Source organism: Roseateles sp. FW301-B2 (genome assembly GCF_058788955.1).
In genome coordinates, this window is the sequence record NZ_JBYTBE010000031.1 from 1 (window position 1) to 57188 (window position 57188).

General features: G+C 68.5%; 46 protein-coding genes (1 of these 46 running past the window's edge). 24 read left to right on the forward strand and 22 right to left on the reverse strand.

What is annotated here, in order from left to right; translation table 11 throughout:
• Positions 1 to 128: 128 nt before the first annotated feature.
• From AC3WQY_RS18910 to AC3WQY_RS18920, 3 genes are all read right to left on the reverse strand, one after another.
• Complete coding sequence (locus tag AC3WQY_RS18910) at positions 129 to 1019, reverse strand: amino acid ABC transporter substrate-binding protein (RefSeq protein WP_285234142.1); 891 nt, start codon at positions 1017 to 1019, stop codon at positions 129 to 131.
• Between the two features lie 48 nt (positions 1020 to 1067).
• A complete protein-coding gene (locus AC3WQY_RS18915) occupies positions 1068 to 1997 on the reverse strand; it encodes a transporter substrate-binding domain-containing protein (RefSeq protein ID WP_285234143.1) in 930 nt (309 codons plus the stop codon).
• A 182-nt stretch (positions 1998 to 2179) separates the two neighbouring features.
• The gene (locus AC3WQY_RS18920; protein ID WP_492710072.1) at positions 2180 to 3112 is read right to left on the reverse strand and encodes a GNAT family N-acetyltransferase; all 933 of its coding nucleotides are present in this window, start codon (positions 3110 to 3112) and stop codon (positions 2180 to 2182) included.
• A gap of 67 nt (positions 3113 to 3179) precedes the next feature.
• Between AC3WQY_RS18920 and pyrF the strand changes: the two genes are divergently transcribed.
• The 3 genes from pyrF (at position 3180) to ypfH (ending at position 8165) form a co-directional block, all read left to right on the forward strand.
• Positions 3180 to 4004: an orotidine-5'-phosphate decarboxylase gene (pyrF, locus tag AC3WQY_RS18925; protein ID WP_492710073.1), complete on the forward strand. Its 825-nt coding sequence runs from the start codon at positions 3180 to 3182 to the stop codon at positions 4002 to 4004.
• Positions 4005 to 4131: 127 nt separating this feature from the next.
• On the forward strand, positions 4132 to 7422 hold the full coding sequence (locus tag AC3WQY_RS18930) for a PAS domain-containing hybrid sensor histidine kinase/response regulator (protein WP_492710074.1): 3291 nt from the start codon (positions 4132 to 4134) through the stop codon (positions 7420 to 7422).
• A gap of 23 nt (positions 7423 to 7445) precedes the next feature.
• Positions 7446 to 8165: an esterase gene (gene ypfH / locus AC3WQY_RS18935; protein WP_285234147.1), complete on the forward strand. Its 720-nt coding sequence runs from the start codon at positions 7446 to 7448 to the stop codon at positions 8163 to 8165.
• A 28-nt stretch (positions 8166 to 8193) separates the two neighbouring features.
• Here the strand turns inward: ypfH and AC3WQY_RS18940 are convergent, their stop codons facing one another.
• The 5 genes from AC3WQY_RS18940 to AC3WQY_RS18960 all read right to left on the reverse strand — a co-directional run bounded on the left by AC3WQY_RS18940 (position 8194) and on the right by AC3WQY_RS18960 (position 13919).
• Complete coding sequence (locus AC3WQY_RS18940) at positions 8194 to 9906, reverse strand: M14 family metallopeptidase (RefSeq protein ID WP_285234148.1); 1713 nt, start codon at positions 9904 to 9906, stop codon at positions 8194 to 8196.
• Positions 9907 to 10004: 98 nt separating this feature from the next.
• On the reverse strand, positions 10005 to 10760 hold the full coding sequence (locus tag AC3WQY_RS18945) for a LytR/AlgR family response regulator transcription factor (RefSeq protein ID WP_285234149.1): 756 nt from the start codon (positions 10758 to 10760) through the stop codon (positions 10005 to 10007).
• Positions 10757 to 11836, reverse strand: a complete 1080-nt coding sequence (locus AC3WQY_RS18950; RefSeq protein WP_492710076.1) for a sensor histidine kinase — start codon at positions 11834 to 11836, stop codon at positions 10757 to 10759. Before AC3WQY_RS18950 ends, AC3WQY_RS18945 begins: the two co-directional genes overlap by 4 nt.
• An 82-nt stretch (positions 11837 to 11918) precedes the next feature.
• On the reverse strand, positions 11919 to 12674 hold the full coding sequence (locus AC3WQY_RS18955; protein ID WP_285234151.1) for a class II glutamine amidotransferase: 756 nt from the start codon (positions 12672 to 12674) through the stop codon (positions 11919 to 11921).
• 3 nt (positions 12675 to 12677) lie between these two features.
• Complete coding sequence (locus AC3WQY_RS18960) at positions 12678 to 13919, reverse strand: NAD(P)/FAD-dependent oxidoreductase (protein WP_492710077.1); 1242 nt, start codon at positions 13917 to 13919, stop codon at positions 12678 to 12680.
• A gap of 114 nt (positions 13920 to 14033) precedes the next feature.
• Between AC3WQY_RS18960 and AC3WQY_RS18965 the strand changes: the two genes are divergently transcribed.
• Entirely contained in the window at positions 14034 to 14432 is a 399-nt protein-coding gene (locus AC3WQY_RS18965) for a TraR/DksA family transcriptional regulator (protein WP_285234153.1), read from the forward strand.
• A 78-nt stretch (positions 14433 to 14510) separates the two neighbouring features.
• On the opposite strand, the gene AC3WQY_RS18970 is transcribed toward AC3WQY_RS18965, so the two are convergent.
• Together AC3WQY_RS18970 and AC3WQY_RS18975 are read right to left on the reverse strand one after the other, a co-directional pair.
• Complete coding sequence (locus AC3WQY_RS18970; RefSeq protein WP_285234154.1) at positions 14511 to 17276, reverse strand: TonB-dependent receptor; 2766 nt, start codon at positions 17274 to 17276, stop codon at positions 14511 to 14513.
• A gap of 191 nt (positions 17277 to 17467) precedes the next feature.
• Entirely contained in the window at positions 17468 to 19648 is a 2181-nt protein-coding gene (locus AC3WQY_RS18975; RefSeq protein ID WP_492710080.1) for a malate synthase G, read from the reverse strand.
• Positions 19649 to 19813: 165 nt separating this feature from the next.
• On the opposite strand from AC3WQY_RS18975, the gene AC3WQY_RS18980 reads away from it, so the two are divergent.
• A complete protein-coding gene (locus AC3WQY_RS18980; RefSeq protein WP_285234156.1) occupies positions 19814 to 20725 on the forward strand; it encodes a LysR family transcriptional regulator in 912 nt (303 codons plus the stop codon).
• A 6-nt stretch (positions 20726 to 20731) separates the two neighbouring features.
• Here the strand turns inward: AC3WQY_RS18980 and AC3WQY_RS18985 are convergent, their stop codons facing one another.
• Positions 20732 to 21037 (reverse strand): PsiF family protein, encoded by a 306-nt coding sequence (locus AC3WQY_RS18985; RefSeq protein WP_285234157.1) that lies wholly within the window; start codon positions 21035 to 21037, stop codon positions 20732 to 20734.
• A gap of 98 nt (positions 21038 to 21135) precedes the next feature.
• Positions 21136 to 22524 carry a serine/threonine-protein kinase gene (locus tag AC3WQY_RS18990; protein ID WP_492710082.1) on the reverse strand — a complete coding sequence of 463 codons (1389 nt, stop codon included), beginning with the start codon at positions 22522 to 22524 and terminating at the stop codon, positions 21136 to 21138.
• Positions 22525 to 22591: 67 nt separating this feature from the next.
• Here AC3WQY_RS18990 and argS point away from each other — a divergent pair, with 67 nt between their 5' ends.
• From argS to AC3WQY_RS19030, 8 genes are all read left to right on the forward strand, one after another.
• The gene (argS, locus tag AC3WQY_RS18995) at positions 22592 to 24298 is read left to right on the forward strand and encodes an arginine--tRNA ligase (protein WP_492710084.1); all 1707 of its coding nucleotides are present in this window, start codon (positions 22592 to 22594) and stop codon (positions 24296 to 24298) included.
• Positions 24295 to 24951, forward strand: coding sequence for an SPOR domain-containing protein (locus AC3WQY_RS19000; protein ID WP_492710086.1), 657 nt, complete (start codon positions 24295 to 24297; stop codon positions 24949 to 24951). Before argS ends, AC3WQY_RS19000 begins: the two co-directional genes overlap by 4 nt.
• 67 nt (positions 24952 to 25018) lie before the next feature.
• Entirely contained in the window at positions 25019 to 25684 is a 666-nt protein-coding gene (locus AC3WQY_RS19005) for a thiol:disulfide interchange protein DsbA/DsbL (RefSeq protein ID WP_285234161.1), read from the forward strand.
• Positions 25685 to 25745: 61 nt separating this feature from the next.
• Positions 25746 to 26399 carry a lipopolysaccharide transport periplasmic protein LptA gene (gene lptA, locus AC3WQY_RS19010; protein WP_492710088.1) on the forward strand — a complete coding sequence of 218 codons (654 nt, stop codon included), beginning with the start codon at positions 25746 to 25748 and terminating at the stop codon, positions 26397 to 26399.
• The gene (gene lptB / locus AC3WQY_RS19015; protein WP_285234163.1) at positions 26396 to 27175 is read left to right on the forward strand and encodes an LPS export ABC transporter ATP-binding protein; all 780 of its coding nucleotides are present in this window, start codon (positions 26396 to 26398) and stop codon (positions 27173 to 27175) included. The genes lptA and lptB overlap by 4 nt, the downstream gene beginning before the upstream one ends.
• 3 nt (positions 27176 to 27178) lie before the next feature.
• Entirely contained in the window at positions 27179 to 28690 is a 1512-nt protein-coding gene (locus AC3WQY_RS19020) for an RNA polymerase factor sigma-54 (protein WP_492710090.1), read from the forward strand.
• 64 nt (positions 28691 to 28754) lie between these two features.
• Positions 28755 to 31469 carry a bifunctional diguanylate cyclase/phosphodiesterase gene (locus AC3WQY_RS19025; RefSeq protein ID WP_492710091.1) on the forward strand — a complete coding sequence of 905 codons (2715 nt, stop codon included), beginning with the start codon at positions 28755 to 28757 and terminating at the stop codon, positions 31467 to 31469.
• 25 nt (positions 31470 to 31494) lie between these two features.
• Positions 31495 to 32772 carry a THUMP domain-containing class I SAM-dependent RNA methyltransferase gene (locus AC3WQY_RS19030; RefSeq protein ID WP_492710093.1) on the forward strand — a complete coding sequence of 426 codons (1278 nt, stop codon included), beginning with the start codon at positions 31495 to 31497 and terminating at the stop codon, positions 32770 to 32772.
• Between the two features lie 11 nt (positions 32773 to 32783).
• Here AC3WQY_RS19030 and AC3WQY_RS19035 read toward each other — a convergent pair whose 3' ends face one another.
• The 7 genes from AC3WQY_RS19035 to AC3WQY_RS19065 all read right to left on the reverse strand — a co-directional run bounded on the left by AC3WQY_RS19035 (position 32784) and on the right by AC3WQY_RS19065 (position 40707).
• Positions 32784 to 33518, reverse strand: a complete 735-nt coding sequence (locus AC3WQY_RS19035; protein WP_492710094.1) for a 16S rRNA (uracil(1498)-N(3))-methyltransferase — start codon at positions 33516 to 33518, stop codon at positions 32784 to 32786.
• A gap of 23 nt (positions 33519 to 33541) precedes the next feature.
• Positions 33542 to 34060, reverse strand: a complete 519-nt coding sequence (locus AC3WQY_RS19040) for a hypothetical protein (protein WP_492710095.1) — start codon at positions 34058 to 34060, stop codon at positions 33542 to 33544.
• Positions 34061 to 34120: 60 nt separating this feature from the next.
• On the reverse strand, positions 34121 to 35794 hold the full coding sequence (locus AC3WQY_RS19045; protein ID WP_492710096.1) for a long-chain-fatty-acid--CoA ligase: 1674 nt from the start codon (positions 35792 to 35794) through the stop codon (positions 34121 to 34123).
• 76 nt (positions 35795 to 35870) lie between these two features.
• Positions 35871 to 37826, reverse strand: coding sequence for a sensor histidine kinase (locus AC3WQY_RS19050; protein WP_492710098.1), 1956 nt, complete (start codon positions 37824 to 37826; stop codon positions 35871 to 35873).
• A gap of 2 nt (positions 37827 to 37828) precedes the next feature.
• Entirely contained in the window at positions 37829 to 39253 is a 1425-nt protein-coding gene (locus AC3WQY_RS19055) for an NAD(P)(+) transhydrogenase (Re/Si-specific) subunit beta (RefSeq protein WP_285234171.1), read from the reverse strand.
• Positions 39250 to 39570: an NAD(P) transhydrogenase subunit alpha part 2 gene (locus tag AC3WQY_RS19060; protein WP_285234172.1), complete on the reverse strand. Its 321-nt coding sequence runs from the start codon at positions 39568 to 39570 to the stop codon at positions 39250 to 39252. Before AC3WQY_RS19060 ends, AC3WQY_RS19055 begins: the two co-directional genes overlap by 4 nt.
• A gap of 6 nt (positions 39571 to 39576) precedes the next feature.
• Positions 39577 to 40707, reverse strand: a complete 1131-nt coding sequence (locus AC3WQY_RS19065) for a Re/Si-specific NAD(P)(+) transhydrogenase subunit alpha (RefSeq protein WP_492710100.1) — start codon at positions 40705 to 40707, stop codon at positions 39577 to 39579.
• Between the two features lie 110 nt (positions 40708 to 40817).
• Here AC3WQY_RS19065 and AC3WQY_RS19070 point away from each other — a divergent pair, with 110 nt between their 5' ends.
• The 5 genes from AC3WQY_RS19070 to AC3WQY_RS19090 all read left to right on the forward strand — a co-directional run bounded on the left by AC3WQY_RS19070 (position 40818) and on the right by AC3WQY_RS19090 (position 45259).
• Positions 40818 to 41312: an NUDIX hydrolase gene (locus AC3WQY_RS19070; protein ID WP_492710102.1), complete on the forward strand. Its 495-nt coding sequence runs from the start codon at positions 40818 to 40820 to the stop codon at positions 41310 to 41312.
• Positions 41313 to 41363: 51 nt separating this feature from the next.
• Positions 41364 to 42101 carry a substrate-binding periplasmic protein gene (locus tag AC3WQY_RS19075; RefSeq protein WP_492710104.1) on the forward strand — a complete coding sequence of 246 codons (738 nt, stop codon included), beginning with the start codon at positions 41364 to 41366 and terminating at the stop codon, positions 42099 to 42101.
• Between the two features lie 51 nt (positions 42102 to 42152).
• Positions 42153 to 43280, forward strand: coding sequence for a tRNA 2-thiouridine(34) synthase MnmA (gene mnmA / locus AC3WQY_RS19080; protein ID WP_492710105.1), 1128 nt, complete (start codon positions 42153 to 42155; stop codon positions 43278 to 43280).
• Between the two features lie 82 nt (positions 43281 to 43362).
• Positions 43363 to 44604, forward strand: a complete 1242-nt coding sequence (locus tag AC3WQY_RS19085) for a sensor histidine kinase (protein WP_492710107.1) — start codon at positions 43363 to 43365, stop codon at positions 44602 to 44604.
• 1 nt (position 44605) lies between these two features.
• A complete protein-coding gene (locus AC3WQY_RS19090; RefSeq protein WP_285234178.1) occupies positions 44606 to 45259 on the forward strand; it encodes a response regulator in 654 nt (217 codons plus the stop codon).
• Here AC3WQY_RS19090 and AC3WQY_RS19095 read toward each other — a convergent pair.
• Positions 45231 to 45761 (reverse strand): CAP domain-containing protein, encoded by a 531-nt coding sequence (locus tag AC3WQY_RS19095; RefSeq protein WP_492710109.1) that lies wholly within the window; start codon positions 45759 to 45761, stop codon positions 45231 to 45233. The two genes, AC3WQY_RS19090 and AC3WQY_RS19095, sit on opposite strands and share 29 nt — an antisense overlap.
• An 83-nt stretch (positions 45762 to 45844) precedes the next feature.
• Between AC3WQY_RS19095 and AC3WQY_RS19100 the strand changes: the two genes are divergently transcribed.
• From AC3WQY_RS19100 to AC3WQY_RS19125, 6 genes are all read left to right on the forward strand, one after another.
• Positions 45845 to 47107: an efflux RND transporter periplasmic adaptor subunit gene (locus tag AC3WQY_RS19100; RefSeq protein ID WP_492710111.1), complete on the forward strand. Its 1263-nt coding sequence runs from the start codon at positions 45845 to 45847 to the stop codon at positions 47105 to 47107.
• Between the two features lie 13 nt (positions 47108 to 47120).
• On the forward strand, positions 47121 to 47804 hold the full coding sequence (locus AC3WQY_RS19105; protein WP_285234181.1) for an ABC transporter ATP-binding protein: 684 nt from the start codon (positions 47121 to 47123) through the stop codon (positions 47802 to 47804).
• 10 nt (positions 47805 to 47814) lie between these two features.
• Positions 47815 to 48975, forward strand: a complete 1161-nt coding sequence (locus tag AC3WQY_RS19110; RefSeq protein WP_285234182.1) for an ABC transporter permease — start codon at positions 47815 to 47817, stop codon at positions 48973 to 48975.
• A gap of 1 nt (position 48976) precedes the next feature.
• The gene (locus AC3WQY_RS19115; protein WP_285234183.1) at positions 48977 to 50146 is read left to right on the forward strand and encodes an ABC transporter permease; all 1170 of its coding nucleotides are present in this window, start codon (positions 48977 to 48979) and stop codon (positions 50144 to 50146) included.
• 367 nt (positions 50147 to 50513) lie between these two features.
• Positions 50514 to 53381, forward strand: a complete 2868-nt coding sequence (locus AC3WQY_RS19120) for a TonB-dependent receptor domain-containing protein (RefSeq protein ID WP_492710113.1) — start codon at positions 50514 to 50516, stop codon at positions 53379 to 53381.
• Between the two features lie 96 nt (positions 53382 to 53477).
• Entirely contained in the window at positions 53478 to 53894 is a 417-nt protein-coding gene (locus AC3WQY_RS19125; protein WP_492710115.1) for a hypothetical protein, read from the forward strand.
• Between the two features lie 70 nt (positions 53895 to 53964).
• Here AC3WQY_RS19125 and AC3WQY_RS19130 read toward each other — a convergent pair whose 3' ends face one another.
• Positions 53965 to 57114 (reverse strand): S8 family peptidase, encoded by a 3150-nt coding sequence (locus AC3WQY_RS19130; protein WP_492710116.1) that lies wholly within the window; start codon positions 57112 to 57114, stop codon positions 53965 to 53967.
• A 32-nt stretch (positions 57115 to 57146) separates the two neighbouring features.
• A protein-coding gene (locus AC3WQY_RS19135; RefSeq protein ID WP_492710118.1) for an NF038120 family PEP-CTERM protein crosses the window boundary here: on the reverse strand, positions 57147 to 57188 show its 3' end. 699 nt of this gene lie beyond the right edge of the window; the window shows 42 of its 741 coding nt (coding positions 700-741); its start codon lies beyond the right edge, outside the window — the gene reads right to left on this strand; the stop codon is at positions 57147 to 57149.

Here is a 57188-nt window from a genome sequence, read left to right on the forward strand (position 1 = left end):
ATGTCACCGCCGCTGCCCAGGCAGCGCGGTATCACCTCGCCATCGATGGTGTTCTTGCAGAACACCTGCCAGTCCCATGTGGCCATGCCACCTCCAATGCTTGTGTTTCCGGGCGCTCGCCTAGCCGCTTACTTCTTGGCGTACTCTTCCATCGGACGGTCGTTGGGGCTGGCGATGGCGGCCTTGAGGTTGTCGCTCATGGCCAGGCCGACGCGCGCATTGGCCGGCGGGATCGGCTGCATCAGCCACTTGTCGTACAGCTTGGCGATCTCGCCCGACTTCATCATCGCCTTGATGCTGTCGTCCACCGCCTTCTTGAAGGCCGGATCGTCCTTGCGCATCATGATGGCGATCGGCTCCACCGACAGCACCTCGCCGACGATCTTGAAATCGGCCGGGTTCTTGCTCTTGGCGATGTTGCCGGCCAGCAGCGAGCCGTCCATCACGAAGGCATCGGCGCGGCCCGATTCCAGCAGCAGGAAGCTGTCGGCATGGTCCTTGCCGAACACCTCCTTGAAGTCCACGCCGGTGGCGCGCTCATGCTTGCGCAGGGTCTGCACCGAGGTCGTGCCGGTGGTGGTGGCGACGTTCTTGCCGTTGAGCTGGCCGATCGAGGTGATGCCCGAGTTGGCCTTCACCGCGATGCGCACTTCCTCGACGAAGGTGGTGACCGCAAAGGCCACATCCTTCTGGCGCGTCAGGTTGTTGGTGGTGGAGCCGCACTCGATGTCCACGGTGCCGTTCTGCACCAGCGGGATGCGGTTCTGCGAGGTCACCGGCTGGTACTTGATCTCCAGCTTGGCCAGGCCCAGCTGCTTCTGCACATCGGCCAGCACATGCTGGCAGATCTCGACGTGGTAGCCCACGTACTTGCCGTCGCCCAGGGTGTAGGAAAGCGCACCCGAGGACTCGCGCACGCCCATGGTGGCCGTGGCGCTGTCCTTGATCTTCTTCAGCGTGTCTTCGGCATGGGCGGTGGCGGCCAGTGCAAGGCTCAGGGCAAACGCGATCGTCTTCATGGGGTCTCCTGGAAGGGGCGGGTTGAAAGAAGGAAAGCAAAGCATCGATCAGGGCAGGGCCTGATCGGTGGGCAATTGGTAGAGCCGCAGCAGCGCCTCGGAGGGCGGTTGGTTGAGGTTCAGGCCCTTGGGCGGGATGGGGCGCTGGAACCAGCGCGTGTAGATCTTCAGCGCCTCGCCGCTCAGCAGCAGGCGGGTCAGCTCGCGGTCCACCAGGGCCTTGAAGCCGGGGTCGCCGCGCCGCATCATGCAGCCATAGACCTCGGCCGACATGGGCGTGCCGGTGACCACCCAGTCCTCGGGCCGCGCCGCCTTGGCACGCTCGCCGTGCAGCAGCGCATCGTCCAGCATCAGCGCATCGACCTTGCCGGTCTCGAGCGACTGGAAGGCGTCGCCATGGTCGCGCGCGCTGAGCAGCTGGATGCGGCCGCCATGGGTTTCGTTCCAGCTGCGCAGCAGGCGCTCGGAGGTGGTGCCGGCCGTCACCACGGCGCGCTTGCCGGCCAGATCGGCAAAGTCCTTCAGCCCCGAGTCCTGGCGCACCAGCATGCGCGTGCTGACCACGAAGATGGAGGTCGAGAACGCCACCTGGCGTTGTCGCGCCAGGGTGTTGGAGCTGGAGCCGCATTCCAGGTCCACAGTGCCGTTCTGCACCAGGGCCATGCGGTTCTGCGAGGTCACGGGCACCAGGCGCTGGGTCAGCGCCGGCAGCTGCAACTCGCTGCGCACGGCCTCCACCACCCTCAGCATCAGCTCATGCGAATAGCCCACCACCTGGCGGCGCTCGTCGTAGTAGGAGAAGGGCACCGAAGATTCGCGGTGGCCCAGGCTGATGGTGCCGGTGACGGCGATGCGGCGCAGCGTGTCGCTCTGCGCCAGCAGGGGCGAGGCCGCCATGGCCGCGCCGGCCAACAGGGTGGCGGCAAGGCAGCAGAACGGGCGGATGAGCGTGGCGCGGCGCATGATGGCGCAAGGCATGCACTTGCTGTGCCATTGCGGGATTTCCCGGAGCCGGCGCGCGGCAGCAGCCGCTAAGTGCTTGATTCCTCGTGCACGGCAGGCCCGCCGCGGCAAGAGCGAAGACGGATTTCCGTGCGCCGCGGCGCCCGCAGGGACGGAAATCCGTTCACGCCGACCTTCACGCCGACGTTCTCCACGACTCAGGCGGCCTCATCCTCCCACAGCACGGCCGCGATCCTCCAGCCGCGCGCCGTCTTCAGCAGCTGCAGGCTTTTCTGGCCGCGGCCGGCATAGGGGGCGTCATCCAGGCGCCCGGCCTTCTCGTAGCGCAGCCAGCGCTGCGCGATCCGGCCCTGGATACGCGTCTCCTGCGCCAGCTCCCGTTCGGCAAAGTCCTGCAGCCGGCCGCCCTCGCGCAAGAGCTCGGCGCGCGGCAACACAAAACCGGGCACATCCATCAGCTGCGCGCCCTGCTGGCCATCGTGGTGGCGGATCTGCGCATCCGGCAGCAGCCAGTAGGGCAAGGCCGCCAGCGTCGGGCAGCGCCCGCCGCGGTTGTCGAAGGCGCCCAGAAAACGCGCCGCCAGGGCATCGATCTGGGCCGCGTCGTCGGGTTCCGCGCCGGCGGCGCGCCATTCGAACAGCACCGAGCCGCCGTCGTAGCCCGCCACCTGGCGCAGGCCCTGTTCCTGCATGCCGATGGTCAGCAGCACGCGCGCCGAGGCCTCGTTGTGGGGCGCGATGATGGCCTGCACGCAGCGCAGGCCCAGCACCTCATGCGCATAGCGCAGGCTGGCCGCGGCGGCCTCGCGCGCATAGCCCTGGCCATGGTGGCGCTCCAGCAGCGCATAGCCGACATCGGGATGCTCCAGCGCATCGCGCTTGAACACGCCGCACAGGCCCAGGAACTCGCCATCGGCCAGGCGCTCCACCGCCCAGAAGCCATGGCCCAGCTTCCAGTAATGGTCCAGCAGGCGGCCCTGCATCCAGTCGCGCGCCTGCGCTAGATCGCGCACGCCCGGATCGGAGATATTGCTGATCCAGCCCGGCTCGTTGAGCAGCGCCAGCACCTGGGCGGCGTCGTCCAGCGTGAACCAGCGCAGCCTCAGTCTCTCGGTCCGCAGCACCTCCATGCTCGCTCCTCATGCAAAAAGCAAAAGCGCGACAATACGCCACCTGCCACCAGCCCCCAAAAGCCACATGAATTTCATCCAGCAACTCCACGCCGCCGAACAACTCAACGACTCGCTGCTGTGCGTGGGGCTGGACCCCGAACCCGCCAAGTTCCCGGGCGCCTGGAAGAACGATGCGGCGCGCATCTACGATTTCTGCGCCGCCATCGTGGACGCCACCAAGGATCTGGTGATCGCCTTCAAGCCGCAGATCGCCTACTTCGCCGCGCATGGCGCCGAAAGCCAGCTGGAGCGCCTGATGGCGCACATCAAGCGCGTCGCGCCCCATGTGCCGGTGATCCTGGACGCCAAGCGCGGCGACATCGGCTCCACCGCCGAGCAGTACGCTCGCGAGGCCTTCATGCGCTACCAGGCCGATGCGGTGACGCTCTCGCCCTTCATGGGCTTCGACAGCATCGAGCCCTATCTGCGCTATCCCGACAAGGGCGCCATCCTGCTGTGCCGCACCTCCAACCCCGGCGGCAGCGACTGGCAGAACCAGCGCCTGGCCGACGTGGCAGGCCAGCCGCGCCTCTACGAACACCTGGCCAGCCTGGCCCAGACCGACTGGAACAAGAACGGCCAACTGGGCCTGGTGGTGGGCGCCACCTTCCCGGGCGAGATCGCGCGCGTGCGCGAGCTGGCCCCCACCCTGCCCCTGCTGATCCCGGGCGTAGGCGCCCAGGGCGGCGATGCCGACGCCACCGTGAAGGCGGGCTGGCGGCCGGGCAGCCCCATCATCGTGAGCTCCTCGCGCGCCGTGCTCTACGCCAGCCAGGGCGAGGACTTTGCCGCCGCGGCCCGCCGCGTGGCCCTGCAGACGCGCGCGCAGCTCAAGCAAGCCAAGGCCTGAAGCGCCAAAAACTGCGCAGATCCCCTCACTCCGGGTGATCTGTCTGTGGTTTCCGGGTCTGTCCTGCTGTTCACCACCCCCGCTTGTGGCTGAGACTCCCCAGCTGGCCTGAGAGTGGACACCCGCAGTGAGCAGCAGCAAGGACAGCCTGGATGATTTGAGCAGCCTGGTGGGGCATGACCTGCCCCCGGGCGAAGGCCGCACGGCGCTGGAGCAAAGCCTGCTGTGGCGCTCGGTGCGCCTGTTCCTGTGGGCTTGCGTGGGCCTGTGCACCGTGGTGACCGCGATGCTGGTGCTGAGCATCGGCCCGGGCGAGCCGCTGGGCGGCTGGCTGCCGCCGGGCCTGGCCCTGGGCACCGCCGCCACCGGCCTGGCCCTGCTGTGGCGCCAGCCGCGCCAGCATGGCCGCGCCGTGGTGCTGCTGATGCAGGCGTTGGTGATCGCGCTGGCGCTGGCTATCGCGGTGTCGCGCCAGCTCGGCCTGTACTCGATCAGCCTGGGCGTGATGGGCCTGATGGTGGCCCTGACCACCGCCATCGTCGGCCTGCGCACCGGCCTGGCCGTGTTCTGCATGGGCCTGGCCTGCCTGGCCGGCCTGGGTTGGGCCGAGCTGGCCGGCTGGATCACGGTGGCCCAGCGCAGCGTCAGCCTGCCCGCCCGCCTGCTGGCCCACAGCCTGCTGTTGAGTGCCGGCCTGATCGTGGGCCTGGGCACCGCCCGCATGGTGCGGCGCTCGGTGCAGGAGGCCAGCGATCGCAGCGCGCGCTTCCGCCATCTGCTCAGCATGGCGGCCGACTGGTACTGGGAGATGGACCGCGAGTTCCGCTTCACCCATCTGGCCGAAGACCGCCCCGGCGCCTCCGGCCTGGACCTGCAGGCGCGCCAGGGCAAGACGCCCTGGGAGCTGGAGCAGCTGGGCCTGTCCGACGAGGACATGGACGCGCACCGCGCCGACCTCGAATCGCACCGCAGCTTCCGCGGCGTGGTGGCAAGGCGCCGCAACGACGACGGCACGGTGCGCTTCGTGTCGGTGAGCGGCGAGCCGCGCTTCGACGCGCAGGGCAATTTCCGTGGCTATTGGGGCGTCGGCCGCGACGTCACCGGCGAGGTGCAGGCCGAGCAGGCCATCGTCGCCACCGAGACGCGCTACCGCGAGCTGTTCCGCCGCTCGCCCTCGCCGCTGGTGCTGCACCGCTGGGGCCGCGTGCTGGATGCCAACCCGGCCGCGATGGCGATGTTCGGCTACACCCAGCGCTCCAGCATGATCGGCCAGGACCTGTTCTCGCATTACGAGCCGGGCGACGACGAGCGCGCGCGCCAGCGCGCCGCCAAGATCGAGGCGATGCCGGTGGGTGCGATGCTGCCGATGGCCGAGTTCAGGCTGCGCACCCTGTCGCGCCGGCGCCGCCTGGTGCAGGCCACCAGCGTGCGCGTGGACGCCGCCAGCGGCCCGGCCACGCTCTCCTTCTTCATCGACCAGACCGAGGCCTCGCGCGCGCAGGACGCGCTGCGCCGCTCGGAGGGCCTGCTCTCGCACCTGGTGGCCACCAGCCCGGATGTGATCACCCTCACCGAGATCAACTCCGGCCGCTACGCGATGGTCAACAAGACCTTCGAGGAGCTCACCGGCTACAGCACCGATGAGGTGCTGGGCCACACCGCCGACGAGCTGGGCATCTGGCACAAGCATGAGGATCGCGAGCGCCTGGTCGAGGCGATCCGCCTGCATGGCCGCGTCAGCGAGATGCCGGCCACCTTCATCAACAAGCATGGCGATCCGATCGCGATGGTGATCTCGGCGGCCCCCTTCGTGATGGAAGGCCTGTCCTACCTGGTCATCAATGCGCGCGACGTGTCGGAGAGCGAACGGACCCGCCTGGTGCACGCGGCGATTCTCGAGAACGCCTCGATCGGCATCACGCTGACGCGCGACCAGCAGTTCGTGCAGGTCAACAAGTTGGTGGAAGACATGTTCGGCTGGCCCGACGGCAGCCTGATCGGCCAGCATGGCAGCGTGGTCTGGCCCAGCATGGCCGACTATGCGGCGGTGGGCGCCGAGCTGGGGCCGCGCCTGGCGGCGGGCGAGCAGGTCGAGGCCGAGCGCATGATGCGGCGCCGCGACGGCTCGACCTTCCTCTGCCGCCTGCTGGCGCGCGCGGTGGACCCCAACCACCCCAGCCGCGGCGGCACCATCTGGATTCTGGAAGACGTCACCGAGAAGCGCCGCGTCGAGGCCGCGCTGGCCCAGGCCAAGGACGAGGCGCAGGCCGCCAGCCGCGCCAAGACCGCCTTCCTGGCCAACACCAGCCACGAGATCCGCACGCCGCTGAACGGCGTGGTGGGCCTGGCGCGCATGCTGCAGCAGCCCGACCTGGACGACGACACGCGCCGCCATTACCTGGACCAGATGCTGGACAGCGCCGAGAGCCTCTCGGGCCTGATCTCCGACATCCTGGACCTGAGCAAGATCGAGGCCGGCCGCCTGACGCTGGAGTCCGTGCCCTTTGCGCTGCGCGACATGCTGGGCACCATGCGCATGGCCTATCTGACGCTGGCGCAGGCGCGCGGCCTGACCTTCAAGATCGACGTCGACGAGGCCGTGCCCGCCTGGGTGGTGGGCGACCCGGTGCGGCTGCGCCAGATCCTCAGCAACTACCTCACCAACGCGCTCAAGTTCACCGAGTCGGGTTCGGTGGCCGTACAGGTGCGCCGCCTCGACGAGGAGCGCATCCGCATAGAGGTCAGCGACACCGGCCCCGGCATCAGCGCCGAGATGCAGGGCCGGCTGTTCCAGCCCTTCACGCAGGCGGATGAATCGACCACGCGCCGCTTCGGCGGCACCGGCCTGGGCCTCTCGATCTGCCGCGAACTGGCCAGCCTGATGGGCGGCCAGGTGGGCTGCGAGAGCACGCCCGGCCAGGGCTCGACCTTCTGGGCCGAGCTGCCGCTCTCCGCCGCGCCCACCCCCATCAGCACCCAGCTGCGCGAGGCGCGCGACAACGAGGACCTGAAGGGCCTGCGCGTGCTGATGGTGGAGGACAACCCGGTCAATATGATGATTGCCGTGGCCCTGCTGGAGCAATGGGGGCTAGAGGTGGCGCAGGCCAGCGACGGCAGCCAGGCGGTGGAGGCCATCAACGCCGCCGCCAGCATGGGCAAGCCCTACGACGCCGTGCTGATGGACGTGCAGATGCCGGTGATGAGCGGCCACGAGGCCACCCGCCATGTGCGCCGCCGCTTCAGCGCCGAGGAGCTGCCCATCGTCGCGCTCACCGCCGCGGCCCTGGTGTCCGAACGCGACGAGGCGCTGGCCGCCGGCATGAACGAGTTCCTCACCAAGCCCATCGACGCGCCGCGCCTGCGCCAGGCCCTGGTGCGGCTGATCGGACACAAGGACCCGGACAATCTGCGGACCTGAGCGACGGAGGGACAATCGGGGGCATGAACACCCCCGCCCGCTCCCAAGCCCTTGCCCTGCTGCCCGACAAGGGCCTGCCCGATCTGCTGTTCCTGCTGCTGCACGGTGCCGGCGCGGATGCTTCGCAGATGCGGCCGCTGGCCCAGGCCCTGCGTGCCCAGTACCCGCAGGCCGCGGTGGTGTCGATCAATGCGCCCGAACCCTATGACCAGATCCCCGGTGGTGGGGCGGGCCACCAGTGGTATTCGCTCAAGGACGCCAACGACGACAACCATGGCCAGCGCGTGGCGGCCGCCCTGCCCGGCTTCATCGCCACCGTGCGGGCCTGGGCCGAACAGTTCGACCTGCCCTGGGAACGCGTGGCGCTGGCCGGCTTCTCGCAAGGGGCGGTGATGGCACTGGAAGCGGTGCAGGCCGAGGTGGCGCTGGCCGGCCGCGTGCTGGCCTTCAGCGGCGCCTACGCCAATATGCCCGGGCACGCGCCGCTGAACGTGAGCCTGCACCTGATGCATGGCCTGCAGGATGGCACCCTGCCCTACCAGGACCAGGTGGACGCCGCCAAGCGCCTGGTGCGCCTGGGCGCCGACATCACCGCCGACATCCTGCCCGACATCGGCCACGAGCTGCATCCCGAGCTGATCGAGAAGGCGCTGGGCCAGCTGCGTACCTTCGTGCCGGCGCGCGTCTGGCGCGAGGCCATGCAGGCGGCGCAGGCGCAAGGCCTGGCACCCAAAAAGGACTGATCAGCCCGCCGCGGGCAGGCGAGCGATCTCAGTCCAGCACCACCTCGGTCCTGACCGTTCCGGCGCGCTCGGCGCTGGCCGTCAGCGCCAGGCGCGTGCCCTTGGGCGCGCGCACCACCCACTCGCCCACGGCGCGATCCGCGGTGACCTCGCGGCTGGGCAGGAAGGCATGCTGCGACTGCTTGGGCGCATGACCCTCCAGTTGCGGGCCCTCCATGCGCTCCTTGCCGCTCACCAGGCTGATCTCGGGGTTCAGGAGCGGATCGGGCAGGTGGATGTGGAACATCACGCCGCGCACCGTCTTGCGCTCCAGCGCGCGCTTGGTCACGTAGGCGGGCAGGTAGCCGCTGTTGGAGACCGCCAGGCGCACGCGCCAGGTGTCGGGGCCGAGCGCGCGCACCTCGGTGCGCAGCAACTCCAGCTTGGGCAGCGAGAGCGCGATCTGGTTCATCCAGGCCGGGAAGCGCGCCGCCTCGCGCTCGCGCAGATGCGGCGGCGGGTTGCGCCAGAAGTTCATCTTGTCCCAGCCGCCGATCTCCACCGCGCCGAGCTGCGGATGCTGGAAGGGCTGCCAGTCCACATGGGCCTGGCCGCCGCATTGCTCGTCGCTCCACTTGAGCAGCTTGAGATCGTCCTCCACCGGATGCTCGCGGTACCAGTCGATCCACTTGTAGCCCTCGATGCCGGCGGCCTTGTTGGGCGACCAGATCTCCACCACCCAGAACAGCGCGCCCAGGTGCTCGTAGACCCAGTCCTGCGTGCCGCTGATGATGTCCTTGGGGTGGTACTTGAAGTCGTGCCAGATGCTGATGGCCGGGTAGCCGGTGTGCTTCTCGCCCAGGGCCGAGAACTGCTTGTAGCTCCACAGGTCCTCGGGAATCATGTCGTCGTCGCTCTGCGAGCCCATCGGCCGCAGGATCACGCCGCTGTGGGTGTGATAGCTGATGGCCGCGCCGATATTGGGGTGGGCGACGATGAAGTCCACCATGGCCCGCACCTCGGGCTCGCTGGTCGGGTAGGGGCCGGCGCCGAGCTGCTTGTATTCCTGCCGCCACTCGCTGGGGAAGTTGCGGTTCAGGTCCAGGCCCTCGCGATCGGGGTTGATCGTCACGGTGAGGCCGTCGTGGTGCTTGATGAAGCCCTCGGGGATCAGGCGGTAGTACTCGCCGCCGAACTCGCCTGGCTCGCGCGCCACCATCAGGCGCGGGTCGCCGGCATGCTTCTTGTAGCCGCCATGCGGGTCGGGCACGCGCATCGTGAGGATGCGGCCATCGCCATCCACGTCCTCGATATTGAGGCCGTCCACCGGCTCCTCGTCATAGGGGTAGCGGCGCGTGGACGAGCGGATGTGGCGCGGCCGGTCCGCCAGCGCCAGCTCCGCGCCATCGGGGTTCAGGCGCGGCACCATATAGATCACGCGCGTGTCCAGCAGCTGCGTCACCTGCGGCTCCAGGCCGTACTTGTTGAGCAGGTCGTTGAGGTAGAACAGGCAGGCGGTGCTGGCGCTGAGCTCGGCGGCGTGGATATTGCCGTCCAGCCAGAAGGCCGGCTTGTCGACGTCGGCGCCGGTGGCGGTGTTGGTGAGCACCAGCACCCAGATGTCGCGCCCCTCGTGGCTCTTGCCGATGGAGCGCACCGAGACCAGGTTGGGCCGCGCCTCCGCATAGGCGAACAGCAGCTCGGTCAGGGCATCGTAGCGGTAGAACTCGTCGAAGCGCGGAGATGGAAGAGCAGCAGCCATGTCGGAACCATTGGATGTCGGGATGGCGCCGATTGTGAGCCCGGAAGGCGGCTAGCGCACCCCGGGCTGGCCCTTGTCGTGCGCAGCGCGGCAAACACTCACTGACCCTTGAAGAGCGACTGGAACTGGCGCGACACCGGCAGCCGCTCCTCGCGCCCCTTGAGCGTGAGCTGCATGCTGTTCTCGTCCACCCGCAGCGCGCTGGCGATGTGGCGGCTGTTCACCAGCACCGAGCGGTGCACCTGCCAGAACTGCGCGCCATCCAGGGTGGCCAGCAATTCCTTCAGCGGCGTGCGTATCAGCGCCTCGCCGCCCTCGAACACCACGCGGGTGTAGCGGCTGTCGCTCTCGAAATAGATCACCTCCTCGGGCGCGATCAGCTTGATCTCGCGGCCCAGGCTGGCCTGGATGGGGCGGGCCGGCGGGCGCTGCACCGCGGGCAGCAGCTGCTGCAGCAGGGCCTGCATGGCCTGTGCGCTCGGTTGCGCCGCGGCCTGCCGATTGCGCAGGCGCGCCACCGTCTGCGCCAGGCGGGCGTCGTCCACCGGCTTGAGCACATAGTCGATCGCGCCGGCCTCGAAGGCGGTGAGCGCGTGGTCGCCATAGGCGGTGACGAACACCAGCTGCGGCGGCTCGCTCAAGCGCGCCAGGCGCTGCGCCACGTCCAGGCCGGTGAGGCCGGGCATGCGGATGTCGAGGAAGCAGATGTCGGGCTCCAGCGCCAGCGCATCGTCCCAGGCGTCGATGCCGTTCTCGCTGCGCGCCACGATCTGCAGCTCGGGCCACAGGCGCGCCAGCGCGGCCGCCAGCTGTTCGCGCGGGCCTTCCTCGTCGTCGGCAATCAAGGCTCTCATGGACTCTGTTCTCCCTCGTCATGGATGGTGATGCGGGCCAGGCAGCCCGGCTCCTGCGCCAGCAGCTGCAGGCTGGCGCGCGCGCCATAGAGTTGCTGCAGGCGCTCGCGGGTGTTGGCCAGGCCCAGGCCGTCGTCGCTTGCCGTCTCGGCGCACAGGCCGGCACCGTCGTCCTGTACCTCCAGGCGCAGCGCCGCGCCCTCGCGGTAGGCGCGCACATCGATGCGGCCGCCGCGCAGCGCCGGCTCGATGCCATGGCCGATGGCGTTTTCCACCAGGGTCAGCAGGGCGCCGGGCGGCAGGGTCAGGTCTTGCAGCTCCGGCGCTGCCTCGATCCGCCAGGCGAGGCGCGCACCCAGACGCGCCTGCATCACTTCCAGGTAGCTGGCGACGATCTGCAGCTCCTGGCCGAGCGGCAGGCTTTCATGCTCGAACATCGGTAGGGTGGCGCGCAGATAGCGGGTGAAGGAGCGCAGCATGCCGGCGGCACGGCTGTCCTGGGTGTCGACCCAATGCTGCAGCGAGGCCAGGGTGTTGAAGAGGAAGTGCGGCTGGATCTGCGCGGTGGCGAGGCGCCGTGCCAGGCGCTGGCTGGCCTCCTGGTCGGCCAGCTCGCGCAGGCGCGCCTCGATCTGCTGCACCCGGTAGAGCGTGAGGAACCACCAGGCGCTGAGCACCAGGGTGATGCCGGCCACCAGGACGGGCGCGGCGAACCTGAGCATCTCCTTGCCGTGCACCTTGGCCAGCCCAAAGATCAGCACAAGGCTCACCAGCACCGCCCCCCAGGAGGCCAGGTTCAGGTTCTTGCGAGTGGGCTGGCGCCAGAGCCAGCGCGCCGTCAGCAGGCTGGCCACGCTCATGCACAGGGAGGCCAGCAGCACCCACAGGCCCAGGCCCCTGGGCAGTTCGTTGTAGAACACCGCAGCCAGGATCAGCGTATTGCTGTAGACGTAGTGGTCGATGCCCCTGGGCCAGGGCTGCGCACCGGCCTGGCGCAGCTCCAACGCCGAGAAGCGGCGCCGCGGCCCGGGGCAGATCCATTGGGTCCAGTCGAGGGTGTAGGGGCGGTGCGTCATGGCGCGAGTCTAGGTTCCGCCGCAAGGCCCCAAGACCTTGCTGCGGCGAATGGCGCCAACAGGCGATGAATGGCCGGCAGCTTCAGGCGAACAGCTCGCCGCCCACAAACACCTTGAGCTCGCCGGGCGCCATGGCCACCCAGGGCTCGCCGCGCGTGAGCGGTTCGGTGGCGATCACCGCGACGCGGTCTTCGGCCGTGGTGTGCTCGGAGAAGTCCACGCTCAGGTCCTCATCCTGCAGGTGCACGCGGCCGAACGGGTGGCGGCGCAGCAGATAGTGCAGATGCGTGCTGCCATGCGCCCACAGCGCCTGGCCGTTGGAGAGCAGCATATTGAAGGTGCCATAGCGGTTCAGCTGCGGCATCAGCTCGCGCAGGGTGTGGCTCAGCTCGGTGACGCTGGGCACATCGCAATGCGCCTTGGCGAGTTCCTGCATCAACCAGCAGAAGGCACGCTCGCTGTCGGTCTGGCCCACCGGCCGGAACGCGCCATGCAGACGCGGCGCAAAGTCTTTCAGATTGCCGTTGTGCGCAAACACCCAGTAGCGCCCCCACAGCTCGCGCACAAAGGGGTGGGTGTTCTCCAGCGCCACCTGGCCCTGCGTGGCCTTGCGGATATGGGCGATCACGTTGTCGCTCTTGATCGGATAGTCCTGCACCAGCTTGGCCAGGGGCGAGACGCGCGCGCTGTGGTGATCGACGAAATGGCGCAGGCCGCGGCCCTCGAAGAAGGCGATGCCGAAGCCGTCCTTGTGCTCGTCGGCACGCTGCGCCAGGCCGGTGAAGCTGAACATCACATCGGTGGGCAGCTTGGCATTCATACCGAGCAATTGGCACATCGTCTATTCCAGGAAGAGGCGCGAGAAGCCCTTCAGGCTGATCAGGTTGCCCGGGTTGCTGGTCTCGCGCAACACCCCACTCATGCGCTGCAGCAGGCGCGGGCTGCGCTGGGCGCGCCAGATCAGCAGATCGGCCAGCCAAGGCATGGCGTTCACCTTGTTGGCACGCTGGTAGAGATCGAACTTGGGCTTGAGCGCACGCAGGCTCTGCTCATAGGCGGCGCGCACCGCGGCATCATCGCTGTGCTGGCGGCGCCCCTGCAGCAGCGCCTCGGCCGCCAGCATGCCGGTCTCCATCGCCTTGCCGATGCCCTCGCCGGTGAAGCTGTAGGTGGAGCCGGCCGCCTCGCCGGTGACCAGCAGGCCCGGGCGCGACCAGCGCGCGCCGTCCAGCGTGCAGCGCAGCGGCGCACCCTTGAGTTCGCCCACCAGCTCGCCCTCGCGCATCAGCGCCGCGGCGGGTTCGTAATGCTCGACAAAGGCGTCGAAGATGGCGCGCAGATTGAGCTCCTTCTTGGCGCCCTTGCCGCCCACGGCGCTGTGGCTGTCGGTCACGCCCACGCCGATGTTGAAAGTGGCATTGGGGGCCGGGAAGATCCAGCCGTAGCCGGGCCGCACCGCCTTGCTCCACACCACCTCCATGGCCTTGATGCGCCCCACCATCGAGGGCGCGCGCACATAGCCGCGCAGCGCCACGCCGCTGGGCGTGTGGCGTTCGCACATGCCGGCGGCGCTCAGGGCCTTGGGCACGGCGCCGGTGGCCAGCAGCACCCAGTCGGCCTGCAGCTCATGCTGCACGCCGCCCTTGCCGACGAGCGCGCCGCAGACGCGCCCCTGGCCATCTTCCAGCGGCTTCTCGAAGCGCGCCGGCGCGATGAAACGGGCACCGGCGTCCTGGGCCGCCTGGCACAGCAGCTCGTCGAGCTCGCGGCGCGGCAACACCGCCAGCTCGCCCGGCACATCGATGCGGGTGCCGCGCGGGCCGATGCAACCCACATGGGCCACGGGCTCGGCACGCGCCATCACCTGGCCCAGCAGGCCCAGGCGCTGCAGGGCCGCATGGGCATCGGGAATCAGGCCATCGCCGCAGATCTTGTCGCGCCCCTGGGGCTGCTGATCGAGCAGCACCACGTCCACGCCGGCACGCGCCAGCACACGCGCCGCGGCGCTGCCGGCCGGGCCCGCGCCCACCACCAGCACCTCGCATCGCTGCGGCATTGGGGCCGCAGCCAGGGGTTCAGACATGCTTGTTCTCTCCTATTGAGTTGGGCACATTTTAGGGACGGCGGCGGTATTGACCGGAATCAAATCTCCGCCGGCGGCGCGGTGCGAGCATGATCAAAGCTTAGGAGAAGCCTCATGACCCAAGACCTGACCCCCGGCCAGCATGCGCAGCTGGAGATGCTGCTGGTGCAGCGCCAGCAGGAGCTGGAGCGCAGCCTGCACGGCCAGTTGGGCGAGCAATCGCGCGCCGAGCATGCGCGCGAGTTGCTGCTGCAGGACGGCGACGACGAGCCCGCCCGCGACGCCGACCGCGAGGTGGACCTGGCGCGCAGCGACCGCCATCTGGACGAGCTGCGCCAGGTCAACGAGGCCTTGCAGCGCCTGCGCGGCCAGGGCTATGGCCTGTGCAGCGATTGCGGCGAGGCGATCGCCTTCGACCGCCTGCAGCGCCAGCCCGAGGCGCTGCGCTGCCTGGACTGCCAGCGCCGCCTGGAGCGTGCGCAGGGGGACCCCAGCGCGCACCATCGCATCTGATCCAGGCGGGCGCCGCACGCGCCGCGCCATGAAAAAAGGGGCCGCTTGCGCGGCCCCTTTGCACTGGGTGGCTAGAACTTAGAAGTTGTAGCTGCCGGTGACGTACACCATGCGCATCATCGGATCGGCATAGCGCGGATCGTAGCCAACCTGGTGGCCCGAGGAGTCACGCAGGGTGAACGGCGGCTTGGAGTTGAACAGGTTGTTCACGCCCAGACGCAGTTCCAGATCCTTGTTGTACTTGTAGCTGCCTTGCCAATCCACGGTGGCGTAACGCGGCACCACGACCGAGACCGTGGTGTTCTTGTTGGTGGCCACATCACGCACGGTGGCGGTGATGTCCTGGTAGCCCGAACGAGCCTTCAGGGTCAGGGTGTTGGTGAAGGCACCGGTTTCCAGCTTGGCGGTGGCGCGCACGATGTTGCGGAAGGTCACTGCCGCGTTCTCGCCGTACTTGCCCAGGCTGTCGGTGAAGTCGTTGTCCGTGCCAGGACGGGTGTACGACGACTCGATCATGTAGGTGCCGGTCAGGCCAACGGTCAGACGGCCAGCGCCCGTGTTGAAACGCGTCACCACGTCCCAGTCGATACCCGAGGTCTTGGCCTTGCCGATATTGATCGACAGGCTCTTGAACGCGTAGTAAGCCTGGGGCTCGGCCGGCGTCCTGAAGGTGGTGAACAGCTCCTTGTACTTCTGCGGATCGGCAAAAGCCTGGTTGGCCGACACACCGCTGACGGCGTCGCTGATGTCGACGCGCCAGTAGTCGGCACCGATACCGAAGTCGTTGCTGGGCTCGAAGCGGATACCGACCGTGCCTTGCTTGGAGCGCTCGGGCTTCAGGTTGGCGTTGCCACCGGCGAGCTGGCTGTACTGGGTCTTGTCAGCCGGCTTGCAGGCGTCGGTGCCGGGGAAGGGGCAGGCGTAGTTGGCTGCGGTCACGCCGTTGGCCACCAGCGGCGCCGAGATGTCCAGCATCGCCGGTGCCTTGAAGCCGGTGCCGTAGGAGCCGCGCAGCAGCACGGCGTTGGAGACCTGGTAACGCGCCGACACCTTGTAGGTCACCTTGCTGGCCTTGTCGCCCACCGTGCTGTTGTTGACGGCGTCGGTGATCTTGCCGATCGAGTCATAGCGCAGCGCGCCGGTCAGCTCCAGATCCTTCACCACGGGCACCAGCAATTCGGTGAACAGGCCCATGTTGTCGCGCTTCACGTCGTAAGGCGTGGGCGCGTTGAAGTTGTAGATCTCACCGTTCACGGCAGCGGCCGAAGGCGTCTGCTTGTACTGGTAGTTGCGGAAGTCGCCGCCCAGACCCATGCTGACGGCGCCGGCCGGCAGCTTGAAGATCTCGCCCGAGGCGCGCACGTCCGCGGCCTTCATGGTGGTGGTGGCGGTGCGGATGGTGCCGTTGAAGATCGAGTTGGCGATCAGCGACTGGGCCGCGGCGGTCTGGTTGCCGGACGGCACGAAGGGGTCGATCGACACATTCTTGATGATGTCGGTGAACTCCTTGGTCTTGAAATAGCCGCCAACGTACTTCTCGTCGATGGCGTTCTGCGACCAGGTCACGGCACCGTTCACCGTCCAGTTGCCCAGGTCCACGTCGGCGCCCAGCACCAGGTGCTTGGAGTCGGTGACGGTCTGCGAATCGCGCGTACCGAAGTCGGTGGCGCGGTAGGCGGCGCTGACCGTGTTGACGTGCGCAATCTGGTTGGCCGTCAGGTAGGGGGCGACGTACTTGGTGAACAGCGAGGACGAGACCGGGATGGCCACGGGCACGGGGTTCGGCGCGATACGTGCGATCAGGTCGATGCGCGAGTAGGCGGCGTCGGTGAACAGGTTCACCTTGTCGCTGACCTTCAGGTTGCCGGCCAGGAACAGCGAGTCGCGCTTGAACTCGGGCACGATGTCGATCGTGCTGACGAAGTCGAATGCGCACATCTCGGTCACCGAGGTGGCGCTGGCCGAGTTGTTCAGGCTGTAGTAGTTGTTAGGCGCGCACTTGTTGCCGTTCGCCTTGTAGTAAGGGTTGAACGAGTAGTTCGCCAGCTTGGAGCTGGCGGGCTCGCCGGCCAGGGTCTTGAACGTGACCTGCGCATTGGCCGGATCGGCCGAGGTGCTGGTGCGGTCGTAGATGTAGTTCTTGCCGTTCCACTCGAACGGCACCCAGGCCGACTTGGCGAAATCGCGGTCGCCGGACTTCATCTGCTTCTGCTCGTCGTGGCGATAGGTGGCCACGAGGTTGAAGCCCTGCTTGTCGATATCGCCCACGCCATAGGTGACGCTGGCATTGGCCGAGGCGCCGCCGCCTTCCAGCGGGGCATTGGCCTGCACCGTGACGTTGCCGCCTTGGCTGTTGCGCTTCAGCACGAAGTTCACCACGCCGGCGATGGCGTCCGAGCCGTACAGGGCCGAGGCGCCGTCGGTCAGCACTTCCACGCGCTCGATGGCGCTCATCGGGATGGCGTTCAGGTTGATGGTGGAGCCCGAGCCGGTCGGTGCGATACGGCGGCCGTTCAGCAGCACCAGGGTGTAAGAACCGCCGATGTCATGGATGGAAGCGGTGGCGATACCACCCGAGTTGGTGCCGATGGCGATATCGGCAACCTGGAAGCCCTGCATCGAAGGCAGCTTCTGGATCACTTCGGCCACGCTGGTCGCACCCGAAGCGCGGATCTGCTCGGCGCCAATGATCTGGACCGGCAGTGCGCCTTCGCTGGCGATGCGCTTGATGCTCGAACCCGTGATCTCGATACGCTCAAGCTGGTTTTGTGCCTGGGCCGACATGGTGCCCATGGCTGCGATGACGGCGGCGCCGATCACGCTGAATTTGTAAGTCCTCGACATGAAGTCCCTCTGAGGTGGTGGCCCAATAAAACCACTGCGCCCGACCTCTCCCTTGTGGGAAGACGCACTGGGCGCAGCAGCAAATACGTATACAAACTTTAACGTTTGGCTTTACGTTTGGGCATAGAGGGGGACCCTGTTGGGTCCGTGCAACGCATTTGACAAGTGCCGAACTACACGCTCCTGCGCGCTCAACGCGCCGCGGCCTTCACTTTCAGGCGCCAGGCATGCAGCAGCGGCTCGGTGTAGCCGCTGGGTTGCTGCTTGCCCTTGAACACCAGGTCCAGCGCCGCCTGGAAGGCCGCGCCATCGGGATGCGCGGCCAGGCTCTGGTAGGCCGGGTCGTCGGCGTTCTGGGCGTCGACCACCTGGGCCATGCGGGCAAAGGTCTCGCGCACCTGGGCCTCGCTCACCACCCCATGGTGCAGCCAGTTGGCGATGTGCTGGCTGGAGATGCGCAGCGTGGCGCGGTCTTCCATCAGGCCGACGTTGTGGATGTCGGGCACCTTGGAGCAACCCACGCCCTGGTCCACCCAACGCACCACATAACCCAGGATGCCCTGCACGTTGTTGTCCAGTTCCTGCTGGCGCTCGGCTGCGCTCCAGCGCGCCTCGGCCACCACCGGAATGGTCAGCAGCTTGTTGAGAATGTCCTCACGCTCGGCTCGGAAATCGACCTTCTCCAGCTCCTGCTGCACCGCCGTCACGCTGACCTGGTGGTAATGCAGGGCATGCAGGGTCGCGGCGGTGGGCGAGGGCACCCAGGCGGTGTTCGCACCGGCCTTGGGATGGGCGATCTTCTGCTCCAGCATGGCCGCCATCAGATCGGGCATGGCCCACATGCCCTTGCCGATCTGGGCGCGGCCGCGCAGGCCGCAGGCCAGCCCGGTCAGCACATTGCTGCGCTCGTAGGCCTGGATCCAGGCCGAGCTCTTCATATCGCCCTTGCGCATCATCGGGCCCGCCAGCATGGCGGTATGCATCTCGTCGCCGGTGCGGTCCAGGAAGCCGGTGTTGATGAAGGCCACGCGGCTGCTGGCCGCGGCAATGCAGGCCTTCAGGTTCACGCTGGTGCGGCGCTCCTCGTCCATGATGCCCAGCTTGACGGTGCTGTCGGGCAGGCCCAGCAACTGCTCGACGCGGCCGAACAGCTCGGCCGCGAAGGCCACCTCGGCCGGGCCGTGCATCTTGGGCTTGACGATGTAGATCGAGCCGGTGCGCGAATTGCCGCGGCGCTTCAGGTCATGCAGGGCGATGGTGACGGTGATGACCGCGTCCATGATGCCCTCGGGGATCTCGGCGCCGCCCTCCAGCAGGATGGCCGGGTTGGTCATCAGGTGGCCGACATTGCGCACGAACATCAGCGAGCGGCCATGCAGCACGAGCTCGCCGCCGTTCGGTGCGCTGTAGCGCCGGTCGGCGTTGAGCGCGCGCGTAAACGTCTTGCCGCCCTTGCTGACCTCTTCGGTCAGCGTGCCCAGCTGGATGCCCAGCCAGTTGCTGTAGGCCAGCAGCTTGTCCTCGGCATCCACCGCGGCGACCGAATCCTCCAGGTCGAGGATGGTGGAGAGTGCCGCTTCCAGCACCAGGTCGCTGACGCCGGCGGCGTCGCTCTTGCCGATCGGCGTGGCGCGGTTGATCTGGATGTCCAGATGCAGGCCGTTGTGCACCAGCAGCACCGAACTCGGCGCCGCCGCCTCGCCCTGGTAGCCCGCGAATTGCGCGGGGTCTTGCAGCGCGGCGCGGCCGCCGCCGATCAGCTCCACCACCAATTGGCCGCCTTCGACGCGGTAGGACGCGGCCTGGGTATGCGACAAGGCGCCGGCCAGTGGCGCGGCCTGGTCGAGCACGCGGCGCGCATAGGCAATCACCTTGGCGCCGCGCACCGGGTTGTAGGCGCCGGCGCGCTCGGCGCCATCGGTCTCGGGGATCGCGTCGGTGCCGTAGAGCGCGTCATACAGCGAGCCCCAGCGCGCGTTGGCCGCGTTCAGCGCGTAACGCGCATTCAGGATCGGCACCACCAGCTGCGGGCCGGCCTGCAGGGCCAGCTCGGCGTCGACATGGGCGGTGCTGGATTGCACGTTCTCGGGCTGCGGCACCAGATAGCCGATCTCCTGCAGGAAGGCGCGATAGGCCGGCATGTCCTGGATCGGGCCGGGATGGGCACTGTGCCACTGGTCCAGCGCGGTCTGCAGGCGCTCGCGCTCGGCCAGCAGGGCGCGGTTCTTCGGGGCCAGGTCGTGCGCGATGGCGTCGAAGCCGGCCCAGAACGCCGCGGGGGCAAGACCTGTCCCCGGCAGCACCTGCTGCTCGATGAAGCGGACCAGCGGGCTGGCGATCTGCAGACGGTGGATGGTGGTGCGCTCACTCATGACGGACTCCTGGCAAAGATGAACTACTGACCCTGAATTTACGCGAGCTCGGGGGCGGAATTGCTGCGGTGCGGCGCGCTAGATCCCTGACTTTTTTGCACAAATGAAACGGTTTTACCGTTTCATTAGGCTGTTCGGGCCCAGGCGGTAGCACAATCCACGGCCATGGATCGCCTCAAGCAGATCGAGTCTTTCGTCTCCGTGGCCACCAAGGGCAGCCTCACCGCGGCCGCCCAGGCCGAGGGAGTGGCGCCTGCGGTGATGGGTCGGCGCATCGATGCGCTGGAAGCGCGCCTGGGCGTCAAGCTGCTGGTGCGCACCACCCGCAAGCTCACCCTCACCCACGAGGGCACGGCTTTTCTGGAAGATTGCCAGCGCCTGCTGGTGGACTTCGCGAACGCCGAGGCCAGCGTCAGCGCCGGTGGCATCAAGGCCGCGGGGCATTTGCGCATCACCGCCCCGGCCGGCTTCGGGCGCCGCCACCTGGCGCCCCTGGTGCCCGAGTTCCTGGCCCTGCACCCGGACGTGAGCCTGTCGCTGAACCTGAGCGACCGCGTGGTCGACATCGTCAACGAGGGTTTCGACTGCGCGGTGCGCGTGGGCGATCTGGTGGACTCCAGCCTGGTGAGCATGCGCCTGGCCGACAACCGCCGCCTCTGCGTGGGCAGCCCCGCCTACCTGAAGCGGGCCGGCGTGCCCGAGCACCCCGGCGAACTGGCCCGCCACCAATGCCTGATGCTCAGCTCCGACGCCAGCCAGACGCGCGGCTGGGCCTTCATGGTGGACGGTGAACTCAGCCATGCCCGGCCCAGCGGCCGGCTCGACTGCAGCGATGGCCAGGTCTTGCACGACTGGTGCCTGGCCGGTCTGGGCCTGGCCTGGCGCAGCACCTGGGAGGTGGAAGCCGACATCCAGGCCGGCCGGCTGCAAACCGTGCTGGACGCCTTCGCGGCGCCGCCCAATGGCATTTTTGCGGTGATCCCGCAGCGCAAGCACCTGCCGCTGCGGGTGCGCTTGTGGATCGACTTCCTCAAGCAGAACTACGGCAGCCCGGCCTATTGGGCGCGGGCCGCCTGAGTCAGATCACGATTTGTTGGACAGGCAATCCTTCATGAAGGCCTTGCGCTCGTCGCCCTTCTTGTCCTTGGCGTCGACGTTGCACTGCTTCATGCGCATCTGCTGCGGCGTGCCGGAGGCGGCCGGCGCGGCGGGCTTGGCCGACAGGCATTCCTTCATGAAGGCCTTGCGCTCGTCGCCCTTCTTGTCGCCGGCGTCCTTGTTGCAGCTGCCCATCTTGCTCTGCTGAGCGGTGGGCGCCTTGTCGGCGGCATGGGCGCCACCGGCAACAACGGCAAGCGAGAGCGCGAACAGGCTGATCAGCTTTTTCATGGGGTTTCCTTCCCTGAGGGATTGGCAGAGGTGGCACAGGTGCCGAGAGCATTCCAACACAGCAACGCGCCGCTCTCAAGCATGGTTGACCCAGGCGCTTACATGATGCGGCGCGGATGCGCCAAGGCCTCGTGCGCCGCATGCAAGCGCCGCACCAGCACCTGGATGAAGGCGCGGTCGAAGCGGTGCTGGCATTCCGGACTCAGCAGGGCCAGCGACTCGGGCGTGAAGGAGATGGTGGTGCAGATCTGCGTCACGCGGATGTCGGTGCTGTGGCGGCGTAGATCGGGGTTGGGCGACAGATAGGCCATCTCGCCCACCGAGGTGCCCATGCCCAGGGTGGCCACCTTGTTGCCATCGCGGTAGACCTCCACCTCGCCCTGGGCAATGATGTGGAAGGTGTTGCCCTCCTGGCCCTTCTTGTAGAGCGCGTGGCCCTCGGGATAGCGGCGCCAGCGCGCGCGGTGCACCACCTCCCACAGCTCCACGTCGCCGAAGAAGGCGAAGAACTCCAGGTCGCGCAGCAGGTTGAAGCGCTCCGAGTCCTTCACCTCGTAGAGCCGCGCCAGCGGCACCAACTGGTTCGCCACCAGGCCGGACAGCGCGCGCGCAAAGCTGTCCCAGTCGGGGTAGCGCTCGCCCGGGTGCTTGGCCAGCGCCCGCAGGATCACCGCGTCCAGCTCGGGGGTGACGCCGCCACGCAGCCCCACCAGGGTCTGCGGCGCCTGGTGGTAGATCTGGTGCATCAGCGCCATCTGGCTCGGCGCATCGAAGGGCGGGCGCCCGGCCACCAGGTGGTAGAGCACCGCGCCCAGGGCATAGATGTCGGCATGGCAGCCCACGTCGCCGCCCTCGATCTGCTCGGGCGGCATATAGGCCAGCGAGCCGACGCGGTGCACCTGGGTGCTGTCGGAATTGAGGTTGAGCGCGCTGCCAAAATCGCTCACCTTCACATCGGTGAGTTCGCCCTGCCCGTCCAGCACCGCCAGCAGATTGGCCGGCTTCACGTCGCGGTGGATCAGGCCCTGGCGGAACACATAACCCAGCGCCATCGCGCACTTGAAGCCCAGCTCGACGATCTGGTCCAGCGGCAGCAGGCGGTCGCTGCGGCAGAAATGCTTGAGCGTCACGCCCTGCACATACTCCATCACCAGATAGGGTGAGTCGGGCTCGGGCACGGCATCCAGGATCTGCACCACATTGGGATGCTGCAGCCGGCCGGCCAGGGCCGCCTCGGCGGCGAAGAAACGGCTGGTCATCTGCGCGCCATCGGGGCCGTTGCGGCTCACCATGGCCCAGGAGCGCACCCGCTTGATGGCCACCTCGACGCCGCGGAACTCGTCCAGCGCCAGGAACACGTCGCTGGTGGCACCCTCGCCCAGACGCCGCAGCACGCGGTACTTGCCGATATAGCCGGGCAGGTCATGCTCGGCGGCGCCCGCCGGGCTGCCGGGTGTCAAACTGGATGCGGGTGGGGAGCTGCTCATGAGTGGGGCGTATCCTGCCCCAGCCCCGGCGCCCGGGCAAGCGGGCTGCCCCCCGTAGAATCCGCCCATGATCCAAGCCAAGCAGGAGCTGCTCGCCGCCCTCGGTGCAGCCATCCAAGAACTGAGCCCCGGCGCCACCCTGGCCCCGGTCTTCGAATCGCCCAAGCAGGCCGCGCATGGCGATTTCGCCTGCACCGCCGCGATGCAGCTGGCGCGCCCGCTGAAGAAGAATCCGCGCGAGCTCGCTCAAGCCCTGATCGAGGCGCTGCAGCGCCACGCGGCCTTTGCGCGCTGGGTGGATGCGATGGAAATCGCCGGTCCCGGCTTCATCAATATCCGCCTCAAGCCGGCCGCCAAGCAGGCGGTGGTGCGCGAGGTGCTGAGCGCCGCGGCGGACTTCGGCCACCAGGGCGCCAACGACCAGCATGTGATGGTCGAGTTCGTCTCGGCCAACCCCACCGGCCCGCTGCATGTGGGCCATGCACGCCAGGCCGCACTCGGTGACGCCATTTGCAGCCTGTTTCAAACCCAGGGCAGCCAGGTCACACGCGAGTTCTATTACAACGACGCCGGTGTGCAGATCGCCACGCTGGCCAACTCCACGCAATGCCGGCTGAAGGGGCTCAAGCCGGGCGATGTCGGCTGGCCCGACGCCGCCTACAACGGCGACTACATCCAGGACATCGCCGACGACTTCCGCGCCAAGAAGACCGTCAAGGCCGACGACCGCCAGTTCACCGCCTCCGGCGACGTGGACGACCTGGACGGCATCCGCCAGTTCGCGGTGGCCTATCTGCGCCATGAGCAGGATCTGGACCTGCAGGCCTTCGGCCTGCGCTTCGACAACTACTTCCTCGAATCCAGCCTCTACAGCTCGGGCCGCGTGGAAGACACCGTCGCCAAGCTGATCGCCAATGGCAAGACCTACGAGTTCGATGGCGCGCTCTGGCTCAAGACCACCGACTATGGGGACGACAAGGACCGCGTGATGCGCAAGTCCGAGGGCGGCTACACCTACTTCGTGCCGGACGTCGCCTATCACATCGACAAGTTCCAGCGCGGCTACACCAAGTGCATCAATGTGCAGGGCACCGACCACCACGGCACCATGGCGCGCGTGCGCGGCGGCCTGCAGGCGGCCAATGTGGGCATCCCCCAGGGCTTCCCGGACTACGTGCTGCACAAGATGGTCACGGTGATGAAGGGCGGCGAGGAGGTCAAGATCTCCAAGCGCGCCGGCTCCTACGTGACGCTGCGCGACCTGATCGACTGGACCAGCCGCGACGCGGTGCGCTTCTTCCTGATCAGCCGCAAGGCCGACACCGAATTCACCTTCGACGTCGACCTGGCGCTGAAGCAGAACGACGAGAACCCGGTGTTCTACGTGCAGTACGCGCATGCGCGCATCTGCTCGGTGATACGCAAATGGGTGGAGCTGGGTGGCGACGCGGCCGCGCTGGCCGGCGCCGACCTGAGCCTGCTGACGGCCCCCACCGAGGCCGCGCTGATGCTCAAGCTGGCCGACTATCCGCGCATGCTCACCAGCGCCGCGCAAGACCTGGCCCCGCATGACGTGGCCTTCTACCTGCGCGACCTGGCCGGCGCCTATCACAGCTACTATGCGGCCGAGCGCGTGCTGGACCAGGCGCCGGAGCTGACGCGCGCCCGCGTGGCCCTGCTGGCCGCCACCCGCCAGGTGCTGCGCAATGCCCTGGCCGTGCTGGGCGTGAGCGCGCCGGAACAGATGACGCGTGAAACAACGGAGAACGCATGAGCGGTGCGAACAAGAACAGCGGTGAGCGCGGTGGCTTCGTCCTCGGCCTGATCGTCGGCCTGCTGCTGGGCCTGGCGGTGGCGCTGGGCGTGGCGCTCTACATCACCAAGGTGCCGATCCCCTTCGTCGACAAGGTGCCGCAGCGCACCGCCGAGCAGGACGCGCAGGAGGCCGCGCGCAACAAGAACTGGGATCCCAACGCCCCGCTGGCCGGCAAGAGCGCCGCCAAGGTGGCCAGCGGCGTGGTGGGCGGTGCGCCCGCGCCCGTGGTGACGGCGCCAGTGACAAGCACGCCGGCCCCGGCCGCCAGCGCCGTCACGCCCACCGCGAGTACGGCCACCAAGGCCAAGCCCGCCGAGAAGCCGGCCGACAAGAGCACCGAGAAGGCCGCCGCCGCGAGCGCCCCGGCCGCCGATCCCTACATCTACTTCGTGCAGGCCGGCGCCTATACCCGCACCGAGGACGCCGAGGCGCAACGCGCCAAGCTGGCGATCCAGGGCTTCAGCGCCAAGGTGTTCGAGAGGGAACAGTCCGGACGCCTCGTCTACCGGGTGCGGGTGGGCCCGATGGACGCCCGCGACGAGGCCGAGGGCGTGCAGCGCAAGATCGAGGCAGCCGGCTTCGAGGCCAATCTGGTACGGGTTCAGCGTTAAAGACTCGCCTAAGCATGCCGGGTCAGAATGGCCCGCTGCTCAGCGTCACCTACAGAGGAAATTCAGCATGAAGCGTCGTGATTTTTCCGCCCAACTCGGCCTCAGCGTCATCGGCGCCGCCGGCCTGCCCGGCCTGGCGCTCGCGCAGGGCGGTCCGATCGAGGGCAAGCATTACCAGAAGCTCTCGCAGGCCCTGCCCACCACCCCGGGCAAGATCGAGATCGTCGAGTTCTTCTGGTATGGCTGCCCGCATTGCTACGCCTTCGAGCCCGCCATCGAGGCCTGGGCCCAGCAACTGCCGGCCGATGTGAGCTTCCGCAAGGTGCATGTGGCCTTCCGCGCCAATGTGAAGCTCCACCAGCGCATGTTCTATGCGCTCGAAGCGATGGGCAAGGAAGCGCAGGTGCGCGGCGCCGTGTTCGCGGCCATCCACCAGCAGGGCCAGGCGCTCGACAGCGCCAAGAGCCAGGCCGACTTCCTCTCCAAGCTGGGCGTGGACCCGGCCAAGTACCAGGACGCCTACAACTCCTTCGGCGTCAACACCAAGTGCCAGCAGGCCGAGAAGCTCAGCGAGGCCTACCGCATCGATGGCGTGCCCTCGATCGGCATCGGCGGCCGTTTCCTGACCTCGCCCAGCATCGCCGCCGGCGGTGAACGCCTGCCCGAGACCGAAGGCGGCCGCCGCGCGCTGGCGGTCAGCGACTTCCTGATCCAGCGCATCCGCAAGCCCTGATCCGGGTGGCAAGCCCGGCCGCAATGCCGGGCTAGAATGGTCTGCAAGTTCTATGCCGCCTATGCCCACCCCCACGCCCAGCTCGACCTCCGCCCGCAGCCTCCTGTGCTGCGCGTGCCTTGCATCCCTGCTGGCCTCGGGGCTGGCGCGGGCCGAGAAGGCGGACCGCAACAAGCCCGTCAACATCAGCTCGGAGCGCGGCGGCCGGCTCGATGTGGTGAACCAGCGCACCGAGTTCAACGGCAACGTGATCCTCAGCAAGGGCAGCATGCTCCTGAAGGCCGAGCGCATGGATGTGCGTGAGACCTCGGACGGCTACCACCAGGCCTACGCCAGCGGCGAGACCGGCAAGCCGGTGCAGTTCCGCCAGGCGCGCGACGTGGCCGGCGAGGCCATCGAGGGCACGGCCGACCAGCTCGAGTACGACAGCCGCTCCGACACCGTGCGCTTCGTCGGCAACGCGGTGGTGCGCCGCGTGCGCGGCGACGCGGTGGCCGACGAGATCACCGGTGCGCTGATCGTCTACGACAACCGCAGCGAGGTCTTCAGCGTCGACGGCGGCCTGGCCTCGCCGCATCCCAGCGGCCGCGTGCGCGTGGTGCTGATGCCCAGGGCCGCCAGCGCCGCCGAGGGCAGCGCGGCGCCTGCCGCCTCCGCCCCGCTGCCGCTGCAAACCAGCCCGACCCTGCAGACCAGCCCGCGCAAGCCTTCATGACGCAGCACACCCCGGCGCTGGAGACCGGCATCGCGCCCAGCCGGCTGGAGGCGGAAGGCCTGCAAAAGACCTATGGCGTGCGCCGCGTCGTCAAGAACGTGCATGTGGACGTGCACAGCGGCGAGGTGGTGGGCCTGCTGGGCCCCAATGGCGCCGGCAAGACCACCAGCTTCTACATGATCGTGGGCCTGGTGCGCGCCGATGCCGGCGAGATTCGCATCGACGGCCAGCCGGTGCAGCGCCTGCCCATCCACCAGCGTGCGCGCCTGGGCCTGAGCTATCTGCCGCAGGAGGCCTCGATCTTCCGCAAGCTCACGGTGGAAGAAAACATCCGCGCGGTGCTGGAATTGCAGCTCGACGACCATGGCAAGGCCTGGCCCCGCGCCCGCATCGATGCCGCGCTGGAGACCCTGCTGCACGAGCTGAGCATCGAGAAGCTGCGCGACAGCCCGGCGCCCTCGCTGTCGGGTGGCGAGCGGCGCCGTGTCGAGATCGCGCGCGCCCTGGCCACGCAGCCGCGCTTCATCCTGCTGGACGAGCCCTTCGCCGGCGTGGACCCGATCGCGGTGCTGGAGATCCAGCGCATCATCAGCTTCCTGAAGGCGCGCGGCATCGGGGTCCTGATCACCGACCACAATGTGCGCGAGACCCTGGGCATCTGCGACCGCGCCTACATCATCAGCGAGGGCGCCGTGCTGGCCGAGGGCACCCCGCAAGAGATCGTCGAGAACCCGGACGTGCGCAAGGTCTATCTCGGCGAAAACTTCCGCATGTAAGCGATGAAACCGTCGCTGCAGGTACGCCTCTCCCAGCATCTGTCGCTGACGCCGCAGCTGCAGCAGTCCATCCGTCTGCTGCAGCTCTCCACCCTGGAGCTGAACCAGGAGGTGGAGCAGATGCTCACCAGCAACCCGCTGCTGGAAACCGACGAGGAGTTTGGCGAGACCGCGCCGGTGCGCCTGGATGCGGCGGCGCCGCTGCAGCGCGAGGACTCGGCGGCCGAAGTGAGCGCGGAGAGCAGCGGCGAGGGCGAGGCGGTGGCCGAGATCAAGGGCGACGACTTCGGCACCACCGAGCGCGACGACTGGGAGAACGGCACCGAGCGCGACGACTTCGACGGCATCCGCGAGACGCCCGGCACGGGCAGCGGCAGCGGCGACGACGATGGCGAACGCCCCGAACAGCAAGGCCCCGGCATCTCGCTGCAGGAGCATCTGAACGCCCAGCTCGCCGGCATGCAGCTGAGCCAGACCGACCGCGCCGCGCTGATGGTGCTGATCGAGTCGCTCAACGAGGACGGCTATCTGGAAGACAGCCTGGAAGAGCTCACCGAGGCGCTATCGGGCGATGCCGATGCCGAGGCGCGCGAGGAGCTGCTGGACACGCTCAAATGCGCGCTCAAGTGGCTGCAGAGCCTGGAGCCGGTGGGCGTGGGCGCGCGCAACCTGTCCGAATGCCTGCTGCTGCAGTTGCGCGCCAAGCCGCGCAGCCAGGCCCAGGTGGTGGCGATCCTGATCTGCAAGCAATACCTCGAGCTGCTGGCCAAGCGCGACCTGAAGCGCCTGATGTCGCTCACCGGCGCCGACGAGGCCTTGCTGCGCGAGGCCCAGGGCATGATCACCGAGCTGGAGCCCAAGCCGGGCCGCCAGTTCGCGCGCAGCGAGGCGGCGGCGGTGGTGCCGGACGTGATCGTGCGCAAGTCCGGCCGCGGCTTCCGCGTCACGCTCAACCCCGACGTGATGCCCAAGCTGCGCATCAACGAGCTCTACGCCCATGCGTTGCGCCAGACGCGCGGCGGCGTCAGCAATTCGCCGCTGGGCACGCAGCTGCAGGAGGCGCGCTGGTTCATCAAGAACATCCAGCAGCGCTTCGACACCATCCTGCGCGTCTCCGAGGCCATCGTGGAGCGCCAGAAGGGCTTCTTCTCGCATGGCGAGCTGGCGATGAAGCCGCTGGTGCTGCGCGAGATCGCCGACGAGCTGGGCCTGCACGAGTCCACCATCTCGCGCGTCACCACCGCCAAATACATGGCCACGCCCTGGGGCACCTTCGAGCTCAAGTACTTCTTCGGCTCAGGGCTCAACACCGAGGCGGGCGGCAATGCCTCCAGCACCGCGGTGCGCGCCCTCATCAAGCAGTTCGTGGCCGCCGAGGATGCCGCCAAGCCGCTCTCGGACAGCCAGCTTTCCAGCATGCTGGAGGAGCAGGGCATCCAGGTGGCGCGCCGCACCGTGGCGAAATACCGCGAAGCGCTGAAGATCGCGCCGGCCAATCTGCGCAAGGCCATGTAGCCGGCCTCAGATTGAGAAACATCAAGCCTTGATGCCCGCGGACTGGGTACCGTGGCATCCCTCGATGTCCGCCCCGTCCCACCTCGACCTGCCCGCCGTCCATGCCTGGAGGCGCTGGCGCGCCTGGGCCTTGCTGGCGCTGGTGCTGGCGCTGGCCTGGGTCCTCGCGCTGGGCTGGCTGGCCAATGAACGCGAGGCGCTGCGCCACCACGAGGGCGAGAAGCTCGAGGGCCTGGTGCGCACCCTGGACGGCATCGTCGCGCAGCAGATGATTGCGGCCCATGCCGCGCTGCAGACGGTGGCCTCGCAGGCGCCGGGCTGGCGGCCGGCCCAGCTGCAGCAGGACGGCGAGCCCCTGATGCGCACCCTGACCCAGGCCATGCCGGGCGTGCGCGCGCTGTTGCTGCTGGACGCCCAGGGCCAGGTCAGGGCCAGCTCGCATGTCGACCTGCTGCAGCTGGACCTGCACCAGCACGCCGCCGTGCAGGCGCTGCGCGCCCAACCGCAGGCCGGCATGCTCTATTTGTCGCCCCCCCTGCTGGACCCGCCGGCCGGGCATGCCATCAGCCTGGCCCGCCTGCTCTTCGATCACCGCGACCGGCCGGTCGGCCTGGTCATGGCGCTGCTGGACCCGCACTACTTCGCCCTGCTGCTGCAGACCGCCCAGCCCTCCGAGCAGACCTGGGCCGCGCTGGCGCATCAGGACGGCATGCTGTTCACGCTGGCGCCCGAGCAGCCGGAGCTGATGGGGCGCAATCTGCTGGAGCGGCCGGGCTCGGTGCTGCAGCAGCATCTCAGCGAGGGGCGCGAGGCCAGCCTGCAGCTGGCGCATTCGCGCCTCACCGACGACTTGCGCCTGGTGGCCACGCGCAGCGTCCACGCCGCCGGCCTGCCGGTCGACAAGCAGCTGGTGGTGGCGGTGGGGCGCACGCTGGCCAGCGTCGAGGCGCCCTGGCTGCGCCAGCGCCAGGCGCTGCTGCAGCTGGGCCTGGCGCTGAGCCTGGGCGCCGCGCTGACGCTGTGGCTCTGGCAGCGCCGCCGCGGCCTGCTGGCCCGGCTGCGCCAGCAGGCCGCGCAGGCGCTGAAGGCCCAGGCCGAGCAGACCCAGGCCATCCTCGACAACATGGTCGATGGCGTCATCACCATCGACCGCCATGGCGTGATCGCCTCGATCAACCCGGCGGCCTGCCGCATGTTCGGCTACCAGGCGCGCGAGCTGCTGGGCGGCAACGTCAACCGGCTCATGGCCGAACCCGAACGCAGCCTGCACGACGCACATATCAAGCGTTATCTGGAAGGCGGCGCGCCGCGCGTGATCGGGCTGGGCCGCGATGTCAACGGCCTGCGCAAGGACGGCCAGAGCTTTCCGATGAGCCTGGCGGTCTCGCACATCGAGCGCGACGGCGAGCCGCTGTTCATCGGCCTGACGCGCGACATCACCGAGCGCAAGCGCGCCGAGGCCGCGATCGAGCAGCTCGCCTTCTACGACCCGCTCACCGGCCTGCCGAACCGCCGCCTGCTGCTGGACCGCCTGCACCAGGCCCTGGCGGCGAGCCGGCGCGGCGCGCGCCAGGGCGCGGTGCTGTTCATCGACCTGGACAACTTCAAGTCGCTCAACGACACCCTGGGCCACGGCATGGGCGACCGCATGCTGCAGGCCGTGGCCAAGCGCCTGCAGGCCTCGCTGCGCGCCGAAGACACGGTGGCGCGCTGGGGCGGCGACGAGTTCGTGGTGCTGCTGCAGGACCTGGGCCAGGACGCGCGCCGCGCCGCCCTGCATGCCGAGGCCGCCGGCGAGAAGCTGCTGCGCGTGCTGGGCCAGCCCTACCACCTGGACGACAGCGCGCACCACAGCACGCCCAGCATCGGCATCGTGATGTGGGGCGAGGCCGAGTCCAGCGCCGAGGAGCTGCTCAAGCACGCCGATCACGCGCTCTACCAGGCCAAGGCCGCGGGGCGCAACCGGCTCTGCTTCTTCGACCCGGTGACCCAGGCGGCGATGGCCGAGCTGGCCCTGCTGGAGGCCGATCTGCGCCAGGCGGTGAACTACCAGCAGTTCGAGCTGCACTACCAGGCCCAGGTCGATGCCGACGGCCGCCTGCTGGGTGCCGAAGCCCTGCTGCGCTGGCAGCATCCGCAGCGCGGCTGGATCTCGCCGGCCCAGTTCATCCCGCTGGCCGAGCATTGCGGCGTGATCGGCCAGCTGGGCGAATGGGTGCTGCAGCAAAGCTGCGCCCAGCTCAGCGCCTGGGCCCAGGTACCGGCGCTGGCCGGGCTCAGCCTGGCGGTGAACCTGAGCGCACACCAGTTCCGGCAGAAGGGTTTGCTGGGCTTCATGCAGCAGCTGCTGGCGCGCAGCGGCGCGCCCACCGACAAGCTCAAGCTCGAGCTCACCGAGAGCGCCCTGGTGGAAGACGTGGAGGCGGTGATCGCGCTAATGGGCGAGCTGCGCCGCCTGGGCCTGCGCTTCTCGCTGGACGATTTCGGCACCGGCTATTCCTCGCTGGCCTATCTGAAGCGCCTGCCGCTGGACCAGCTCAAGATCGACCAGAGCTTTGTGCGCGATCTGCTCACCGAGCCGAATGCCCAGGCGATTGCGCGCGCGGTGATCCAGCTGGGCGACAGCCTGGGCCTGGCGGTGATTGCCGAGGGCGTCGAAACCGAGGCCCAGATGCTGGCCCTGCGCGGCCAGGGCTGCCATGCCTTCCAGGGCTATTTCTTCGCCCGGCCGCTGCCATTGGCGGAATTCGAGGCGCTGGCGCACAAGCTGGGACAATAGGCGTTTTCTCCCGCCCCCTGCCGCCATGTCCCGCGCCGAACTCCTGAATCTGTTTGTCTCCTGCCCCGGCGGTGTCGAAGCCCTGCTGGAGCAGGAGCTGCGCGCCGTGCTGCCCAAGGGCAAGATCGAGGCCCTGCGCGGCGGCTGCGCGGTGCGCGCTGAAGCTGAAGGCGTGCTGATCATCAATCTCGAGAGCCGGCTGGCGCAGCGCGTGCTGGTGGAGCTGATCGAGGGCGGCTACCGCCACGAGGACGATCTCTATGCGCTGGCGCGCCAGGTCGACTGGGAACGCTGGATCACGCCGCGCCACACCATCAAGGTCGACACCACCGCCCACCGCTCGCCGCTCAAGAGCCTCAACTTCGCCACCCTGCGGGTGAAGGACGCGATCTGCGACACCTTGCGCGACGCCACCGGCGAGCGCCCCAGCGTCGACACCTATGCCCCCGACCTGCCGGTGGTGCTGCATGTCGGCGAGGAACGCGCCGCGCTCTATGTGGACACCTCGGGCGAGCCGCTCTTCAAGCGCGGCTGGCGCGTCGACAAGGGCGACGCCCCGCTGAAGGAAACGCTGGCCGCCGCGATGCTGGCCGCGGCCGGCTGGAAGGGCACGCCCGACACCGGCGGCGCCCTGCACGACCCCTGCTGCGGCTCGGGCACCATCCCGATCGAGGCGGCGCTGATCGCTAGCGGCGCGGCGCCCGGCATCATGCGGCGCTTTGCCTTCGAGGCGCAGCTGCCCTTCCAGCCCCTGCAGAACCGCTGGGCCGAGCTCAAGCGCGCCGCGCAGGCGCGCGTGCACGCGCCCGCCGTGCCCATCTACGCCAGCGACGTGGCCTTCCGCATGGTGGACTTCGCGCGCCGCAACGCCGAGCGCGCCGGCGTGGCCCAGTACATCCAGTTCAACGGCGGCGACGCGCTGGAGCGCCCGGCGCCGCAGCTGCCCGAGGGCATGCCCGGCACGCTGATGATGAATCCGCCCTATGGCGAGCGCATCGAGGTGCGCGGCAAGGCGGCCGCGGTGCGCGAGCACAGCGGCTCGGAGCAGCGCGACGCCACCGACGACTTCTTCCCCCGCCTGGCTTCGCACTGGAAGCGCGGCTACACGCAGGCGAGCGCCGGCTGGACCGCCTGGATGCTGAGCCCCGACATGAAGCTGCCCACCAAGATGCGGCTGAAGGAGTCGCGCCGCTTTCCGATGTGGAACGGCCCGATCGAGTGCCGGCTGTTCCGCTTCGATCTGGTGGCCGGCTCGGCGCGCGCGCCCAGGTCAGAGGCCGCGGACGCGGAACCTAACGACTGAACTGCCGGCGCTCAGGCCGACTGCAGCGCCAGCCAGGAGAGCACCGCCAGCGGTGCGGTATCGGCGCGCAGGATGCGCGGGCCCAGCTTGGCGGCCACGAAGCCGCGCGCACGCGCCGCCTCTTCCTCGGCCGGGCTCAGGCCGCCCTCGGGGCCGCTCAGCACCAGCGTCTCGGCTGCGGCGGCCTGCTGGTTCACCAGCTCGTGCAGGGGCCTGGCGGCGCCCGGGCTCAGCAGCCAGCGCCGCTGCGCTGGCAAGGGCTCGCCCAGGCCGGCCAGCCAGGCCGCCAGCGGCTGCACCGGCGCGATGCGCGGCACGCGCGTGCGGCCGCTCTGCTCGCTGGCCGCCACCGCCACGCCCTGCCAATGCGCCGCCTTCTTGTCGGCGCGCTCGCCGGCCAGGCGCAGCACCGAGCGCTCGCTCATGAGCGGCTGCAGCGCCGCGGCGCCCAGCTCGGTGGCCTTCTCGATCAGACCGTCCATGCGGTCGTTGGCGGGCATCACCACCGCCAGGGTCAGGTCTTGCGCGAGCTCGCGCTGCACCAGCTGGCGCGCCTGCAGATGCACGCGCACCTCGCTGCGGCCCATCGCCAGCACCTCGGCCTGCCACTCGCCGCCGCTGCCATCGAACAGGGTCACGGGGCTGCCGGGCTGCAGGCGCAGCACCTGCACATGGCGGGCCGCGCTGGGCGGCAGGCTCAGCTCGCCGGCGGCAAGCGGGGTCTCAACAAAAAAACGCGGGGGCATGGCTCAACTCCTGAGCCCGCAGTTTAGGTGCTCATCCCCATGGCGCGCCGCACCTGCCGGGCCAGGTCTTCGCCCTGGGCCTCGCGCACCTGTTCGACAAAGCGTTGCGCCAGCATCTGCAGCTCGTGCAGATTGCCGCAGCGCTCCACGTCCAGCACCACCCGGTAACCCTTCATCAGGCCGAGGTATTGCTTGGCATGGCGGGTCAGGTAGGCATACAGCTCCTCGTAGCCCAGCTGCGGCAGCTCGCTGCCGTCCAGCGCCAACACGGGCGACGAGACGGGCGCAGCGGCGGCGGCAGCAGCAGCGCCAGCAGCAGGAATGGCCGCGGTGGCCCCGAAGGGCGCCGCCACCAGCGCGTGCTGCAGCAGCAGTTCGAAATCGGCCTCGGTGGCGCCCTGCACCAGCGCCAGCCACTGGCGCGCGGTCTTGGAGGCATCCAGCACCAGCAGCAGATTGCGGGCCACGCGCGAGAGGGCCAGGGCGCGGCTCTTGATTTCCGCGCGTCCGGCTTCGGTCTTCTGATAGTTCAGGTCCAGCACCGCAATCCCTCCAGTGGCTCAGCTTACGCCGAGGCTGTGCGTCGGTGGCCGCTCGCGATGCTACTTTTTGTCGCGTAGTTCACGCCGCAGGATCTTGCCCACCGGGGTCTTGGGCAGTTCGGTGCGGAACTCGACGATCTTGGGGCGCTTGTAGCCGGTCAGGTTGGCCTCGCAATAGGCGCGCACGTCGGCCTCGCTGATGGCCGGGTTCTTCTTCACGATCACGACCTTGACGGCCTCGCCGGCCTTCTCGTCCGGGATGCCCACGGCGGCGCATTCCAGCACGCCCTCCATCTGGGTCAGCACGTCCTCGATCTCGTTCGGATAGACGTTGAAGCCGCTCACCAGAATCATGTCCTTCTTGCGGTCCACGATCTTGAAGTAGCCGCGCTCGTCCACCGTGCCGATGTCGCCGGTGCGGAAGAAGCCGTCGGGCGTCATCACCTTGGCGGTTTCGTCGGGGCGCTGCCAGTAGCCGGCCATCACCTGCGGGCCCTTGATGGCGATCTCGCCGGCCTGGCCGGGGCCGACCTCCTGGCCGTCGTCATCCAGCAGCTTGAGCTCGGTGCTCGACATCGGCATGCCGATGGTGCCGCTGTAGGCGGTGCTGTCGGTGGGGTTGCAGGTGGCCACCGGCGAGGTCTCCGACAGCCCGTAGCCTTCCACGATGGGGCAGCCGGTCTTGTCCAGCCAGAGCTTGGCGGTGGCCTGCTGCACCGCCATGCCGCCGCCCACCGAGATCGCCAGATGGCTCCAGTCCACGCTGTTGAAGTCGGCATGGTTGGCCATCGCCATGAACAGCGTGTTCACCGCCGGCAGGCTGTGGAAACGATGCTGGGCCAGCTCCTTGAACACCGCCGGCAGGTCGCGCGGATTCGGGATCAGCACATTGCAGCCGCCCATGTGCATGGACAGCATCATGTTGGTGGTGAAACCGAAGATGTGATACAGCGGCAGCGCGCAGATGCTCACCACCTGCTCGCCGTCCGGCACCTTCTTGAGTGCCGGTAGATACCAGGCCTCGGCCTGCATCACATTGGCCACCAGATTGCGGTGCAGCAGCACCGCACCCTTGCTGACGCCGGTGGTGCCGCCGGTGTACTGCAGCACCGCGATATCGCCCGGCTGCACATGCGGCGCCTTGTAGGCCATACCGCGGCCGCGGCTCAGCGCGTCGTTGAAGCGCACCGCGCTGGGCAGCTCGAAGGCCGGCACCAGCTTCTTCACCTTGCGCACCACGTAGTTGACGATCAGGCCCTTGGGGAAGCCCAGCAGATCGCCCATCGAGGCCAGCACCACATGCTTGGTGGGCACCTGGTTGATGACCTGCTGCAGGGTGGCGGCAAAGTTCTCGATGATGACGATGGCCTTGGCGCCGGCGTCCTTGAGCTGGTGCTCGAGTTCGCGCGGCGTGTAGAGCGGGTTCACGTTCACCACCACATAGCCAGCGCGCAGCACCGCCGCCACCGCCACCGGGTACTGCGGGATGTTGGGCATCATGAGGGCGACGCGGTCACCCTTGTCCAGGCCCAGGCTCTGCAGATAGGCGGCCAGGGCGCGCGACATCTCGTCGATCTGCGCGAAGCTGATGCTGCGCCCCATGATCTTGTAGGCGGCGCGCTGCGGGTACTTCTTGAACGCCGCGTCCATCAGGTCGACCAAGGACGGATAAAGCCCGGTGTTGATCTCCGCGGGCACGCCCTCGGAATAATGCTTCAGCCAGATTTTCTCCATCTTTTGTCTCCAGTACGGTGGGCGCATTCTCGGCCATGGGTGGCGCCCGCAGCATCAGGGGATTCGATAGCGCTCTTTAGAGCGCACGCTCAAGCGGCGCGACCGGGATCAGCAGGCAGATCTCGCAGCCGCCCTCCTCGCCCGGCCGCCAGGCGATCTCGGCGCCGATGCGCTGCGCGCGCTTGCGCATATTGCGCAGGCCCTGGCCGGCGCGCGGCGCCTCGGGCAGGCCGCGGCCGTTGTCGTTGATGCTGAGCAGCACCGCGCCGCCATCCTCGGTCAGCCGGGTGCGAAAGCGCACGCGCGTGGCCTGGGCATGGTGCAGCACATTGCTGAGCGCCTCCTGCACGATGCGCACCAGATCGCGGCCATGCGTGCCCATCAGGCGCGGCAGCGAAGGCGTGTCGCCCAGCTGCCAGTCCAGTTCCAGGCCCGCGGCCCCCAGGCGTTTGCCCATGCGATGGCGGAAGTTGGCCAGCAGCAGGCTCAGATCGCCATCGTTGATGGCAAGGGCGTCGACGGTGAGGCGCATCTCGTCCACGCAATCGTCGAGCAGGCGGCTGAGGGTCTCGCGGTCCATGCCCTGTTCGGCGCCCAGCTTGGCCATCAGCAGCTGCGAGCCCAGGCCGTCGTGCATCTCCTGCAGCAGGCGCTCGCGCTCCTCGGCCGCGCTGCGCAGCTGCTCGCTGTGCTGCAGCTCGCGGTAACGCGCCTCCAGCTCGGCGCTGCGCTGGGCCAGCGCCGCCTCCAGCTCGGCGCGCGCCTGGGTCTGGGCGCGCAGGGAATGCACGAAGCGGCGCTGCAGCGCAAAGCCGGCCATCATGATGAGGCAGGCATAGCCCACCACGTTCACGTCAACCACGCTGAAGCGCTCGCGCTCCACCAGGGCGAAATAGCTCACATACATCCAGGCCAGCACCGACAGGCCCACCACCGCCGCGCCCATGCCCAGCACCGCGCGGCCGCTGCGCCAGGCGGCCCGCAGCGCCAGCGCCCAGGCCACCAGCAGCACCAGGCTGCGGCTGCCCAGCGCCCACCAGGGCCAGGGGTGCTGGAAGTCGGTCCAGGCCAGGCCCGCATGGGCGGCCCAGAGGTCCAGCGGCAGGCCCAGCAAGGCATAGGCCAGTGCCAGGCGCTGCGGCCAGCGCGTCGGCCAGCCCAGCAGCTTGGCCACCAGGAACAGCATCAGCGCCTTGGAGACCACGTCGGCGGCGTCCAGCAGCATGCGCCACCAGGGCGCCGGCAGCAGCGGCTGGCCCACCAGATAGGGCAGCAGCAGCAGGCCCGCCAGCAGGCAGTAGATGCCGGTCACGCCGTTCAGCCACTCCTGGCGCAGCGCCAGCCAGACCAGCAGCAGGAACAGGCCGATGATGAGGCCGCAGAGCGCGGTGACCAGGCGCGCACCCTGCCAGGCGCGCCGGCTTTCCTGCAGGCTGCGCACCGCCTCGGCCGGCCCCAGCAGCACCGGCGAGAGGCTGCTGCCCTCGAAGCCGGGCGCAAACAGGCGCAGAGCCAGCCGGTGCTGCCCGGCCACCAGCATCGAGGGCGGCACGTTCACGAGCAGGTTGCGGCTGCCCAGCATCAGGCCGCGCTGCGCGATCTCGACCTCATCGCCCACGCTGGAATAGGCGAGCAACTCGCCGTCCAGGTAGACGGTGACGCTGGGGCGGTGCTGCAGGCTCAGCAGAAAGGGCGTCTGCGCCGGCTGGCCGAGCTCGAAGTCCAGCAGCAGCCAGTTCGCGCCCAGGGTCGCGCCGCGCACCTGCGATTGTGCAAACGGCAGCAAGACGCGGCGCGCATGCTCGGGCTGGCGCGCGGGCAGCAGCTCGCTGTCGTCGGAGAACTGCCAGGCCTCGCTGAGGCGCTGCACCTCGGGCGGCAGCGCGGTGTTGTAGCGCTGCGAGAGCGCATGCAGGCCCAGCATCAGCAGGGCCGGCAGCAGGATGGCCAGCGCCAGCAGCGCCCAGCCATCCAGCCGGCGCGCTGGGGCGGCGGCGCGTGCGGCCTCCGGCTCCCAGGCGCCAGCCTCCATCGCTACTCCACGGCCTTCAGCATGTCCTCGACCACCTTCTTGGCGTCACCGAACACCATCATGGTCTTGTCCATGTAGAACAGCTCGTTGTCCAGGCCCGCATAGCCGGCCGCCATCGAGCGCTTGTTGACGATGATGGTCTTGGCCTTGTAGGCCTCCAGGATGGGCATGCCGTAGATGGCGCTGCCCTTCACATGCGCGGCGGGGTTCACCACGTCGTTGGCGCCCAGGATGATGGCGACATCGGCCTGGCCGAACTCGCCATTGATGTCCTCCATCTCGAACACCTGGTCATAAGGCACCTCGGCCTCGGCCAGCAGGACGTTCATGTGGCCGGGCATGCGGCCCGCCACCGGATGGATGGCGTACTTGACGATGACGCCCTTCTCGGTGAGCTTGGCCGCCAGCTCCTTCACCGCATGCTGGGCGCGCGCCACCGCCAGGCCATAGCCCGGCACGATGATGACGCTCTCGGCATTGCCCATGATGAAGGCGGCATCGTCGGCGCTGCCGCTCTTGACGTTGCGCTGCGCGGCACCGCCCGCCGCCGCGGCCGTGGCGTCGCCACCAAAGCCGCCCAGGATCACGTTGAAGAACGAGCGGTTCATCGCCTTGCACATGATGTACGAGAGGATGGCGCCCGAGCTGCCCACCAGCGAGCCGGCAATGATCAGCATCGAGTTGTTGAGCGAGAAGCCGATGCCGGCCGCCGCCCAGCCCGAGTAGCTGTTGAGCATCGACACCACCACCGGCATGTCGGCGCCGCCGATCGGGATGATGATCAACACGCCCAGCACGAAGGCCAGCGCCAGCACGATCATGAAGGCGCCCCAGCTCTCGCTCCAGGCGAAATAGGCACCCAGACCCAGGGTGGTGACGCCCAGCGCCAGGTTCAGCATGTGCTGGCCGGCAAAGCTCACCGGCGCGCCCTGGAAGAGGCGGAACTTGTACTTGCCGCTGAGCTTGCCGAAGGCGATCACCGAACCACTGAAGGTGATGGCACCGATGGCCGCGCCCAGGAACAGCTCGATGCGGTTGCCCACGGGAATGGCCATGCCCTTGGCGGTGATGCCGAAGGCATAGGGCTCGGCCACCGCGGCCACCGCGATGAACACCGCCGCCAGGCCGATCATGCTGTGCATGAAGGCCACCAGCTCGGGCATCTTGGTCATCTCGACCTTGTTGGCCATATAGGCGCCGGCGCCGCCGCCGATCACCAGGCCCGCCAGCACATAGCTCAGGCCGAAGGCATTGCCGCCCGCCAGCTTGACGATCAGCGCGCCGGTGGTGACGGCGGCGATCGCCATGCCCACCATGCCGAACAGATTGCCCTTGATCGAGGTGGTGGGGTGCGAGAGCCCCTTGAGCGCCTGGATGAAGCAGATGCTGGCAACCAGGTAGAGGAAGGTGACGAGGTTCAAGCTCATTTCGCGGCCTCCCCGCTCGACGGCTTCTTGTCCTTCTTGCGGAACATCTCCAGCATGCGACGCGTCACCAGGAAGCCGCCGAACACGTTCACGGCCGCCAGCGCCACCGCCAGCGTGCCCATGAACTTGCCGAGGTCGGTCTCGGTCAGCGCCGCCGCCAGCATGGCGCCGACGATGACGATGGCCGAGATCGCGTTGGTGACCGCCATCAGCGGCGTGTGCAGCGCGGGCGTGACATTCCAGACCACGTGGTAGCCGACGTAGATCGCCAGCACGAAGATGATCAGATTGATCAGGGTGGGGGATACGGTGTCCATCGCGGCTCAGGTCCTCTTCACTTGTCCGTCTTGCGTCATCAGGCAGGCGACGACGATGTCGTCATCGGCCGGCACCTGGAAGGCGCCTTCCTTGCTGATCACGAGCTTCAGGAAGTCCAGCACATTGCGGGCATAGAGGGCCGAGGCATCGGCCGCGACCAGCGCCGCCAGATTGGTCTCGCCCACCAGGGTCACGCCATGCTTGACCACCGTCTGGTCGGTCTCGGTGAGCGGGCAGTTGCCGCCGCGCCCCTCGGGGCCCTTGCCGGCCGCCAGGTCCACGATCACCGAACCCGGCTTCATGCTCCTGACCATCTCCTCGCTCACCAGCACCGGGGCGGCGCGGCCGGGGATCAGGGCGGTGGTGATCACCACATCGGCCTGGGCCACACGCTTGGCCACCTCGGCCTTCTGGCGTTCCAGCCAGCTCGGCGGCATGGGCTTGGCATAACCGCCCACGCCCTCGGCCGCTTCCTTCTCCTCGGCGGTCTCGTAGGGCACGTCGATGAACTTGCCGCCCAGCGATTCGACCTGCTCCTTCACCGAAGGGCGCACGTCCGAGGCCTCGATCACCGCGCCCAGGCGCTTGGCGGTGGCAATCGCCTGCAGCCCCGCCACGCCCACGCCCAGCACCACCACGCGCGCCGCCTTCACGGTGCCCGCGGCCGTCATCAGCATGGGGAAGAAGCGCTGGTAGCGGTCCGCCGCGATCATCACCGCCTTGTAGCCGGCGATATTGGCCTGGCTGGACAGCACGTCCATGCTTTGCGCCCGCGTGGTGCGCGGCGCGGCTTCCAGCGCGAAGCTGGTCAGGCCGGCCGTGGCCAGCGCCTGCAGGCCGGGCTTGTCGAAGGGATTCAGCATGCCCACCAGGGCGCTGCCGGGCTTCATCAGCGCCAGCTCCTCGGCATTCGGGCTCTTCACCTTCAGCACCAGCTCGGCGCCAAGCGCCCCGGCGCGGTCGGTGATCTCGGCACCCGCGGCCGCATAGGCCTCGTCGGTGATGCTGGCCGCCACGCCGGCGCCGCTCTCCACACGCAAGACATGACCCTGGCTTTTCAGCTTCTTGGCCGTCTCGGGCGTGAGCGCCACACGGGTCTCTCCGGCCGCGCTCTCGCGCGGGACACCTATCTGCATGAATCCTCCTCGCCTTGCGGCCTGGGAATGACTTGATATGGGTAGCTTGCGGCGAGCTTACACAATAGGGATGTCATTCGACACCCGTACAAGCGCGAAAGAGACAGTTCATGAACAACGAAAGATGGAAGCCCAGCGTCACTGTCGCGGCGGTGATTGAGGATAGGGGCCGTTTCCTGCTGGTGGAAGAGCAAACGCCGGAAGGTTTGATGTTCAACAACCCGGCCGGCCACCTGGACCCGGGCGAGTCGCCGCTGGAGGCGGTGGTGCGCGAGGCGCTGGAGGAGACGGCACGCGCCTTCGAGCCCGAGGCCTTGCTGGGCCTCTACATGGCGCGCTTCCAGCGGCCCGCCCGGCATGAGGACGTGACTTATCTGCGCCTGGCCTACACCGGCCGCGTGGGCGAGCCGATCCCGGGCCGCAGGCTGGACCGCGGCATCCTGCGCACCCTCTGGATGACGCTGGAGGAGCTGCGCGCCACCGCGGCGCGCCATCGCAGCCCGCTGGTGCTGCGCTGCGTGGAGGACCATCTGGCGGGCCGCCGCCTGCCGCTGGACGCCGTCCATGTGGATGGTTCGCTGTACGAGCCGCTGCGCAAGGCTTGACACGCCCGACAAGCAAGCCTGCGACACTCACGCCCCATTCGAGCCCAACCGATGCGAATGCTGCTACTGCGCCTCCTCACCTGCCTGACGGTTCTGCTGTGCAGCAGCGCTGCCCTGGCCCAGCCCGTGCCATTGCGGATCGGCAGCTGGGACCGCGACTCCGATCCGCTCACCGCCGTCAGCGAGGCCGTGCTGAGCCGCGCCTATGCCGAGCTGGGCCAGCCGCTGGAGTTTGTCGCGCTGCCGAACCGGCGCGCGCTGCAAGCCATGCTGGCCGGCGAGCTCGACGGCAATCTGCATCGCGTCTACGAATTTGCCGTCGCGCATCCGGAGCTGCTGCGCATCGCCCCGCCCATCAACACCTCGGCCGTGCGCGTCTACACCTACGACGCCAAGCGCGTGCAGCCGCATGACTGGGCGCAGCTGCAGGGCCTGCGGGTCGCGTACCAGCGCGGCGTGCTGCGCATTGAGCAGATGCTGCCGGCCGGCGCACGGCGCGTCGAGGCAGGCTCGGTGAACGAACTCTTCAAGCTGCTGGCCGCCGGCATTGCCGACGTGGCGCTCTGCACCGAGCCCGCGCAGGCCCCGCCGCTGCGGCGGCTGGGCAAGCTCAAGCGTCTGGAGCAGCCGCTGGAAGAGCATCTTCTCTATCACTACCTGGGCGCCCGCCAGGCCGAGCTGGCGCCGCGGCTGACGGCCGTGCTGCAGCGGCTGCAGGCCAGCGGCGAGCTGGAGGCGATACGCCAGGCGGCGCTGCAGGCCTATCTGCGCCAACACCCGGCCGAGTAGGCAAACCCCTCGGCCAGCCAGCCGCCGGCCTATGCGGGACAATCCGGCCCCATGAATTCCGAGAAGCAACGCATCGTCGTCGGCCTGTCCGGCGGCGTGGATTCCGCCGTCACCGCCTATCTGCTGAAGAAGGCCGGCCACGAGGTGGTGGGCATCTTCATGAAGAACTGGGAAGACGACGACGACAGCGAATACTGCTCGTCGAACATCGACTTCGTCGACGCCGCCGCGGTGGCCGATGTGATCGGCATCGAGATCGAGCATGTGAACTTCGCGGCCGACTACAAGGACCGCGTGTTCGCCGCCTTTCTGCGCGAGTACCAGGCCGGCCGCACGCCCAACCCCGACGTGCTGTGCAATGCCGAGATCAAGTTCAAGGCCTTTCTCGACCATGCCATGCGCCTGGGCGCCGAGAAGATTGCCACGGGCCACTACGCCAGAGTCCGTGAGCTCAATGGGCAGGTTCAGTTGCTGAAAGGCCTGGACCCGCTGAAGGACCAGAGCTACTTCCTGCACCGCCTCAACCAGGCGCAGCTGGCCAAGACCCTGTTCCCGGTGGGCGAGCTGGCCAAGACCGAGGTGCGCCGCATCGCCGAGGAGATCGGCCTGCCCAATGCCAAGAAGAAGGATTCGACCGGCATCTGCTTCATCGGCGAGCGGCCCTTCCGCGAATTCCTGAACCGCTATCTGGCGCACCAGCCCGGCCCCATCAAGGACGAGCGCGGCCGCAAGCTGGGCGAGCATGTGGGCCTGTCCTTCTACACCCTGGGCCAGCGCCAGGGCCTGGGCATTGGCGGCGTGAAGGAAAAAGGGGCCCCGCGCGGGGGCGGCGAGCATGCACCCTGGTTCGTCGCGCGCAAGGACATGCAGAGCAACACCCTCTATGTGGTGCAAGGGCATGAGCATCCCTGGCTGCTGAGCCACAGCCTGATCGCCGACGACATCTCCTGGACCGGCACGCCGCCCGGCTACGGCGGCTTTGGCGCCAAGACGCGCTACCGCCAGGCCGACGCGGCCTGCGCCTTCACGCCCGAAAGCCCCGCGCCGGGCCAGTTCCGGCTCGATTTCGCGCAGCCGCAATGGGCCGTCACGCCGGGCCAGAGCGCGGTGCTCTACGACGGCGAGGTCTGCCTGGGCGGCGGCGTGATTGCCGAGGCCATCGCGGCGCCACCCGTCTGAAGGGAAACATGACGAAGCGCACATCCACTAAGCTGCGCGCCATGGCAGATTCGCGCCTTCGTCCGTGACCCCTCTGCACCTCTTGGATCGTCTACTCGCCCGCGTCGCGCAGCCCGCCTTCGTGCTGCGCATTGCCGCGCTGGCGGTCTGCCTGCTGGAGCTGTTCGCCACCGTCGGGGCGCTGCTGGGCCGCAAGACCGAGGCCTATGACGGCGTGCTCGCCAATCTCTACCGGCGCTTCGGTGGCGAGCCCGGCGATCCGCTCATCGTGCTGGCCAGCTTCACCCTGGTGTGCCTGTTCGCCTACCAGTTCTGGCGCCTGGCGCGCGCGAACAGCATGGACCAGCCGCCGCCCAACGCCCTGCCGCGCATCCTGCTGCTGGACCTGGTGGCGCTCGCGGTCACGCCGGGCCTGCCCTTTCTGGTCACCGCGCTGGCGGCGGTGCTGCTGCGCGTGCGCGCCGCCTTCATGTTTGCGCTCAGCCAGGTGGCGATCAATCTGGCGCTCTACTGGTGGTTGCCCAGCGATGGCCAGTTGCTGGAGCAGCTGCGCAGCGACACGCCCTGGTGGGTCAACAGCCTGGGCCTGATGATGGCCATGGTGGGCCTGCATGGCATGGCCTTCGGCCTGGGCCGCATGGCCGCCGCCGAGGCCGAGAAGCGCCGCTGGCTGCAGGCCATGCTGGCCGAGAAGCACAGCGGCGAGCGCCTGCAGCTGGAGCAGATGCGCTATGCCGAGCGCATGAGCATGGCGCGCGAGCTGCACGATGTGATGGGCCACCACCTCACCGCGCTGAACCTGCATCTGCAGCTCAGCGAGGCCTTGCTGCACCGCGCCGACCCCGACGCCGCCGCCCAGGCCGTGGGCAAGGCGCGCGAGGGCGCCGCGCATCTGCTGGAGGACGTGCGCGCCGCCGTCTCGCGCGAGCGCAACTCGGCCTGCATCGACCTCAGCGCGGCGCTGCACACCCTCGCCGAGGGCATTGCCAGCACCCAGATCACGCTCAGCCTGGACGAGGCCGCGCGCGACCTCTCGCCACGCGCGGCCCATGCCCTGCTACGCTGCGTGCAGGAGGCGGTGACCAACAGCGTGCGCCATGCGCGCGCCACCCAGGTGCAGGTCTGCCTCAGCGTGCAGGGCGAGGGCGATGCGCAGCGCGTGCGCGTCACCATCGAAGACAACGGCCAGGGTGCCCCCAGGCTGCGCGAGGGCAATGGCCTGAAGGGCATGCAGGAGCGCATGGGCGAGCTGGCCGGCAGCATGCAGGTGCTGCGCTACAGCCCCGGTTTCATGATCGAATTGATGTGTCCAAGGAGGGCCTGAGATGTCCACAGAAGCAATCAAGGTGCTGCTGGTCGAAGACCAGCAACTGGTGCGCGAAGGCCTCAAGGGCCTGCTCTCGCTGCACGAGGAGATCCGCATCATCGGCGAGGCGGCGGACGGCGCCGAGGCGCTGGAGCTGATCGCGCAGGAGCAGCCCGATGTGATCCTGTCGGACATGCGCATGCCGCGCCTGGACGGCACCGGCCTGATCCGCGCGCTGGCGGCGCGGGCGCTGAAGATTCCGGTGGTGCTGCTCACCACCTTCGACGACGCCGCGGTGTTCGACGAAGCGGTGCGCGCCGGCGCCAAGGGCTTTCTGCTCAAGGCCATCAGCCCCGACACCCTGCTGCAGGCGCTGCGCGACGTGGCCGCCGGCGGCACCGCGCTGCGCCCCACCCTCACCGAGCGCATGGAGCGCCAGAGCACCCATGTGGAACGCGCCTTCAGCGCCACCGAGCAACCCGACCCGCTGAGCCCCAAGGAGCTGCAGGTGCTGCGCCTGGTGGCGAGCGGCCGCTCCAACACCGAGATCGCCACCCTCTTGGGCAATAGCGAGGGCGTGATCAAGAACCACTGCTCGGCGATCTTCTCCAAGATGGGCGTGCGCGACCGCACCCAGGCGGTGCTCAGGGCGATCGATCTGGGCTGGATCTAGGGCTGCGCGCCAGCAACAGCACCCAGAAGCGCTGGTAGCGCCCCGGCGCGGCCACGCAGGCCAGACCCGCATCGACCAGCTCGGGCGCCATCAGGTTCTGGCAATGCGCGGCGCTGGCCAGCCAGATCTGCAGCGCGTCGTCCAGCTGCTCGGGGCCGGCCGCCAGGTTCTCGCCCACCGAACTCATCAGATAGCCCGCCGCGCCGAGCCGCTCGCGCAGGCTGCGCCCCTGGCTGCCCACATGGCTGATGGTGTCGCGCTGCGCCAGTTCGCCGGCATAGGCCTCGGCCGCGGCCGCCAGCCGCAAGTCCCAACGCAGCGCCGGCGCGGCCGCCCGCTCCACACTGCCGCATGGGCGCGGCTCGGCGCGCAGGGCGTTCAGGCGCTGCAGCACCAACTCGGGCGTCAGGCCGGCCGGACAGGCGGGCAAGGCCTCCTCGGCCCAGCACCGCGCGGCCGCCAGCAAGAGGCACAGCACCAGCACGCAGGGCCGCAGCGACATCAACACCTCGTCTTTTCTTGATCAAGCCGCGATCCTAAAACACCGGCTACCATCGCGCGGCGCCACTACCTAGGCTCTTCGACATGGCTGAGACGACCCCGCTGAAGCAACTGAAGATCGACCGGCAGGCGCCGGGCGCCAAGCAACGCCGCCTGCCCTGGCGCTGGATCGCGCTGGGCGCCGTGGCGCTGGCGGCCGCGGGCCTGGCGCTGGCACCGCGCAGCCCCGAGGTGCAGACCACCACGGTGCTGCAGAGCACACCCTCGCAGCAATACCTGCAGCTCACCGCCTCGGGCTATGTGGTGGCACAGCGCCGCGCCGCGGTGGCCTCCAAGGCCACCGGCCGCCTGATCGAGCTGCTGGTGCGCGAGGGCTCGCTGCTGAAGAAGGGCGAGCTGATCGCGCGCCTGGATGCCAGCGATGTGCAGGCCGGCATCGGCACCGCCCAGGCCGGCGTGCGCCTGGCCGAGGCCGCGCAGCGCCAGAGTCAGGCCGGCGTGCGCCAGGCCGAGGTGGAGCTGATCAATGCCGAGGCCGAGTACCAGCGCAGCCGCAGCCTGCAGGCCCAGGGCTTTGTTTCGGCGCAGGCGATGGAGGCGGCGCAGCGCCGCCTCGACGCCGCGCGCGCCGCGCAGGCGAGCGCCCAGGCCGGCGTGGCGCAAGCGCAGGCCGGCGTGGGCCAGGCCCAGGCGCTGCTGAAGGTGCAGGAGGTGAGCCGCGATTTCACCGAGATCCGCGCCCCCTTCGACGGCATCGTGCTGCTGAAGAACGCCAATGTGGGCGACATCATCACGCCCTTCTCCAACGCCGCCGGCTCGCAGGGCGCGGTGGTGACGATGGCCGACATGAGCACGCTGGAGGTGGAGGCCGATGTCTCCGAGGGCAGCCTGTCGAAGGCGGCCAAGGGCCAGCCGGTGGAGATCACGCTCGACGCCCTGCCCGGCCAGCGCTTCCGCGGCCGCGTGGGCGGCATCGTGCCGACGGTGGACCGCGCCAAGGCCACCGTCATCACCAAGGTGCAGTTCGAGGGAAAACTGGACCCGCGCATCCTGCCCGAGATGAGCGCCAAGGTGGCGTTTCTGTCCCAGGCGCCCACCGAGGCCGAGCAGCAGCCGGTGCTGGCCGTCAACCCCAAGGCCCTGCTGGAGCGCGATGGCAAGAGCTGGCTGTTCCGCCTGAAGCGCGAGGGTGAAAAGGAATTGCTGGAAGCGGTGGAGGTGAAGAAGGGCCGCATGCTGGGCGATGTGCTGGAGGTGAGCGGCGCGATCAAGTCCGGCGAGCGCTTGGTGCTTGCGCCCACCGACAAGCTCAAGGACGGCGCCCAGGTCAAGCTGGCCGCCAAGTGAGAGAAAGCGCACCATGTCCGAGGCCCTCATCCGCATCAGCCACCTGAGCAAGTCCTACCAGCGCGGCGGCCAGGAGATCCCGGTGCTGCTGGACATCGAGCTGGACGTGCAGCGTGGCGACTTCGTGGCCCTGATGGGCCCCAGCGGCTCGGGCAAGAGCACGCTCCTGAACCTGATCGCCGGCATCGACCAGCCCAGCAGCGGCCGCATTGAGATCGGCGGCATCGACATCGCCACGCTCGGCGAGGGCCAGCTGGCCGACTGGCGCGCCGCCAACGTCGGCTTCATCTTCCAGTTCTACAACCTCATGCCGGTGCTCACCGCGCTGGAGAACGTCGAGCTGCCGCTGCTGCTCTGCGGCCTCGGCGCGAAGCAGCGCCGCGCCCATGCCGAGGCGGCGCTGGCGATGGTGCGGCTGGAAGACCGCATGGACCATTACCCCAACGAGCTCTCGGGCGGCCAGCAGCAGCGCGTCGCGATCGCGCGCGCGCTGGTCAGCGACCCGGCCATGATCGTGGCCGACGAGCCCACCGGCGACCTCGACCGCCACACCGGCGAGGAGGTGCTGTCGCTGCTGGACGAGCTGAATCGCAGCCTCGGCAAGACCATCGTGATGGTGACCCACGATCCCAAGGCCGCGGCGCGCGCGCACCGCCTCATCCACCTGGAAAAGGGCGTGCTGGTGCACGAGCCCTGAGCAGACCGGGATGCTCTTCTACCTCAAGCTGCTGCTGCGCAATGCCTTCCGGCACAAGCTGCGCACCCTCCTGACCCTGGTGGGCCTGGTGGTGGCGGTATCCGCCTTCGGCCTGCTGCGCACCATCGTCGATGCCTGGTATGCCGGCGTCGAGGGCAGCAGCAGCACGCGCCTGGTGTCGCGCAGCGCGATCTCGCTGACCTTCCCGCTGCCGCTCAACTACGCGCAGCGCCTCAAGGCGGTGGACGGCGTGGCCAGCGTCTCCTGGGCCAACTGGTTCGGCGGCGTCTACATCACCGAGCGCAACTTCTTCCCGCAGTTCGCGGTCGAGCCGGCCAGCTATCTGGCGCTCTACCCCGAGTACCGCCTCAAGGACGAGGAGCGCCTGGCCTTCATCCGCGACCGCCAGGGCTGCGTGGTGGGCCGCAAGCTGGCCAACAAGTTCGGCTGGAAGATCGGCGACCAGATCCCCCTGCGCGGCACCATCTACCCGGGCACCTGGAGCTTCACGCTGCGCGGCATCTGGGACGGCGCCGAGGCCAAGACCGACGAGAGCCAGCTGCTGTTCCACTGGGGCCTCATCAACGAGACCCTGCGCAAGCGCTACCCCGGCCGAGCCGATCAGGTGGGCGTCTACATCATCGGCATCAACGAGCCGCACAACGCCGCGCCCATCTCGCAGCGCGTCGACGCGCTGTTCAAGAACTCGCTGGCCGAGACCCTCACCGAGACCGAATCGGCCTTCCAGCTCAGCTTCGTCTCGATGAGCGAGGCCATCCTGGTGGCGGTGCAGGCGGTCAGCCTCATCATCATCGTCATCATCATGGCGGTGATGGCCAACACCATGACGATGACGGCGCGCGAGCGCCTGGCCGAGTACGCCACCCTCAAGGCGCTGGGCTTCGGGCCCGGCTTCGTGGCGCGGCTGCTGTTCGGCGAGAGCCTGCTGATCGCCCTGGTGGGCGGCGTGTCCGGCCTGCTGCTGACCCTGCCGCTGGCCGCCGCCTTCCGCGCCGCGGTGGGCACGCTGTTCCCGGTGTTCCAGGTCTCCGAGCTGACCATGGCGCTGCAGCTGCTCGCGGCCCTGCTGGTGGGCGCGGTGGCGGCGGCCTGGCCGGCCTGGAAGATGAGCCGCATCAGCATCGTGGCGGGCCTGCGCCAGGTGGCGTGATATGAAGCTGCTGCCGCTCGCCTACATCGCCCGCAACCTCTGGGTGCGGCGCGTCACCACCCTGCTCACCGCCGGCGGCATGGCGCTGGTGGTCTATGTGTTCGCCACCGTGCTGATGATGAGCGAGGGCATACGCCAGACCCTGGTGGCCACCGGCCAGCCCGACAACGTGATGGCGCTGCGCAAGGGCGCCGGCGCCGAGATCAACAGCGGCGTCGACCGTGGCCAGGCCGCCATCCTCGAGAGCCTGCCGGGCATCGCCACCGGTGCCCGGGGTCAGGTCTTGCTGAGCAAGGAGCCGGTGGTGCTGAACAACCTGCCCAAGCGCGGCAGCGGCAAGCCCAGCAATGTGACCGTGCGCGGCACCTCGGCCACCGGGCTGGAGCTGCGCCCCCAGGTGCAGCTGGTGCAGGGCCGCATGTTCAGGCCCGGCAGCTCGGAGATCGTCACCGGCCGCGCGGTGGCCGAGGGCTTCCAGGGCGCGGCGCTGGGCGAGACGCTGCGCTTTGCCGGCCGCGACTGGACCGTGGTGGGCGTGTTCGACAGCGGCCGCACCGGCTTCGACTCCGAGATCTGGGGCGACGCCGAACAGATGCTGCAGGCCTTCCGCCGCAACGCCTTCTCCAGCATCGTGTTCCGCCTCACCGATGGCAGCCAGTTCGAGGCGGTGACGAAAGCCATCGCGGCCGACCCGCGCCTGACGGTGGAGGCCAAGCCCGAGATCCAGTTCTATGCCGAGCAGAGCGAGGCCCTGGCCACCTTCATCAGCATCCTCGGCACCTCGCTCTCGGTGATCTTCTCGATCGGCGCCATCGTCGGCGCCATGATCACCATGTTCGCCGCGGTGGCCCAGCGCACCGGCGAGATCGGCACCTTGCGCGCGCTGGGCTTCCGGCGCGGCGCGGTGCTGCTGGCCTTTCTGTGCGAGGCCCTGCTGCTGGCCCTGGTGGGCGGGCTGCTGGGCCTGCTGGCGGCCACCAGCATGCAGGCGGTGAACATCTCGACCACCAACTTCCAGAGCTTTGCCGAGCTGGCCTTCCAGTTCAAGCTCACCGGCCGCATCGTCTGGCAGACCCTGGCCTTCGCCCTCTTCATGGGCCTGCTGGGCGGCTTCGTGCCGGCCTGGCGCGCCTCGCGCATGAAGATCGTGGATTGCCTGCGCGCGGCCTGAGGCGCTCTTGGCAAAGCACATCCGTGGCGGCGCCATGGAGTGCCATTCATCACCCTAACTTTTCTCATCCCCTCACGGAACGGGCGCGCGGCGCGGCCCGACCGAGCACCAGCCCCCGAGGCATGGGGCCGGCGGCGAAATCGGCCGTATTTTTCGTCGGTTAGCCCAAGGGTAATTACCTAAGCGCATTGCGCACCAAGGCGTTTGGTCACGTTGCGACGCTGACACGGGGGGCCTTTCGTCACATTGCCGTGACCAAGCACATCCCCAAGACTGCGGCCGGTGCATCTGGACGTAACAACAAGCCGCGTACTCAAGCGGCCAGCGACATGCACGTCTGGTCAAAAGCCATCATCTAGGAGAACCCATGTTTAAACGATCCCGCGTCAGCGGCGCCATTGCGCTGCTGGCCACCGGCATGCTGCCGTTCGCCATGCCCGCCCACGCCCAGTCGACCGACACCAAGGTCGAGAAGATGGAAGCCATCGTCATCACCGGTTCGCGCATCGTGCGCCCGAATCTGGAAGGCACCACGCCCGTGATGTCGGTGAGCACCGAGACCATGGCCAACCTGGGCCTGACCAACTTCGCCGACATGGCGACGCAGCTGCCGCAGTTCACGCCGGCCTTCGGCGCCTCGCGCACGCAGTCGACCTTCTCGGGCGTCAGCTCCTCCGGCCTGCAGCTGACCAATCTGCGCAACCTCGGCTCACAGTCGACCCTGGTGCTGATCAACGGCCGCCGCGTCCCCGGCGGCTCGAGCACCAGCACGGGCGTCGATTTCAACTCGATCCCCTTTGCCAATATCGAGCGCGTTGAGACCATCACCGGCGGCGCCTCGGCCATCTATGGCGCCGACGCCATGGCCGGCGTGATCAACATCATCACGAAGAAGAGCTTCGAAGGCGTCGAGGTCGGCGTGCAGTACGGCGAGACCGAGCGCGGCGACAACAAGAGCACCCAGGCCCATGTCATGTTCGGCAGCAAGCTGGGCGGCAACGGCCGCGCGCTGCTGACGATGGAATTCCACAAGGACGGCCACGTCAGCTGCAAGGACCGCGAGCTCTGCGACGACGACGTGTTCTGGCCAGCGCCGGACGATTTCCGCAAGGGCCCGGTGGCGCGCTCCGGCGTGCCCCTGGCCGGCCGCTTCTTCCCCGGCGACGGCAAGAGCTACACGCAGCGCAACGGCTCCTTCCTCGACGCCAGCGGCAAGCTGATCCCGTTCTCCACCGCCGTCGACGGCTACAACCGCAACGCCCAGCGCGACCTGGCCATTCCGACCAAGCGCGTCGTGATGGCCGGCGACATCGAGTACAAGCTCGCGCCCAATGTCACCGCCTTTGGTGAATTCAACTATGCATCGACCTCGATCGATTCGAGCTTCGAGGGCAACCCCTTCCAGTCGAGCGCCAACCGCATCGGTGGCGTGACCGAAGCATCGATCCCGCTCAACAACCCCTTCATCCCCGCGGCCCTGAAGTCGGCCATGGTGGCGGCCAAGGCCACGGAAATGACCTGGTGGCAGCGCTTCTCGTCGGAGACCGTGGGCGGCAACCGCGGCGCCAGCAGCGACCGCGACATGGCGCGCGCCGTGATCGGCGTGAAGGGCGAGCTGGACAGCCTGATGGGCTTTGGCAGCGACTGGCGCTGGGAAGCCAACCACACCTTCGGCACCACCAAGACCATCCTGGGCACCGAGGGCTCGGTGGGCCTGCAGCAGCTGTATGACGGTCTGCGCGTGGAAGAGACCGCACCCGGCTCGGGCAAGTACCAGTGCTCAAGCGCCACCGCGCGTGCCATGGGCTGCGTGCCGATCAACCCGTTCGCGCCCTACACCGCGGAGATGTCCAAGTACCTCACCGTGGGCACCACCTCGATCGGCAAGCAGAGCCTGAACGACAGCGTCGTTTCGCTGAGCGGCTCGGCCTTCAAGCTGCCCGCCGGCGATGTGCGCACCGTCGTCGGTGCCGAGGTCCGCTCGCTGTACGGCGGCCTGGATCACGACACCCAGATCAACCAGGGCACCGTGACCGGCAACCAGATCGGCGACACCGACTACATCAAGATCAAGACGCGCGAGATCTTCGGCGAGATCCAGGTGCCCCTGCTGGCCGACAAGCCCTTCATCAACATGCTGAACGCCGAGGGCGCCTATCGCCACTCCAGCAGCAGCGGCAAGAGCTACAACACCTGGATCATGGGCGGCGAATGGGAGCCGACCGACGGCCTGCGTTTCCGCGCCAAGAAGGCACGCTCGGTGCGCACCCCGGTGCCGGGCGAGCTGTCGGGTGTGGGCCAGACCTTCGGTGTGGTCAACGACCCCTGCACGGCCAGCCGTCGCAATGCCAACCCGACGCGCGCCGCCAACTGCGCGGCCGACGGTGTGCCGGCCGACTACAACCCCGGCCAGATCATCGAGCAGAGCGTGGAAGGCCTGTCGGGCGGCAATGCCAACCTGAATCCGGAGATCGGCACCACGCTGACCTACGGCCTGGTGTTCCAGCCCAGCATGCTGAAGGGCTTCACGCTGGCGATCGACCGCTTCACCATCAAGGTGAAGGACCAGATCGCCACCGTGGACCGCGGCACCGCGGTGAACCTGTGCTACGACACGCCGAATCGCTTCCTGTGCGATTCCAAGACCCGTGGCACCCACCCCCTGCTGCCCGGCGCGAACTACGTGCTGAAGTCGGTCAACGAGCAGCTGCAGAACGTCGCCTCGCTGGATGTCAGCGGCGTGGATATCGACGTGCACTACAACTTCAAGACCGGCAGCTACGGTGACTTCGACCTGAGCGCCATCGCCACCGTCTACGACAAGGCCTCGTTCGTGCCGCTGGCCGGCGAAGATCCGGTGGACCTGCTGGGTCAGGCCGGTGGTACCACCTCGCTGCAGGGTTATGTGAAGTTCACCGGCGCGGTCAACGTGGGCTGGAAGTTCGGCGCCTTCAAGGCGAACTGGAACATGCGCCACATCGGCCGTACCGATATGGGCGTGGGCTCGGCCGCCGATGGGTTCCCCATGGTCGGTGCGCACACGTACCACAACCTGCGCCTGGGCTACAGCCTGAACAAGAAGACCGAGCTGTACGCCGGCGTGACCAACCTGTTCGACAAGAAGCCGCCGATCTTCGCATCGGGCTACTCGGGCACGCAGGCACTGGACACCATCCCGGGCTACTACGACGTGTTCGGCCGCTCCTTCTTCGTGGGCGGCACCATGAAGTTCTGAGCTGCGGGCTGATCAGCCCTCCAGCCACGACGGCGCCTTCGGGCGCCGTTTTTTATTCCCGCTTGCCGGCGACCCTGGAAGGCGCGAGGATGGGCCATGAGCACACCCAACACCCTCTTGCGCCTCGTCGGCATGACCCTGCTGACCCTCGCCACCGCGGCCTGCAACAGCGCGCCCAAGATGGAGGCCAAGGACAGCGCCACGCTGCTGAAGGACATCAGGGCCGAGATCGGCGATGCCGCCTGCGACACGCCGCAGCAATGCCGCAGCATCGCGGTGGGCCACAAGTCCTGCGGCGGCCCGGAGGCCTATCTGGCCTGGTCCAGCAAGCGCAGCGACGAAGCGCGGCTGCAGGGCCTGGTAGAACAGCATGCGGCCGCGCGCCGGGCCGAGAACCTGCGCTCCGGCATGGTGTCGGACTGCCGGCTGGTCACCGATCCGGGGGCGAGCTGCCAGGCCGGGCGCTGCAACCTGCTGCCTGGCGGCGGCGCGGGCGCTGCCAGCGCGCAGTAAGAGCGCGGGGCAATGAAAAAGGCCGCAACCCTTGCGGGTTGCGGCCGTGGCGGGGCTGAGGCCCCTTGCCTTAGTTGCCCAGGGGCACCAGCTTGTAGGCGCTCGTTTCGGCAGGTTCGCTCAGCGGCAGGCCGCCGTTGGTCTCGACGCGCACCACCGTGATGGCCTGCGTCACGGCGCTCAGGTCCTTGAACTGCACGCCACCGAGGTAGCGGCCGCTCGCGGCCAGGCCCGACCAGCTCAGACCCACGGTGGCACTGCTGCCGCCGTAGACCGTGCTGGGCAGCAGGGCGCGGAAGCTGCCACCGGTGTCGCCGGCCTTGACCACCCAGCTCGAGAGGCTGTGCGTCATCGCAGCGCCGCCGCCATAAGCCACCACGCAGACACGGTAGTTGCCAGCCGCCGGGCCGACGATCTGTGCCGCCTCGTTGGAGCCGTCGTTGCCGGAGTAGGCCCAGGTGCCGTCCGGCGCCAGGATACCCAGGTCGTTGTCGTCACCAACGCCGCTCACGTCCACCTGACGCAGGGCTGCGCGCATCACGATGGTGTTGGCGGGCACGGCGACCGGGTAGACCTTCACATTGGGCAGGTCAGCACCGGCCTGGCAGGCCGTCTTCAGCTGCGCAGATGTCATCGCACCCGGGGTCAGCGTGGCCGGTGCACCCATGGTCACGGGCGACAGACCGCCCACGCCCGAACCCATGCGGCCGGTGAAGCCGGTCTTCACCGTGATCAGCTTGCTGCCAGATGCGGTGGTGAAGGCCAGGTTGGCGGGGGCGACGACGGGCTTGCCGACGCGCGCCTGGATCGGGCTGCGCACCACATGGCTGCCATCGGTCCAGCTCAGGGCACCGAACTGCCACACATTGGTGGCCGCGCCAGCGCTGGTCAGCTTGACGGTGAAGCTCTTGGTGTCACCCGGGTTCAGGGTCAGCGTGCTGGGCGTCACCACCGTGGTGAAGCCAGGCACCGTGGCCGTTGCCGTGTAGGTCGCGGCGCTGCTGCCCACATTGGTGACGCGACGCGTGACGGTCGCCGTTCCCAGCACGTTCGCCACGGTGATGGACGGCAGGTTGAGGTTGTAGGTCTCGTCCAGCGTGCCGTAGGTGGTGCAGTCCGAGGCCGGCTGCACCGCTGCCTTGTTGACCTTGCACTGGTAGCGCACATAGTCGACCTTGCCAGCGTCATACACCAGGCCCGGATCGGTGGCCTTGTTGGGCGCCACATGGCCGGCACCCTGGGCCCAGGGCAGCAGGCCGTTCTGCTCGGCGGCCAGGCCGTCGTTCAGGGTCGAGTAGCTGGTGGTCATCAGGGCCGACTTGATCGCCGCGGGCGACCAGGTCGGGTGCGCCTGCTTCAGCAGCAGGGCCAGGCCGGCCACATGGGGGCTGGACATCGAGGTGCCCTGGTACGAAGCCCAGGCCGGCGGCGGCACCAGCGTGCCGTTGGCCACCGCATCACGCTGCGGCTGGGTCAGATCCGCCGTCACGCTGGCGATCACGTCCACGCCGGGTGCGGTCAGATCGGGCTTGAGGATGTTGCTGTCGCCCTGGTTGGGGCCGCGCGAGGAGAAGCCGGCCATGATGGGCGCGGGCTTCACGCCGGCGTAGAAGGCACCGATAGCGGCGGTAGCACCGGCCGTCTGGGCATAGGTCTTGATGGCGGTGCCGTCGGCCTGCGTCACGTGGATGGTAGGCACGGAATGAGCTTCGGCCACCAGACCCGCGCCGTTGTCGGCCATGATCATGCCGACGCCGCCGGCCTGCAGCACGGCATAGCTCTTGTCGACGCGGGCGTTCGTGCCGCGCGTGCAGACCACGATCTTGCCAGCCACCTTGGCCGGATCGAGCAAGACCTGGCCAGCCGGCGGAGCACTGCTGAAGCACAGATTGGCATTGCCGCCACCTATGCCGGCGTCTTCGGCGCGGATCAGCGACGTGGAGGCCACCGGCGTGGTGTTGAGCGAGGCACCCGAATACAGGGCAGCGTTGCCGAGCGTCGCGTCGGCCTGCAGGTTGCGGTCATGCGTCGAAGCCGCCACCGTGGTCAGCCAGGGGCTGATGTGGGCCACCTGGTTGGCCGGGCCGCTGTTGCCGGCCGAGGCGGCCACGAACACACCGGCCAGCGAGGCGCGGTAGAAGGCCTGCTCGACCGGATCGTTGACCGAGGTCTGCGAGCCGCTGATCGAGAAGTTGATGACGTTCACGCCGTCGTTGACGGCGTCGTCGATGGCCTTCACCGAGTCGGTGCTGTAGCAGGTGTTCTGGCTGCCGGTGCCGTCGGTGGCCGCGGGATTCGGGAAGGTCCAGCAGACCTTGTATGCGGCCACGCGGGCCCGCGGAGCCATGCCGCTGGCCGTGCCCATCGGGATGCCCGAGACGATGGCGGTGGCGCCGCCGTTGCCGGCCGCGGTGGAGGCGGTGTGGTCACCATGGCCGCCATGGCCGTTCGGGCCGGAAGCCGAGTCGCGCGGCGAATCAAAGTCCGTCCAGTGCATCACCGGCTGATTGGCCTTGAATGCGGTGTTGTAGAACTTGGCGCCGATCAGCTTGTTGTTGCAATGCAGGGCGGGGTTGAAGCCCTCGCCGGCCTGGCAGCCGCCCAGGAAGCTGGCGGGCGGGGGGCCGTAGACCTGGGTGCCGGCACCAAAGGTCGGCACGCCGCTGCCATCCACGCGGTCTGAAAACGCGGGGTTCTCGGGCCAGATACCGCCGTCGACGATACCCACCACCATGCCCTCGCCATTGTTGGCATTGCCACCCACCGTCTGCGACCACAGGCCGCCCGGGGCCGTCAGGCCCAGGAACTTCGAGGTGCTGATGGTGTCGAACTGGCGCGGCACATCCTCGATCACATCCACCACGTAGGGGCTGGCCTTCAGCGTCAGCACCTCAGCATCGGTGAGTTGGGCGGAGAAGCCGTTGAAGACGGTCTTGTAGGTGCTCAGCACGGGGGCATTGCCCACCAGCGCGATCACATTGCTCTGTTGCTGGCCCAGGTAGTTGATATAGGCCTGCACGGCGGCGGCACCGTACTTGAAGGTCTCGCCGGCGGCCGGCTGGGTGGCGGCCAGGCCCTCGATACCACCCTGGTAGGTGGCGGCTGGCTCGTTGTTGAGCTGCACCAGATAGGTCTTGCGCTCCTGGGCCATGGCGGCGGTGGCCAGGCTCGACAGCAGCACCAGGGTCGCCAGTGCTGCGGGCTTGAGTTTCATCGTCATGATGTGTCTAGTCCTTTGTGCGTTGCTGGGGCTCAGGCCGAGCGGCGGCGGCGTGCGAAGCCGGCCATGCCCAA

What these genes read in the sequence shown, in the direction of transcription:
- ypfH (WP_285234147.1), top strand. Translation starts at nt 7,446, where the DNA reads ATGAACACCCCCGCCCGCTCCCAAGCCCTTGCCCTGCTGCCCGACAAG.
- AC3WQY_RS19050 (WP_492710098.1), bottom strand. Translation starts at nt 37,826, where the DNA reads ATGGAGGCTGGCGCCTGGGAGCCGGAGGCCGCACGCGCCGCCGCCCCA.
- AC3WQY_RS19090 (WP_285234178.1), top strand. Translation starts at nt 44,606, where the DNA reads ATGTCCACAGAAGCAATCAAGGTGCTGCTGGTCGAAGACCAGCAACTG.
- AC3WQY_RS19125 (WP_492710115.1), top strand. Translation starts at nt 53,478, where the DNA reads ATGAGCACACCCAACACCCTCTTGCGCCTCGTCGGCATGACCCTGCTG.
- AC3WQY_RS18965 (WP_285234153.1), top strand. Translation starts at nt 14,034, where the DNA reads ATGACCCAAGACCTGACCCCCGGCCAGCATGCGCAGCTGGAGATGCTG.
- AC3WQY_RS19045 (WP_492710096.1), bottom strand. Translation starts at nt 35,794, where the DNA reads ATGGAGAAAATCTGGCTGAAGCATTATTCCGAGGGCGTGCCCGCGGAG.
- mnmA (WP_492710105.1), top strand. Translation starts at nt 42,153, where the DNA reads ATGAATTCCGAGAAGCAACGCATCGTCGTCGGCCTGTCCGGCGGCGTG.
- AC3WQY_RS19005 (WP_285234161.1), top strand. Translation starts at nt 25,019, where the DNA reads ATGAAGCGTCGTGATTTTTCCGCCCAACTCGGCCTCAGCGTCATCGGC.
- AC3WQY_RS19055 (WP_285234171.1), bottom strand. Translation starts at nt 39,253, where the DNA reads ATGAGCTTGAACCTCGTCACCTTCCTCTACCTGGTTGCCAGCATCTGC.
- AC3WQY_RS19075 (WP_492710104.1), top strand. Translation starts at nt 41,364, where the DNA reads ATGCGAATGCTGCTACTGCGCCTCCTCACCTGCCTGACGGTTCTGCTG.
- AC3WQY_RS19070 (WP_492710102.1), top strand. Translation starts at nt 40,818, where the DNA reads ATGAACAACGAAAGATGGAAGCCCAGCGTCACTGTCGCGGCGGTGATT.
- AC3WQY_RS19100 (WP_492710111.1), top strand. Translation starts at nt 45,845, where the DNA reads ATGGCTGAGACGACCCCGCTGAAGCAACTGAAGATCGACCGGCAGGCG.
- AC3WQY_RS18985 (WP_285234157.1), bottom strand. Translation starts at nt 21,037, where the DNA reads ATGAAAAAGCTGATCAGCCTGTTCGCGCTCTCGCTTGCCGTTGTTGCC.
- AC3WQY_RS19130 (WP_492710116.1), bottom strand. Translation starts at nt 57,114, where the DNA reads ATGACGATGAAACTCAAGCCCGCAGCACTGGCGACCCTGGTGCTGCTG.
- AC3WQY_RS19020 (WP_492710090.1), top strand. Translation starts at nt 27,179, where the DNA reads ATGAAACCGTCGCTGCAGGTACGCCTCTCCCAGCATCTGTCGCTGACG.
- AC3WQY_RS18980 (WP_285234156.1), top strand. Translation starts at nt 19,814, where the DNA reads ATGGATCGCCTCAAGCAGATCGAGTCTTTCGTCTCCGTGGCCACCAAG.
- AC3WQY_RS18955 (WP_285234151.1), bottom strand. Translation starts at nt 12,674, where the DNA reads ATGTGCCAATTGCTCGGTATGAATGCCAAGCTGCCCACCGATGTGATG.
- AC3WQY_RS19000 (WP_492710086.1), top strand. Translation starts at nt 24,295, where the DNA reads ATGAGCGGTGCGAACAAGAACAGCGGTGAGCGCGGTGGCTTCGTCCTC.
- AC3WQY_RS18920 (WP_492710072.1), bottom strand. Translation starts at nt 3,112, where the DNA reads ATGGAGGTGCTGCGGACCGAGAGACTGAGGCTGCGCTGGTTCACGCTG.
- AC3WQY_RS18975 (WP_492710080.1), bottom strand. Translation starts at nt 19,648, where the DNA reads ATGAGTGAGCGCACCACCATCCACCGTCTGCAGATCGCCAGCCCGCTG.
- AC3WQY_RS18950 (WP_492710076.1), bottom strand. Translation starts at nt 11,836, where the DNA reads ATGACGCACCGCCCCTACACCCTCGACTGGACCCAATGGATCTGCCCC.
- lptB (WP_285234163.1), top strand. Translation starts at nt 26,396, where the DNA reads ATGACGCAGCACACCCCGGCGCTGGAGACCGGCATCGCGCCCAGCCGG.
- AC3WQY_RS19035 (WP_492710094.1), bottom strand. Translation starts at nt 33,518, where the DNA reads ATGCCCCCGCGTTTTTTTGTTGAGACCCCGCTTGCCGCCGGCGAGCTG.
- AC3WQY_RS19065 (WP_492710100.1), bottom strand. Translation starts at nt 40,707, where the DNA reads ATGCAGATAGGTGTCCCGCGCGAGAGCGCGGCCGGAGAGACCCGTGTG.
- AC3WQY_RS19025 (WP_492710091.1), top strand. Translation starts at nt 28,755, where the DNA reads ATGTCCGCCCCGTCCCACCTCGACCTGCCCGCCGTCCATGCCTGGAGG.
- AC3WQY_RS19110 (WP_285234182.1), top strand. Translation starts at nt 47,815, where the DNA reads ATGCTCTTCTACCTCAAGCTGCTGCTGCGCAATGCCTTCCGGCACAAG.
- AC3WQY_RS19095 (WP_492710109.1), bottom strand. Translation starts at nt 45,761, where the DNA reads ATGTCGCTGCGGCCCTGCGTGCTGGTGCTGTGCCTCTTGCTGGCGGCC.
- AC3WQY_RS18940 (WP_285234148.1), bottom strand. Translation starts at nt 9,906, where the DNA reads ATGGCTGCTGCTCTTCCATCTCCGCGCTTCGACGAGTTCTACCGCTAC.
- AC3WQY_RS18945 (WP_285234149.1), bottom strand. Translation starts at nt 10,760, where the DNA reads ATGAGAGCCTTGATTGCCGACGACGAGGAAGGCCCGCGCGAACAGCTG.
- pyrF (WP_492710073.1), top strand. Translation starts at nt 3,180, where the DNA reads ATGAATTTCATCCAGCAACTCCACGCCGCCGAACAACTCAACGACTCG.
- AC3WQY_RS18990 (WP_492710082.1), bottom strand. Translation starts at nt 22,524, where the DNA reads ATGAGCAGCTCCCCACCCGCATCCAGTTTGACACCCGGCAGCCCGGCG.
- AC3WQY_RS18915 (WP_285234143.1), bottom strand. Translation starts at nt 1,997, where the DNA reads ATGCCTTGCGCCATCATGCGCCGCGCCACGCTCATCCGCCCGTTCTGC.
- AC3WQY_RS19115 (WP_285234183.1), top strand. Translation starts at nt 48,977, where the DNA reads ATGAAGCTGCTGCCGCTCGCCTACATCGCCCGCAACCTCTGGGTGCGG.
- AC3WQY_RS19120 (WP_492710113.1), top strand. Translation starts at nt 50,514, where the DNA reads ATGTTTAAACGATCCCGCGTCAGCGGCGCCATTGCGCTGCTGGCCACC.
- AC3WQY_RS19030 (WP_492710093.1), top strand. Translation starts at nt 31,495, where the DNA reads ATGTCCCGCGCCGAACTCCTGAATCTGTTTGTCTCCTGCCCCGGCGGT.
- AC3WQY_RS19060 (WP_285234172.1), bottom strand. Translation starts at nt 39,570, where the DNA reads ATGGACACCGTATCCCCCACCCTGATCAATCTGATCATCTTCGTGCTG.
- AC3WQY_RS18910 (WP_285234142.1), bottom strand. Translation starts at nt 1,019, where the DNA reads ATGAAGACGATCGCGTTTGCCCTGAGCCTTGCACTGGCCGCCACCGCC.
- lptA (WP_492710088.1), top strand. Translation starts at nt 25,746, where the DNA reads ATGCCCACCCCCACGCCCAGCTCGACCTCCGCCCGCAGCCTCCTGTGC.
- AC3WQY_RS18960 (WP_492710077.1), bottom strand. Translation starts at nt 13,919, where the DNA reads ATGTCTGAACCCCTGGCTGCGGCCCCAATGCCGCAGCGATGCGAGGTG.
- AC3WQY_RS19105 (WP_285234181.1), top strand. Translation starts at nt 47,121, where the DNA reads ATGTCCGAGGCCCTCATCCGCATCAGCCACCTGAGCAAGTCCTACCAG.
- argS (WP_492710084.1), top strand. Translation starts at nt 22,592, where the DNA reads ATGATCCAAGCCAAGCAGGAGCTGCTCGCCGCCCTCGGTGCAGCCATC.
- AC3WQY_RS18970 (WP_285234154.1), bottom strand. Translation starts at nt 17,276, where the DNA reads ATGTCGAGGACTTACAAATTCAGCGTGATCGGCGCCGCCGTCATCGCA.